The following is a 57671-nucleotide window of genomic DNA, read 5'->3' on the forward strand; positions in this document are numbered from 1 at the left end:
TCAAGATCAAACAAGGTCGATATTCGGAGGAAATGCGAGAAATTCTAAGAAAACATTAATTCTATAGAGGGAGGAATTTTTTGGGTTCTACAAATAAACAAAAGCTTTTGCCAGTTGTCTCTTCGAGTATTATTGGTGCGACGATAGAGTGGTACGATTTCTTTTTGTATGGTGTGGTCGCAAGTCTTGCTTTAAACCACCTATATTTTCCTAATGATGATCCCTTTATTTCAACTCTACTCGCGTATGTGACTTTTGCTGTTGGATTTGTTGCGCGTCCAATTGGTGGTATCATTTTTGGCCATTTCGGTGATAAAATAGGCCGGAAGAAGATGCTAATTTTAACTGTCATGATCATGGGAGGAAGTACATGTTTAATTGCCATACTACCAACCTATGATCAAATTGGTGTGTGGGCACCTATTATTTTATTATTGCTTCGCATTGTTCAAGGGATTGGTCTTGGCGGAGAATGGGGCGGCGCTGTTCTAATGGCTTATGAATATGCACCAAAGGAGAAACGAGGATTTTATGCAAGTTTACCCCAAATCGGTTTATCTCTAGGTCTCCTTTTAGCTTCAGGTGCCGTTGGGTTATTAACAGCGAATTTAACAGATGCACAGTTTTTATCATGGGGTTGGCGTGTTGCTTTTGGTGCTAGTGTCTTGTTGCTTATTTTAGGATTATGGATGAGAATAGCTGTGCAGGAAACGCCTGAATTTGAAAAAGTGAAAAGCAGTCATACAGAATCTCGTCTACCATTTATAGATATGTGGAAGGACGGAAAAGCCAAGAAAGTCATTGCAGGTATGGGTGCACGTTATATTGATGGCGTCTTTTTTAATGTCATGGGTGTCTTTTCCATAAGCTATTTAACGAAAGATTTATATGTTTCAAATACGATAGCTACACTTGGTGTTTCTGTAGCAGCCTTTATTATGTGTTTTTTTATACCTTATTTTGGTTATCTATCAGATCGAATTGGTAGAATACGAGTTTATTTTTGGGGAAGTTTAATTGTTGGTTTATCCGCTATCCCGGCCTTTTATTTGATGCATATCTCGGGAGGCAGTACATGGATTATATGGTTATCCATTATTATTCCATTCGGTATTTTTTATGCCCTCGTGTATGGCCCAGAGGCCGCATTATTTGCTGAGCTATTTGATTCAAGAGTCAGATACACAGGTGTCTCTGTTGTTTATCAGTTATCGGGAATTTTTGCCAGTGGGATTACGCCAATTATTGCCGCAACCTTAATTGAAGTAGGTGGAGGTTCACCATTACTACTCACATTATACGTATTATTTGCAGGGTTAGTGAGTGCAACGTCTGTCTGGTGGATTGGGAAACTTAATAAGTGATGAGCCTATCACACTAAGTTCCACGATCCCCTGTCCGCTCCAATTTTATCTTAAATCTTAGATTAGTTGCAAAAAGCCGTCAGTGTTCCAGCACTGACGACTTTATTATACGCCTATTTTTGTAAAATTGAATACCTATCTGTATCAATTTTACAATTTGTTGAAGGATATCGAGTATTATGAACGTACTTCATAACGTAATACGCCTCTCTTAATGCCCTTCATTTTATTATGTTTTGAAAACGCATCTGCAGGGAAAAGTTTCATTGTTATTACTAGACTGACTATTGCCAAAACATCGAAAAAGTATTATTATAAACTTACTCGATATTCACAATATTATTATAAACATTTGTTATGCTGAGAATAGAGAAGAGAAAAAAATAGAAAACGGAAACAGAGGCCGTAAAAAACTATAGGAGGCAGAAGGAAATGAAGAGAAAGAAGACTTTTAGAGAGTTAATAAATCAAAATAAGGTAGAAATTTTAAAAGACAAATCAAGTTTAGAAAAAATAGAGAAAAAAATTGATAATAAGTATCTTCTTCGTTCTTAAGAGTGTCAGAACATCACTAAACACCGTGTCAAACGAGGTTAATAGAAAAGCACAGAAAAAGTCTACATTCTGACTTTTATCTGTGCTTTTCGTTTATGTTAAATAATAGACATAGACTCTGCCAATCATTTTGGGTTTTTACATATATGATGATTAGTAAAAGTTCTCACAACTACTTTGGGGGCTTTGTTTATTCCTTAATTTGAAAAATATTTCTTAACGGTGTATTTAAGCTGTTGATCATCAAGAATGACCTGACTATTGTTAGCCTTCAGGATATCATCATACATGGTTTTGCCCGTGCCTTTAACTTGGCGATATTTGACCTGTTCTTCTGGGTGAAAGTCGTTTTTAACGCCTAATCCGATGCTGACCATGTCCTCATTGGTCATGTTTGTTGCAATCAGAAACTTAGACATTGAGCGGGATAGGGCTGGAAGTTTCGTGATATTAGAAGGTTGCATCACTTTTTTGGCTATACCGATGAGTGCCGCTTGTTGTAATTGCTGTCTCCCATAGTCCGTTCCAGGAAGAGAATAGCGTTCATGTACAAGTTCTGTGACCATTTTTCCATTAACTGAATGAGTTCCAGCTTCAAATGTTTTGCCTTGATTCTCTTTATACCATGGATGTGTCAAAGTGACTTTAAATGGAAGGTTCATGTCAATCCCGCCTAGAACATTGACCATATCCTGTAATCCCCAATAATTTGTCTCAGCGTAATAGTGAATTGGAACACCAGTTAGATTCGAGACGGCTTTGACCGCATCAACAATGCCTTGTTTTGTTCCTTTTTTAGCTTGTGAAATATATTGCACGCTTGTGAGCTTTGTATATCCATAGTCTGATTTCACTCGTGTATCTCTTGGGATGCTCATCATGTTGTAAGTATGGTTGTTAAGGTTAGCATGAATGAGAACCATTGAATCGGTATGGCCTAATGAACTTCCTTTTCGAGCATCAGAGCCAATAAGAAGAACGTTGAAGACACCTGCTTTTTCTTTATAATGGCTTAACTGGCTATTGTTACTACTGCTTCCTTTCGATGGTTCCCCAATCGGTTTTAGATCACTAAAATGATTGGTTGGTTTGAGTTTGTTGTATTCATAGAATCCGAAGGCAGTTCCTCCAATTAGTAATACAACAAGGGTTAATAGTGTATAGCGTAGTATTTTATGACGTTTTTTTCTAACTTTCTTTTGTTTGTTACTCATATTTTGCTCCTTTAAGGTCATAGTTGTAAGAAGATTATAAAACTATTTGGTATTTGGGAATTTTAACGACAATGAAAAGCGTTAGAAATATTATATCGATTCGCTGTAGTTGATACAATACTTCTTTTCGTTTTTACAAATTATGGAGGGATTTATCGGGAATCATTGAGATTAAAACTATTCTATTAAAATAGATGCAATTTCAGATGCGATAACAGAGTTAGCTAAATTATTTAGGTTCTTAGGATAAGAATAAGAAAATGGAATCTATTAAGCATCAATTTCAAATGATTGTTTCCCTCTTCATAAAAAGTTACTAATATGTCATTTTTTTTAAGTTTAACCACTGTCAGTAAGGGTTATTATTAAGGTGAGTTAAATGTTTCTTTTATTTTCCAGTTCAAAAGCGATTATTTAATCGTAAAAAACGGGAGGTCATTGTATGGTAAAAGTAGCGTTAGTAACAGGTGCGGGACAAGGAATCGGGTTAAAAATAGCAGAAAGACTTTTGAAAGATGGGTTTGCTGTGAGTTTAGTAGACTATAATCTGGAAACTGCTCAAAAGGCAGCAGAAACACTTTCTAGCGACGGTAGTAAGGCCATTGCCATAAAAGCGGATGTTTCCAAACGGGACGATGTGTTCTCAGCAGTAAATGAAACCGTTGACCGGTTCGGGGACTTACACGTAATAGTTAATAATGCGGGCCTTGGTCCAACGACGCCAATCGATACGATTACCGAAGACCAATTCAGAAAAGTGTACGGTGTCAATGTCGGCGGTGTACTATGGGGGATTCAAGCAGCATATGAAGCGTGGAAAAAATTAGGACACGGCGGCAAAATCATCAATGGAGCCTCACAAGCTGGTGTCGTGGGCAACCCTAACTTAGCCCTATACAGTGGGACAAAGTTTGCCGTTCGAGGCGTCACTCAGGTGGCCGCACGTGACCTGGCTGAAAAGGGAATTACGGTGAACGCCTATGCACCCGGAATCGTTAAGACACCGATGATGATGGATATTGCTCATAATGTCGGGAAAAACGCCGGAAAAGACGATGAATGGGGTATGCAGCAGTTTGCTAAAGATATAGCCCTTAAACGATTGTCTGAACCAGAAGACGTTGCTGCGGTTGTCTCATTCCTTTCAGGAAAAGACTCCGACTATATTACAGGGCAAACGATCATTGTGGATGGCGGCATGCAATTCCATTAAGCTGTCATAAAAAGGTGCTATAAGTGAAAACAAGAGATAAACCTTAACGCGTTCTACGTAGGGTTTATCTCTTTTTAGTGTAAAGGAGTGAAAATGAAAAACAAGTCATCCTTTATACAAAGAGACTCCCTAAGTTTAAGACACTTGACCCCACTACATATATAAGAAAAGCTTCAAAATGTTATAATCGATATGAAAACCAATCATACATAAATAGAAAACAACACATAAAAGGTGGAACATACATGGTTAAAATTTCGGTAGTGGGAAGTGCATCAATGGATTTAGTGGTGACATCACCAAAAAGACCCAAGGCGGGTGAGACGGTCATTGGTCATTCTTTTTCAACTGTTCCTGGTGGAAAAGGGGCTAACCAAGCCGTTGCAGCAGCGAGACTTGGCGCGGAAGTGAGCTTCGTTAGTTGTATAGGAGACGATGATTACGGTCAAAGAATAAGGGAAAACTTTTGGGAAAATGGGGTGTCGACAACCTATGTGGAGACAGCGGTGAATGCTCATTCGGGTACGGCACACATCATTTTAGCAGAAGAGGATAACAGCATCATTGTCGTAAAAGGTGCCAATGATTTAGTTTCACCCAAGCTTATTAAGAAAGCAGAAGATGTCTTGAAACAGGCTGATCTTGTCTTGATCCAACAAGAAATTCCAGAGGAAACCGTGGAATATGTAGTGGAATTTTGTTTTAATAACCATATTGACGTCCTGCTTAATCCAGCCCCAGCTAGAAAACTTAACTCTAATATTATATCAAAAGTGACCTATTTGACACCCAATGAATCAGAATTTGAACTGTTATTTGGAGGACAACGAAAGAGTGAAGTACTTAAGCAATACGCCAATAGATTAATTGTGACCGAAGGAAAAAATGGAGTTCGTTTTCATAATAGCCTAGAAGAAGTTGTTATTCCATCTTATCAAGTCGAAATGATAGATACGACAGGAGCGGGGGACACATTTAATGCGGCCTTTGCCGTAGCTAAAGCGGAGGGAAAAAGTCTCGTTGATAGTCTACAATTCGCCAATTGTGCCGCATCACTTTCGATTACGAAGTTCGGTGCTCAAGGCGGCATGCCAAATCGAGATGACGTGGATAGAATATTAAAGTCTAACTAAAAGTATAACATTGGAAATTATAAATTCATGATTATACCGACTTTATTAAATTTTTAAATAGAGTCTTAAGAATAATTTAAGAAATGTAAGCTTAGAGTTTACAGTAGAGAATGAAATCCTTTTGTCCCAATACAGCGGCACCGCAAGTCCGCAGCACCCTCGACTAAGACGAATCATGTTGTTGCTCCAGATCATAAACTTGATAACTTATAGCTTAGACATTCATTTGTTATCCAGTGAGTTTAACCTCTAGATGTGGCAAGATTTCCGATGGGTGAATATGGAATCCTGTGTCCTTTACATCAAGCTCCTATTCATACTAGGAAACATTAGGATATGTATTCGTTCTTCAATCAAGCGAATAATGTCGATTTTTACATTTGCTTGAAGTAACAAATAAAGGACGCTCGTTCTTACGGTCTTACCGATTTCTGTTAAAGTAGGCACCGCTTATTGAACATTCACTTCTTTATTTTTCACAAATTGAACAATCCGTGGCTTTACTTGGTAAATGATCAAGGAACATAGAGCACACAATACCAAGTCACCTGGTACTGGCAATAAAAAACCATATAGAAGGGTATGGTAGATCGAAATAGGTGTTTGGAGAAACCATTTCATTGATTCATACAGCCAAACACAGCCAAATAGGTAAACTGTGATGAGGGAAGCAAAATTAGCTAAAAAAATAGACCTGATAGAAGAAAGGCGAAATCGTTCGATCAACCAGCCATTGACGTAGGCTCCGAGGACGTAGCCAATTAAGTAGCCAAAGGTCGGTTTAAATACATAACCAAGACCTCCTCCATCTGTAAACACCGGAACACCGATCAGACCAATTAACACATAACACAGTTGACTTAAAAAGCCGAGACGCGGTCCGAGTAGGGCCCCTGCCAAATAGACTGCCAGAATTTGAAGTGTAAATGGGATGTAGGGAATAGGAATTTTAATAAATGCACCAACGGCAGTTAATGCTGCAAAGAGGGCCACATAAGAAATTGTTTTTGCTTTCACTTGTTAATCCTCCTGAACTTTGAAAATTTTTAAAAACAACACTACTACATTGTGCCTTATTTTCTTCTTTTGTGTCAACATAAACTATTTTCTGGTTAACATATAAGTCGGTTTGATGTCTCGGCTTTAATTTTAATGTGAGATAGGACTACTAGAGTTTAGTGACTATCACAAGGGAGGCTAAATTATATCCGCCGTCTTTATTTGCAGTCGCTAGGGCTAACCGCCATACGTAGTAGAAAATGAAAATCACCTGAATGATTTCTTCAGGTGACTTAGATAGCTTTCGTTGCTTTTTTTGTTTTAGATAAAGCAGAAGAGAGTTTGAGATGGTGAATTGTAATTTCTGGACGGCTCCCAAAACGAACATTGACACCGGATTGTCCTAGTCCTTCATTTATATAAAAGAACTTCCCGTAATGTTTATGCAAACCTTTTATCATGCGCATTCTAACAAGCTTGCCCATCGTGACGAGATGATATGGTTTTGGCCAATGGATTTGACCGCCATGAAAATGACCGGAAAGTAAATAGTCGTAAGGGAAATCTTTCATTTCGAGTACAAGATTAGGATCATGAGTAAGCACGAGATTAAGCCCTTCTTTTAATCCCCCATATGACTTATCAATATCACTTCGATTTGTACTAAAATCATCAATTCCAATAATATTTAATAGTTTACCATTCACCATAATGACATGATTTTCATTTTGCATTGTTTTACAACCGTTTTCTTCTAATACTCGTTGAAGTTGAAGAAAATTTGGTTGTTTAAGCACATAGTCGTGATTTCCAAATACGGCGTATATTCCGTATCTTGGATTCAATTTATTTAAAATAGCTAGATAAGGAATTAGTTTAGGAATACTTCGTTTTTTATCTAAAAAGTCACCCGTCAAGGCAATTAAGTCAATGGATTCATCTTTCAGACGTTCGTAAAGATGGTCAGGTGTGATAGATATCCTTTCAAGATGGATATCAGACAAGTGCAAAATCCGAAGGGGATCTCCCATAGAATCTTCAGAAGGCCTCGATGCATCTATTGAGACATGGTTGATAACCACGTGTTGTGTATTTTTATAACCTTTAATAAAAACAATGAATAAACCAACAATAAAAACCATTGAGATCCACATATACAAAATTATCGCCTCCTTATTTACAATTATAGGTAAACAGAAAGGAAATTGGCACCTGTAATTAATGGAAATAACTTATGTATCCGTATTACTATATATGTTAAATTAGCATCTATCCCCATTTTCTTGTCTATTGTGAATGGCCATTAAGTATACAACTTACATTAATAAAAGATATGAATACTATTAAAAGTTGGTACTAACGTAAGGATAAATATATAATAATATATATTTAAATAAAGGAGAATGCTATGCCAACTTATTTACTGTATGAGAAAATTGCAATGTATTTGGAAAAAGGAATAAGTAGTGGGAAATATGGTTTAGGTGAAAAGCTTCCTTCTGAAAGAGAGTTATCAAAACAGTATGATGTTAGTAGAAATGTCATTCGGGAAGCAGTGAAGTTATTAAAGGAAAAAGGTCTCATAAAAGTTATACAAGGAAAGGGGAGTTATGTGACACAAAGTCAAAGTATGGATTTGCTATCTAATATTAAAAAAATTATGAAACATAAGAATGGTAAATTACGCGATATCGTTGAGATAAGAGAATTACTTGAACAAAAAATCGTTGAATTGGCAGTTGATCGTGCAACAGAAAAACAAATTATAGAATTAGAATCTATTGTTGAACAAATGAGTCTTGCAATAGAAAATTCAAGAAGATTAACTGAGTTGGATCTTCTGTTCCATATTACATTAGCGAAATGTACACATAATCCTCTTTTTCTAGAACTCATGAATTCTATTTCAGTTCTCCTTAATGAGTCAATTTATCTATTAATGAATATGTTTCCCGAGACAAATGAAAATGTTATTGAACAGCATACACAAATAGTAAAGGCTATAAAGAGTGGCAATAAACATCTAGTCATAAAATTAATAAATAATCATTTAATTTTAGTTAGAAAAGAGTTGGAAAAAGTCTCATTTATTTCGAATGATGACTTATAAATAAATAACCGAAAAAAATATCATAAATATTTCGAAAATATATTGAATTTAAATAATTAAATCGCTATAATTTAATGACAAAGAGATAAAGTTTAACTGGTAGTACCGGTTAACCCTATTGTATTTCCATTATTAAAACCTATTCAACCTTGAGTAAAATTGAATGTTGGGAGAGATCAGCATGTCAACAAAAAGTATGTATGAAAGAGCAAGCGAGTTACTTCCACCGGTCGCAAATCGTGTGACGAAATTAGGAATTGTAAAAGGTGAAGGGGCCTATTTATGGGATGAAAATGGTAAGAAATATCTTGATTTTGGAAGTGGTATAGGGGTTACTAATGTTGGACATAACCATCCTTATGTCATTGAAAAAGCGAAAGAACAAATGGATTCATTAGTTCATGGTTGTCACAATGTCGTTTATTATCCGTCATACTTAGATTTAGCAGAAAAAATAGTTCATTTAATGGATGGAGATTACAAAGTATATTTTTCTAACAGTGGGGCAGAAGCGGTTGAAGGAACTATTAAACTAGCAAAACGTGTTTCTAACAGACCTGGTATCATTTCTTTTAAAAGGAGTTTTCATGGAAGAACAATGGGAGCCACTTCAATTACTGCTTCAAATTCTCATTATCGAAAACAGTATGAAGGATTAATGCCGAGTGTATATTATGCTGAATATCCATATACATTTAGATCAAATTTATCAGAAGAGGATGAGACGAATCGGTGTATAACCTATCTAAATGAGATATTTAATTATTTAATCGCACCTGATCAAGTTGCAGCTATTATTATGGAACCTGTTCAAGGCGAGGGAGGTTATATTGTTCCACCCAAATCTTTTGTAACCCAACTTCGAGACATTTGTGATCAACATGGTATCTTCTTGATCTTTGATGAGGTACAAACAGGATTTGGAAGAACTGGTAGGATGTTTGCTTGGGAACATTTTGGAGTGAAACCAGATATTTTTTCCGTAGCAAAAGGTATTGCAAATGGCTTTCCGCTCAGTGCAGTGATCGCAAAGAAGGATATTATGGACCAATGGCCAGCTGGAGCACATGGAGGAACGTTTGGTGGTAATCCAGTGGCGTGTGCAGCTTCTCTTGCAGTTATAGAGCTATTAGAGAGTGGACTCATTAAGAATGCTGAAGAGATGGGTCAGTATTTTATGGAACGATTAAATGAATTAAAACGGTCATTCCCCGTGGTAGCTGATGTTAGGGGACTTGGGCTGATGGTTGGGGTAGAATTTTTAAAAGATGATGGTACACCTGACTCGCAAATTGTTTCATTAATAAGAGAATCAGCACTTGAGAAAGGTTTGCTTCTCCTTCCTTGTGGTGTTAATAAAAATGTGATTCGTTTTATTCCACCAACAATAATAACAAAGTCTGAGATAGATACTTCAATTCAAATATTAACTGAATCATTAAAAACCGTGATTGAAAAAGTATGATGAGTATATATGTATGGATTTAAGTATTAAATTGTATGTTATCCGGTTGTTCCAATTGTAAAAAGACTCTGATCATTACATAACATATAGAACCACAGTTGGTATAACTAATTACTAGAAAACAATATCATTCTTAAAAGTCACCAAAGTAGAAACTTGAATTTAGAAATGAGAAATCAAAAAAATTGAATTTGGGGGATTATGTATGAAGAAATTAACCTACTTGGTCGTTGTAATGATATTACTTATGGTACTAACTGCATGTGGGAGTAAGTCAAGTGATAAAAATGGCGGAGGAACACTAGCAGATATTAAGGATTCGGGAGAATTAACTATTGCTGTTGATGATACGTATCCACCAATGGAATTTCGTGATGACAAGAATAAATTAGTGGGTTTGGATATTGATCTTGGCAGAATCCTAGCCAAAAAATTAGGGGTTAAAGCAAAATTTGTACCAACAGCATGGGATGGTATTATACCAGGTCTGGATGCTAAAAAATATGACATTATTATGTCGTCGATGAATATAACAGACGAAAGGAAGAAACAAGTTAACTTTGTTCAATACTTGAATTTTGGACAAGCAGTCATCGTAAAGAAAGGAAATCCTCTTAAAATTAATTCTAAAGAAGACCTTAAAGGTAAAGTTGTCGGTGTTCAATTAGGAACAACAAGTGAAACAGCAGCAAAAGCTATCGGAGGTATTAAGCAGGTAAAAACGTACAATGGATATACGGATGCCTTTAATGATATGGGATTAGGAAGACTCGATGCGATTGTAGTTGGAGAAATGGTAGGTCGCTATTATATGAAAACTAAACCAAATGCATTTGAAATTGTTGGAGATACCTTCCAAGAGCTACCTGTTGGAATTGCAGTAAGAAAATCGGATAAAGATTTGTCTAAAGCGTTAGAGAAAGCGATAAAAGAAATGCAAGATGAAGGTTCTTTTGACAAAGTAAAGGAAACATGGTTTGGGAAGTAAATTGAATGAGTTTGTAATAAAAAGTGAGAGTAAAAAATACTCTCCTTTCCTTTTATAAAAATAGACTTATTGTTTAAAGGAGGTCACAAGATGCCTGGTTTTATAGAGTTTTCAGTAACTTATTTACCATACTTACTTAAGGGCGCTCTGATTACAATAGAGGTTGCAGCTGTGTCAGTCGTTCTTGGTTCCATACTAGGAACTTTGATCGGTATGGGACGTGTTTCACATATCTTTGTCTTGTCTAAAATATGCCAATTCTATATATGGGTTATTAGAGGAACACCACTTTTACTACAATTGTTTGCTATTCATTTTGCGCTTCCAACATTAAACGAGGCATTAACATTTCCACCATTTGTTTCCGCGACAATTGCTTTAACAATGAATTCTGCAGCTTATATAGCTGAGATAGCAAGGGGTGCTATCCAATCTATTGATAAAGGTCAAATGGAAGCTTCTCGTTCTTTAGGATTTAACCATAGGCAGTCTATGCGTTACATTATAGTCCCTCAAGCATTTCGACGGATGTTACCACCTTTAGGAAATGAATGTATCGCACTAATAAAAGAGTCTTCACTTGTCTCAACAATCGCATTATATGATTTGTTAAGAACTGGTCAACAAATTATAAGCAGCACCTACCGATATATTGAAATATTTACATTAGTTGGCGTTATTTATTTGATTCTTACCTCAATAATGAGTTGCATTGTCGGAATAATTGAAAAACGCGTTAGTGTATATGAATAATGTTATCTCCATCAGATAAACAAGTAAATTAAAGGAGGGTCTTTATATGAAAGAAGAAAAAGTTTCTCCCCCAATACTAGAATTCAAGAATGTATACAAAAGTTATGGAGATAATCATGTATTAAAAGGAATCGACCTAAAAATTAAAAAAGGAGAAGTAGTTGTTCTGATAGGTTCTAGTGGTTCAGGGAAGACAACACTTCTTAGGTGCATTAACTTATTAGTAAATATTGACAAAGGAGAAATCTTATTTAATAACATTCCAGTAATTCAAATTGAAGAAAATGGTTCTAAATCATTATTAACCAACAATAAATTGAACGAATATCGTACGGAAATAGGTTTTGTTTTTCAACACTTTAATCTTTTTCCTCATCTCACTGTAAATAAAAACATTGCATTAGCCTTGGAGAAAATTAAAGGAATGGATAAAAAGAAAATTAAGGAAAAAGTAAAAGATCTTTTATCTTGGGTAGGTTTAGAAAGTAAGTACGATGCCTACCCTGGACAATTATCGGGAGGTCAAAAGCAGAGAGTTGCAATTGTCAGAGCATTAGCTATGGAACCTATTGCTATGTTATTTGATGAACCTACATCTGCCTTAGACCCTGAAACAGTAGGAGATGTTCTAGAAGTCATGAGAAAACTACCTGATGATGGAATGACAATGGTCATTGCAACTCATGAAATGGAATTTGCAAGAGAAGTAGCGGACAGGATCGTTTTTATGGATAAAGGGGTAATAGTCGAACAAGGTACACCTTTAGAGATCTTAAATGCTCCTAAGGAATTGAGAACTCGTGAGTTTTTATCGAGAGTTCTAACAAGAAGACGTTTAGAAAGTAGTTAATAATCATCAAGGTATACCTACTAAATACAGTTTTTTATGAGATAGTGAATAGGTAAGAAGCATCACATCAATCTACATCTGAATATGTGGTGCTTTTTTACTGATTAATAATCCAATATAAGCTTTGATGACTTACACCGAGAAACACAAGGCAGTATGGTTTTTTGATCTTTCTTTTCTTTATCACTTAAGAAATAATCTTGGTGGTCAATTTCTCCACTTAATACTTCTATAGCACATGTTCCGCATCTTCCGACTTGGCATGAGAAGGGAACTTTAATGCCCGCTTCAAGTAGTACTTTTAAAAGTGATTGGTTTTTAGGAATATAAAATGTTTGACCACTTTTATGTAATTCCACTTCAAAAGGTTTAGCGTCTAATTTTGGCTGACTTGAAAATAATTCAAAGTGTATACTAGTTTTTGGGTAACCGTAATCTATTGCTTTTTTGGTGAATTGTTTAATTAAAGACTGAGGACCACAAAAATAAACATGTGTGCCAATTAATTGATCCTGCATAATTTCAGGAAGCATTCTTTTACCCTCATTAGAAAAATAAAAATAAATATTTGATGGAAATAATACATTAATCCTCTTATAGAAAGCACAATCTATTTTTGACTTAGCGGCATAATGTAACTCGAAAGACTTTCCATTTGACTGTAGGTCAAGCATCATAGGTATAAAAGGTGTGATACCAATCCCTGCAGCAAAAAAGACATGATGTTTGGCTTTGAAACTTAATGGAAAATAATTTTTTGGATAGCTGATTTGAAGCTTAAACCCTTCTTTAACCTCATTGTGCCAATATAACGAACCTCCATTTGAATGAGCCTGTTTTTTAATAGCTATTTGATATAGTTGTGTTTCGCTGGGATTGCCACATAGGGAATAAGATCGTTGTAAATTTAAACCACTTGATTGAATAAAGGTTGTAATATGAGATCCTCCACTAAATGAAGGAAGTGCTGCTTTATTAATCGGGGATAATAAAAATCGCTTTATTAATGGTGTCTCTTGAATTATTTTCTTCACAAGTACATTTATTCTTGAGGTATATACCAATTCATATCAACCCTTCTCCTTAATTTAAAATTGTATATCCTAAATAAGCGTCGTATCGGCGAGAATAATGGTTGCTAACTGATAAAGATTGGCCGCAAGATTGGCACACCATTTCTTTTGATGTTTTACACACATTGATAGCATAACACCTCGAACAAAACACACGTAAAATGCGTTCTCCAATCCCTTTGATTTGTAATTCTTCTTCTGTAAAACCAGCTTTTTCAGCAGTTTTGACAAATGAAATAATAGAATTCCAATTTCCTGAGGCATAGATATATGTACCCATTTTTTGTTGTGATAGGTAAGTCTTTAGATCATGATTAGATGAAAATTCATTAAAGTAATAAACCATATACAATAAATTTTGTTCATCTAGGCTACTTAAAATCGGTGTGATCTCGCCATATCCAGTTATATCGGTAAATAAAAGGTATTTCCTTCTTCCAGTAACAAAAGTGAAATTTTTATTTGTTGCATGATCCATATCTAACATTATTACACCTACCCGTTATGCATGTTGTTGGAATTTCTTTAGATATTCTATGAGAGTATCTTTATAAGCGTATGCCCCTTTATATTTCAGGATATAGTCTGGAAGATTTGTAAAGATATCATAAAAAGTTGAACGCCACTCAGGATTCTGAACTAAATCTTCAAAAGATAATAAGTAAGTGTGAATGTTAAATAAAATGCTATTGCTTTTTGGCAGCCGAAATAATTTTTGCCGTTCAACACGAAGGTGTACAAGAGAGCCTACATTTTCGGGTGTTACCTCTTTTTGTTTATGTCCCCATTTATGAAACGTTTCAATTGAGGTATCAAGATGATAACCGATCGTTAATGCCCAATTCAGTCTCTCAAAAGGGTTACCAGCCTCAAGATTCAAAAGAAATCTACGGATTTTATCACCTAAACCAGTGTCATTGAATTCCGGTATTGGTTGATGTATTTCAAGAAATGTCATTCCTAATTTAAAGACAAGGGACCATCTTCCTGGAAAGCAAAGTTGACCTGCTTCTAGGTAAAGTTCATTGTCTTTTTCCATTAATATTAATAAGTCTTCTTGGACATGTCTTCCTATAACATCTAAAGGTTCAAGTGTTAATGAAGAATTATCTCTATATATAAAGCTCTCAGTTTCATTTGTTATTAGATTTGTAAATGACCAATGATCTTTCTCTTTTTTTAATTTGAAGCGATCGGGATACATATCTGAAAGGTGATGCATAACGAGATTGAGTACCTCCCATTGTGCTTCATAGGTGTCAGGCGTTGATTGATAGCATCTATTATGAACAGTCTTGAGTAAATCACGTTTCAATTTAATTTCCTCTATATATTTTGATGTAACATCAATACTAATTGGAGGATTTAGTGGAATTGAATTATTTGAAAAACGATAAGGGTCATTACTCTTAAAAGGAAAAGGAAATTCATCAATATCTTCTTTCAATTGTTTCATACGAAAGTTCTCCTTTGTAATTTACGCCATAAATGCTTTTTAACATTATATTAGAATTAATAATAGAATTAATTTTTTTTACAGGAGTGTATTAATTTAAGTTGAAGTTCATTAACCAAAAGAAATTAATGAAAAAGGATCTCAATTTAAATAATATTATAAATCATTTGACAATTTTATTGTAGTGTTTATTTCATAAAAACATTATCTTGATACTATTCCTCCCATAAATTAATATAGCGTATAAACTATCTCATCTAATATACCTAATAAAATAAGATAAATTACTTGTGACAACAAAAAAATATTCCAATTTATCAGAAAATATTTTATACTTCATAACATAGGGTTCTAACCTCAAGAATAGTAATAGATATATCTTAGATTCAGTTAGTAATAAAGTGAAACTTCCATCAGTGGGGTTTTCTTCATCCCCCACTGATGGTTAGCTGAACCAATCGGACCTTTATGGGCAGTTGATCCCCCATCTATCTTCTTTGAATACTCAAAATCTTGAGGTGGGGGTCTTTTCTAGCCGTTAAGACGGGATAAAATTTTTCGAGAAGGATGGCGGTAATGTATGTAAATTAAATACTACATATTAATTAGTTTAAAGTAGCTATTAACCTAGAATCCTGTAATCATTTATCTATTTTATTTTGAAAGGGTGAAGCCGTCATATGATGTTTTTAGGAATTTTACTCATTGCCTTAGCTGTTTTAGTGATGATTGGTATTTTTACAAAAGCAAGAAATAGTGTTCGAATAGCCCGGCAAAATGGAACGATCTCAGGTGATCTTTCAGCTTTCGGTTATAAGCAGGAACTTCTACGTGATATGGGTGGATTCTCGAACTTTGCGGTGTCTTTCTCCATAATTTCCATTCTTACTGGAGCGATTACGCTTTACGGATTTGGATTCAATCAAGGCGGAGGAGCTGTCATGGGAGTTGGCTGGCCGCTTGTTACGTTATTCGTCCTCTTTGTATCGGCAGCAATGGCCGAATTAACATCGGCTATTCCTACTTCTGGAGCCATTTATCACTGGGCATCGATTCTCGGAGGTCCTCGTTGGGGCTGGTTTACGGGTTGGTTTAATATGATTGGTCAAGTGACCATTGTGGCTGGGATTGATTACGGATGTGCAGGTTTTGCGTCTTCATTATTATTTGATCAACCGACAAAAACTCAAATGTTAATTGTCTATGCGGTAATCTTAGCGAGTCATGCGATCATTAATCACATGGGGATTAGATTAGTCTCAAAATTAAATTCTGTTTCGGCCATTTACCATTTGATTGGTGTTGCGGTTATTATTGGTGCTTTAATCTATTTTGGACCATCAAAAAACGTCAGCTATCTATTTGATACGAGTTTTTCCACTGCTACAAATAATGCGACACCTTATTGGTTCGCCTTTTTAGTAGGGTTACTACAAGCGCAATGGACCATTACAGGGTACGATGCATCTGCTCATACAAGTGAAGAGACAACCGATCCAAAAGTACGAGCACCATGGGGTGTTTTCTTATCCGTTGCGATTTCAGGTATTTTCGGGTTTATTTTATTAGCTCTCGTAACATTGTCAATCAAAGATCCTTCAGCTGTTGCAGCAGGTGGGACGAATGCCTTCTTTGTGGTCATTGAACAAAGCATGGGTGGTACGTTCGGACAGATTGTTTTATGGCTTGTCACAATTGCCATGTGGTTTTGTGGAATGTCTTCTTTAACATCGTCTTCACGTATGATTTTTGCTTTTAGCCGAGATAAAGGATTACCTTTATCTAAATTATGGGGAAAAGTATCAGCAAAATTCCGGACACCTGCTTATGCGATTTGGTTAGTCGCTTCAATAGCTTTCCTTTCAGGTATTTTCGATAATGTCTATGCTGTTATTACGTCTCTGAGCGTTATTGGTTTGTATAGTTCTTATGCTATTCCGATCATTCTTAAATTGCGAGCAATATATAAAGGGGTCTGGCTAGAGTCTGATAATGGTCCATGGTCATTAGGAAAATGGAGCGTCTTTGTTAATGTTATTGCCTGCGCGTGGGTTGCCTTTTTAATCGTTTTATTCGTAGCTGCGCCGAGTGACGTGCCTTTAACAAGCAGTTATGTTCTGCATCATGCAACAGGAAAAGTATTTGGCGTTGTACTTGTTGCATTATTAGTTTTATTTGCAGCTCATGCTTATAAGAATTTCAAAGGGCCTCAGTTAGGTGTTTATAAAGCGGTCAGTGACCGATTAACGGGTAAAAATAATAAAGAGGAAGAAAGTAAGGTTATCTAGAATATCTAATATAAGTGAGGTGAAGTTCTTATACTTTACCTCATTCTCCATTTTCATTAGTTATTAGATTGGAGCTGCATGATATGCATGAAACAAATGAATGGATCACGAGTCTTGGGATTGATCTTGGGACAAGTACGACAAAGTTTATTGTCAGTCGATTACAAATTTCAAAAGTATCATCTGCCTTTTCTCTTCCAAGTTATAAAATTACGAAAAGACTATGTACCTACAAGAGTCAGATCTATTCCACGCCGCTTATTGATGATGAAACGATAGATTACACAAATATAGCCAAAATTTTAGAACGTGAGTATGAAGAAGCAGGGATTACATTGGATGATGTTCATACTGGTGCTGTTATTATTACTGGAGAAACAGCAAATAAAAAGAACGCTAGAATTGCGGTGAATCAGTTAGCCGAACGAGCGGGTGATTTTGTTGTGGCTACCGCAGGTGCCGAATTAGAGAGCCTATTAGCTGGGAAAGGATCAGGGGCACAAGATTTTTCAATTCAAACTCCTAATCAAGTTGTAGCCAATATCGATATTGGAGGCGGAACAGCAAATACGGCTTTTTTTCTCAATGGAGAGTGCATTGGAACGGCGACCTTGCGAATTGGTGGTAGACTGATTCGTTTAAATCCAGCAGGTTTTGTAAAGGGTATGGCTGATTCATTTAAACCTTGGTTAGAGGAAAACGGTTTTCTAGTGAAGAAGGGTGATCAAATATCCTTTGAGAGAATAAAACAAATAACTGATGAAATGGCCAAGAATTTAATCGGTTATCTTGCTCAAAGTTCTAATGATGAACATACTCAATTATTATACATAGATCCTATGCCCCAATCGTTACCAACAGTTCATACATGGATGTTTTCGGGTGGCGTTGGGGAATTAATGAAGAATAGCGAACGAATGACTTTAGAAGAAGGAACGAGATATGGAGATATTGGCCCGTTTCTTGCTACATCATTAAATCAATTAATGAAAAGATCATCATTCAACGTACTATCTCCTAAACAAACCGTTAGGGCAACGGTGATAGGCGCAGGGACACAAACGACTGAAATAAGTGGTTCAACGGTATTTATTCAAAATGGTAATTTTCCGATACGAAATGTACCTGTTGAAAAAGTACATATACAAAATGAAGAATTAGAATCAGATCAATTAGATCATATTTTTTCGGAAACTATTAAAAAGGGACTTAGCCTTCATTCAATGGGACTTGATCCAGCCTTTGCCCTTTATTTGAGTGGTATTGATTATTGTTCTTATGAAAAACTGAAAAAAATAGTCAATATACTTGAAAACATTTATTCTCAATACCTTCCAAATCAAAAAAATATCGTGATTATCTGTCAAAACGATATGGCCAAGGCTTTGGGTCATGCTCTTTCCATTCGTTTAAATGGAAAGGTAAATTGCTTGATTTGTATTGATCAAATTAATATACAGCATGGGGATTACATTGATATTGGACAGCCCTTACCTAGTTCTATTATTCCTATTATTGTTAAAACACTTGTTTTTACATCAGATGCTTAAATGCAAACCCTATTTAAATCATCAATTAATTTAAAAATGGAGTGCATATCATGAACAAGAAAATATCCATTCTCGGAAAAACGTATCAGTTTAATAGCCTTAAAGAGATCATGGCAAAAGCGAATGAAGAAAAATCTGGAGATCAATTGGCCAAAATAGCGGCAAACGATGTGAGTGAACGAATCGCTGCGAAATATTTACTCTCTGAAACTCGGCTTTGTGACATGAGGGAAAATCCACTATTATCACCTGAAGAAGATGAGGTTACAAAACTCATCGAATCCGATTTAGATGAATCTGAGTACAATAAGATAAAAAATTGGACTTTATCCGAATTGAGAGAGTACCTCCTCAGTCGAGAGGTTGATGGAGAAACGATGCTGAAAGTTGGGCGTGGTTTGACAAGTGAAATGATTGCAGGCGTGACAAAACTGATGACTAACCTTGACCTAATTCAAGCAGCATCGAAAATCCGAGTGATCACGACATGTAATGCCTCGATGGGTCAGAATGGAGTGCTCGCGGGGAGGGCTCAACCAAATCATCCATCTGATAGCTTGCAAGGGATTCGAGCATCGTTATACGAAGCCCTTTCCTATGGAATTGGAGATGCTGTGATTGGTATCAATCCCGTTATTGACACCTCATCCAGTGTAAAAGAAATCCTTCTCATGACAAAAGAAGTGATGAACACTTGGAATATTCCGACACAAAATTGTGTGCTTGCTCACGTTACGACACAAATGAAAGCCATTCAGCAAGGTGCACCGGCCGACCTTATTTTTCAAAGTTTAGCAGGGACTGAAAAAGCGAACGATGCCTTTGGGATCAATATTGAACTTTTAGATGAAGCGAACGAGTTAATTTATAAAGAAGGAACAGCGACTGGCCCAAATCGATGGTATTTTGAAACAGGGCAAGGCTCTGAATTGTCCTCAGAATCCCATCACGATATTGACCAAGTCACACTTGAAGCAAGGTGTTATGGCTTAGCACGTCACTACAAACCATTCATGGTGAATACTGTTGTTGGATTTATCGGACCAGAATATTTGTATGATAGCAAGCAAGTCACCCGAGCAGGTTTAGAGGATCATTTTATGGCAAAATTGCACGGCCTTCCGATGGGTGTTGATGTTTGTTATACGAATCATATGAAAGCTGATCAAAATGATATGGACAACTTAGCTGTTTTATTAGCATCAGCGGGTGTCAATTTTCTAATTGGAGTGCCAATGGCCGACGATTGTATGCTAAATTACCAGTCTACGAGTTATCATGACATTGCGACTCTTAGAGAATTGCTTCATCTATCACCAGCGCCTGCCTTTGAACGATGGTTAGAAGACATAGGTTTGATGGAGAATGGAAAACTGACAAAGAGAGCGGGGGATCCAACCTTTTTCTTATCTCAAAGAGGGGTTCATTAAAACAAAGGTAAAGGGATGATTGAGTTGACGGATAATAAATTAGCGCTAGAGCAACTAATACAGTCGACGCCGGCGCGTATTGGTGTAGGCTGTTCGGGCACCAGACCTAAAACAGAGATCATGCTAAAATTACGCATGGATCATGCTATGGCAGTCGATTCAGTTTATGGTGATATCCCAAAAGCATTTTTTGAAGAATTTCATTTTCCTATTGTTCAAACACCGTGCCAATCGAAAGAAATGTATCTAAAAAGACCAGATTTAGGACGAAAGCTTACGAGTGAAGGAGAATCCTTCATTCGAGAGCATTGTAAAAAGAAGCCACAAGTTCAGATTGTCATCTCCAATGGATTAAGCTCTAAAGCAATTGAATCCAACATACGGGATGTTTATCCAGCTTTATTAGATTCCCTCGAGTCATATGGTTTATCATCTGGGACTACCTTTTATGTTCAAAATGGTCGAGTCGCTTGTATGGATGTTATTGGTGAAATCTTAGAGCCGGATGTCCTTGTTATGTTAATTGGTGAACGTCCTGGTCTTGTTTCCGCCGATTCCATGAGTGCCTATATGTGCTATAAACCAAGGATAGGAACGATTGAATCTAATCGAAATGTGATATCGAACATTCATCGAGGTGGAACGCAGCCGATTGAAGCAGGGGCGCAAATTGGGGCAGTGTTAAGAGCCATGTTAGATCAGAAGACAAGCGGGACTAGATTGGTGATTTAAGATGTATTTGTAAAGTTTTTGATTTGGATAAAACCTGAATCTCAGTAAGCCCTTTTCCTCTATTTTTAAAAGTCAATTTCTTTGTCATGGAATCTACCATACATACTAACAAATATGAAAGACTGTGGTATCTTTGACCTATTAAGAAAATGGTGCATCTTCTAAGCTCACAATTAACTTTTAAAATAAACTATTCTAGTAAAAAGGGGAGTCTTGTAAATGGCGTTCGATAGTACAACGGAAATGATACTGGAAGCAAAACAATTAAAGGGATTAACTTTTGCTGAATTAGCTGAAGCAGTAGGTAGATCGGAAGTTTATACGACCGCAGCCATTATGGGACAACAAACGTTGGATGAAAATGAAGCGAAAGCTCTTGTGAAAATTCTTGAACTACCAGAAGAAGTGGCTAGTAATCTTCAAACGATCCCTTTTCGAGGTGAAATTTTCTCCATGCCACCGACGGATCCTACCATATATCGTCTTTATGAGCTCATTCTTGTTTATGGTGATACAATCAAAGCGTTAATACATGAAAAATTTGGTGATGGCATAATGAGTGCGATCGATTTTAAAATGAATCTTGAGAAAAAAGAGGATCCAAAAGGTGACCGAGTTGTCATCACATTGGATGGTAAATTTTTAGGTTATAAAAAGTTTTGAGGTTTATATAAAATATTAGATGACCTAGTTTTGGTACCTGGTACCGAAAAAAGACATTTTTTATAGTTTTGTACACGCTAGGATGACAGTTTCATAAAAAAATTGTTTTCTTCTCTTATATTTTTAACCGGTGTAGTGATATAAGGAGTTTACTAATTCCATAAATTAACATAGACAAAATTGTTTTTTCCATGTAAAATATCCATATAAGCTGCGCTGTACGTAAACCTAATAAAGTTTTAACCTTTAAGCTGTAATAGGGAGTTTTATATTGGAATCGGAATGTTATGCCTTATCTATATGATCAGAGGACAACAGGATGGTTTCTGCAAACACCCACTTTGAGGAGTGGTGGTTTAAAACTTTCTTAACGAGTTACGGCAAAGGCGGCTCTACATAATGTCAAGACAAACCGGTATAATATATACCGGTTTTTTCTTTTATACGTCTGTTTTTGTCAGGTGTGTAAGCAGTCAACCTATGATATATTTTTATTAAGTGTGGTTTAATAAATTAAATCTGAGGTGGGTGGATACCATGTATAGCTTTAAAAATGATTACAGTGAAGGGGCACATCCGAGAATTTTAAATGCTTTAATTGAATCTAATCTAGTGCAGGATGAAGGTTACGGGGAAGATAAGTATTCTCAAGAAGCGATAGATCTATTAAAACAAAAATTGGGACGAACAGACATAGATATTCACTTTCTCACTGGAGGCACACAAACCAATCTTACGTCTATTTCAGCTTTTCTAAGACCTATTGATGCAGCCATAGCTGCTCATACTGGTCATATTTTTGTCCATGAGACAGGAGCTATAGAGGCTACCGGGCATAAAGTGATCACTTGTGATGCTAGGGTTGATGGGAAACTTACGCCAAAAAAGATTAAGGGTGTTCTTGATTCACATCCAGATGAGCACATGGTAAAACCTAAATTGGTTTACATCTCTAATACGACAGAAATCGGGTCGATTTACAAGAAGAGAGAATTAGAGGATTTAAGTAAATTCTGCAAAGAGAATCAGCTTATTTTATATCTAGATGGTGCAAGACTTGGGTCTGCTTTATGTTCTGAAGAAAACGATTTAAAATTAAGTGATTTACCAGACCTAGTCGATGCTTTCTATATTGGTGGAACAAAGAACGGTGCGTTGCTAGGAGAAGCATTAGTGATTTGTAAAGAATCACTCAAAGAAGATTTCCGTTTCCATATGAAACAAAAAGGAGCCTTACTCGCTAAGGGTAGATTGATCGGGATTCAGTTTCTTGAACTTTTCCGAGACAATCTATACTTTGAGTTAGCCGATCATGCCAATAAAATGGCAAGTAAGCTTAGTGATGGCATTCGCCAAGCTAATTTGACATTTCTAACGCATTCTCCATCCAATCAAATCTTTCCTATCTTGCCTAATGCATTAGTAAATGAGCTGCAAAAAGACTATTTATTTTACAACTGGGAAAAAGTCGATGCTGAAAACTCCGCTGTTCGACTTGTTACTTCGTGGGCAACAAGGGAAGAAGAAGTAATGAGGTTTGTTGAGCGAATCCTCCGTTTCTGTCAAACGGAAAGTAGATAGATAATACTACTAAGTAGGTCTTATTAGTTAGCAATTTCAACATTATTAGAGTTGAATAATATTTCCATTATAACCACTTCATTTTTTTATAATGATCATCTTTCTACATAAAACAGGGGATCCCTCCCTGTTTCCTTTTTTACTTTTTACGTTTTTTGGCCTTCTTAAAAGCTCTCCTCCATGCATGGCAGGGCAAAATATACATTCATTGTTTTCATTAATTGAATTTTTAACTATCTTTTTCTAAAAATATACCATAAATATCCTAAACATGGTATAGTTAGAGTAAATAGAAAAGAATGAAAATTTAATATAATAAACTAAATGGGAGGGATGGGATGATTACAAAAATAGCATCAGAAGAAGTTGCTTCAAAGTTAAACGATTGGTACACAGCCATTCGCCAAAACAATCTGGAACTTTCTGTACGATTAAAAAAGGAAATAGTGAAAGATTTAGATCATATGGAAGAAAATCAAAATGTTCTACTATACTATTCATTACTCGATTTTAGGCACAAGATCATGCTCAGTTTTTACTCGCAAAACGAAGGTAACATAGAAGAAAATATTTTATACTTAGAAGCAAATAAAGAAAAAATGGTTGGTTTACTAGATTATTATTTTTGGTTTTTTAAAGGAATGTATGAGTTTAAGAAAAAGGATATTATTGAAGCTATTTCTTGTTATAAAAAAGCAGAAGAAAAATTATATATTGTAGACGATGAAATTGAGAAAGCTGAATTTCATTTTCGATTAGCTCATTTTTATTACTATATTAAAAAAAGTTATTTATCTCTTAATTATGCTTTATATGCAAAAGACATATATAAACGATTTCCCACTTATAAGCAACGATGTATAACGTGTGAGTTTATTATTGGTGGTAATTTAATAGATAATACGAACTATGATGAAGCCTCAATAGTTCTTTTAAATGCTTTAAAGGGGACCGATTCTTTATACGATGATATGTTAACATCTTTTGCTCTATGCAACTTAGGTATCTGCTTTTTAAAACAGGGTAGTTACAATAGTGCTGCTGAATACTTAAGTAAAGCTATCGATTTGTTCATTGATCAAAATTCTACTCGTTTACCGAAGGCTATTTACAATTTAATGCATGTTCGAATTAAACAAAACAGATTAGTAGAGGCATTTAATTTATATGAAAAAGGTATGTTATATTCGAAGGAATTGGAAGATCAAGAGTATATGGTTAAATTAAACTTTTTAAAAGGTTTATATTTAGAACCCATAAATCAATTACTTATTAATGAGACATTTACATATTTAGAAAAAGTAAATAAGTTCTCTGATATGAGTGAGTTAGCGTTAGAAGTGGCCGATTTTTATAATGAGAATAAATGTTACGAAAAATCCGTTTTTTATTATGAAATAAGTAGGAAAGCAGAAAATAATATTAAAAAAGGGGAAAATTTCTATGAGAACTAAACTTTCATTATCTATTTTAACGATCATGGGCTTATTGTTATTAAGTGGGTTAATTAGCACAACTCAACCAGCAGCTCAAGCTGAAGATCTCATTGTTGGTCACAGTATTGGAAATAGCTTATTTAAATAATATTTGACTACCTAAATTAAAACAAAACCAAACATCACCTGCTCAGTTTAGCAGGTGATGTTGTTCGCGTTAACTGGTAATAACCCGTTGAGTGTTTGATGTATAAAACTATTTGTATTTTAGTCAAATACATATTTTGTGATATATGTACAAAATTAAGATAATTTTGTTAGAGTCATTGAATGATTACAAGGCATTTGTCATAATTAAAGTAGCGAATAGTTTTAGAGGGGGTATTCTATGAAGTGGTTTTTTTATAGTTTAATGACAGTATGTCTTGTCATTATTGTCGGAGGGTCCATTTATATCTATAACGTAATAAATGCAGATCCATCTCAAATGACTCAAAACCAAGAGGAAACGCAGAGTAAGGAAATAAAATCGAAGCAAGATATTAAATCTGAAGAAGCCCAAACAGAGAAAATTGGTGGGATTAAAACTGATTTAGAGCTTTCTCAAGATCCAACAGAAGATGAAGTCCTTGAGATAATGCATGAAATGACGCACCAAAAGGTGAAAGCAGATGAAAAATGGGGTGCTGTTCAAATGACGCCTGAGCATATTCAAACCCTTTTAGAGCTTGTTGCTAAAAACAACTTTGAAAACAAAGATGAATTATCATCTATTTTAAACAAATGGAAGAAAAAGAATTTTAGTACTGTAGATCAAGATCACAACGATTTATGGTCGCTCCAAGGTGGGAATGTAGGGAAAGCCTACGGAATTTTAAGTGAATCGGAAGAACAAGTTTTTATAAAAAATAATTTCGAAAGTGAATAATGGTTGAGAGGTAAACACATTTGGTCAACTATTTTGTCTGTTCACATGTTTTGAAAATGGAAAGCATATCATATTTTGATGTTAAGTATTTGAAGAGAAAGAGTTTTATTAGAAAACTTGAATAATATCCATAAGGAATAGAAATGAGGAGTAACCGTGAAGGTTCTGTTCTGTGTCGGAAAAGCTTACTACGCCATTCGTGAATCATTCACTCAAAGAATAAAAGAATTTGGATTGGATGTTACATGTTTATTGCACGACAAAGCCAAGCATAAAGAGAACATAATAAAAAATATTCAAGACGTAACGATATACATAACGGCAGTAGCTTTGGCAGATCGAGATGTGATTGATGCAGCGCCTAATTTGAAATACATTATAAAGACAGGCACCGGAGTCGATAATATCGACATTTCCTATGCTAAAGAAAAAGGGATTATCGTCAGTAATGCACCTGGCCAGAATGCCAACGCAGTCGCTGAACTTGTCATTGGCTTAATGATTTCTCTCTCTAGAAATATCCCTCAATTAGATCGTAAAACGAAAGAAGGATATTGGGTTAATAAAACAGGATTCGAATGCCGAGGTAAAACTTTAGGGATTATTGGATTTGGTGCTATTGGAAAGAACGTTGCTGCATATGCCAAAGGGTTTAATATGAACATTCTTGCTTTTAGTCATTATAAAGATGATGAAACAGCGAGGGAACTTGGCGTCAATTATGTAGAATTAAAGAGGCTACTCAAAGACTCTGACTACATCGTTGTCAGTACATCACTAAAAAAATCAAACTATCATTTGATTGATGAACAGGCGATTCATGAGATGAAAAATTCCGCTTATTTAATCAACATTTCTCGAGGGGCTATCTTGGATGAAAAAGTGGTTTTGAGTGCTTTAAGAAAAAGGGAGATTCGAGGAGCAGCACTGGATGTTTTTGAAATCGAGCCGCCAATTGAAAAATTGAATGAATTCGATAATTTGATTGCAACTCCGCATATTGGCGGTGAGTCATTAGAGAGTGCCGAACGTATTGCCGATGTGACTATCGATAATATCCGAAGATTTTTAGAAAATGAACCTATCCAATATATCATCCATGATTAACACAAAGAGCTGATTCTTAATCTAAGATAAGATATCAGCTCTTTGTCCTTGATCAATGTTTAATTCTACTTTCAACTTGCTGGCACACTTCATCTGCTGATAAACCGTTAGCTTCGATAACGGAACCCTGAATGGATGTATCCGCCATTCCCATGACGTTAGAATCTAGTCCGGTCACAACACAGCAATCGCAGCCTTTGGCGTCTGATTCTTGTTTCAATTGAACGACATCGTAACCTTTATTTTGTAACTCTTGCATAACATTGGTTAATGATTCTTCTACTCCAATTTTTGGCACAAAAAACACCTCCTCTGAATGTAAAGTGCCCAAAGAAGTCGCCGTTTATTCATTTTTTATAGCCGATCATCTAAAAAAAACACCCCACCTTCAATTGAAGAAGATACGATGTTCTTAAAGACGATACTTTTTAAATGATACTCTGTTTATTTTAAGTCTAAATTTAAGATGGTCTGGCAAAGGACGTTAGCTCCATTTTTACAATCTTCCATTGAACTCCATTCGGCGGGGTTGTGACTAATCCCATTTTTTGAACGTACAAAGATCATTCCTATCGGGCAAAGTTCAGTTAATTGCATGCCATCATGACCAGCGCCGCTACTTAACGTCATGGTTTCAATATTCAATTTGTCACAGGCTGCTTTTGTACATGTTTGAACGAGGTCTGAACAAGGAGCAGGAGCTACTCTTTGGAGAGGTTCGATGATAAGCTCAACACCGTATTGTTCACAAATTGATTTTGCTTGTGTGGCTATCTCAAGTTCCACATGATCTCTCACTTCTTCACTGATATCACGAAGGTCTAAAGAGAATTCAACGCGTTCAGGAATTACGTTAATACCACCAGGCACCAACTCTAATTGACCCACAGTTCCTACAGTCGTGCCTGTTTTCGATGCTTCTTTATTAATGACTTGAATAATGGCTGAAGCAGCTGTTAAAGGGTCACGGCGCATGGTCATGGGTGTTGTGCCTGCATGTCCAGCTTCCCCATTAATGATAAACTTTTGCCAGATCGGTCCTGCAATACCAGAAACGATCCCTACAGATAGGTTCTTGCTTTCAAGAATTTTTCCTTGTTCAATGTGGAGTTCAAGATAGGCTTTTATTGAATCCTTTTCTCGTCTGGCATGTTGGATTTCTTCAGGATCTAATCCTGATTTTGACATGGCTTCAGCGACTGAGATTCCATTCTTGTCCACTTGTTCAAGATGTTCCTTTGTTAAGGTTCCAGCCATTCCTCTACTTCCAATCATACCTAAACTAAATCTAGATCCTTCTTCATCTGTAAAAGCAACCACTTCAATTGGATGCTGAGTTTCCATTCCTTGCTCATTCATCGCTTGTAAAGCTTCTATACCGGATAAAACACCTAAAGGCCCGTCAAAATTACCGCCATGATAGACAGAATCAATATGTGAACCCACTAAAATAACCGGTAAATGAGGATCAAGTCCTTCTTTACGACCAATGAGATTTCCAACTTCATCTTCTCTAACGGTAAGACCAGCGTCTTTCATCCAAGACGAGACAAGATCTTTTGCTTGTCGTTCTTCTTCCGAAAAAGAAAGTCGGGTGATACCGCCTGTTTCTTGTTTCCCAATCGTACTTAAAGCCTCAAGATGCTCCCATAATCGTTCTTCATTTATCATCGCTATGACTCCTAAAGATTGGATTTTATTGTAAAAATTCTTGAACTTTCTTTTTTAATTTTAACATACGTATTCTTAAAGTAATAAAAGAATTTATCATAAAAAACACCTCCCAAATTAAAGGAGACGTTGACAAAGTACATCTATTCATTTTTTTCTATTTTTCTAGCTACAAAAACGAAATTTAATATACCAAACACAATTGAGATAATTCCCCATATATAGAGATCAGAATAGCTTCCTGCTAATAGTAAGCCAATCAAGCCACCAATAATTAAAAATACGCTTGACGTAATTTGAGCCCCTCTACTTCTTTTGGCTGCAAGGATAATAATTCCTGAGATAAGCATTAATAATGCTAATATAAATCCACCAGATCCACCAGATTCGCCATTTTGAGAAATGGCATTGCCTAAACCAGCCACCTTTAAACTTGGTTAAATGGCTAGAGATATAACAAAAAATGTAGACTTTTGCCAATTTTAAATTGTGAAAATTTCAAGAGTACGAATTTAAAAAAGCAAACGACGATAGGACCATTTCAAATAGAGGCCTTGATACCAATCGTCCTTGTTCTTTCATTATGATCAAGATAAGATAAAGACACAATTATTGTTTGTTGGTGGTTCAAACTAGATAAAATTTACGAGGTGAAATAAAGATGAAGAAGATTCCAAATGATGTGGTCGCCACATTTTCCATTGTAGGTTATGATCCAGAAGCCCAGGAATGGGGCGTAGCAGTACAATCAAAATTTCTTGGAGTCGGTGCCGTAGTCCCCTTTGCTAAGGCAGGTGTAGGAGCTGTTGCGACACAATCCTATGCTAATACGTCGTATGGACCAAAAGGACTAGAATTGATGGAAAAAGGTTACAGTGCCGAAGAAGTTCTTCAGGAGTTGATCAAGCATGATGATGATCGGGAATTGAGACAATTCGGATTGATCGATGCGAAGGGGCGTTCAGCTACCTATACGGGAGCAAAATGTTTCGATTGGGCAGGCGGCATAACGGGTGAACATTTCACGGCACAAGGAAATATTTTAATCAGTGAAAAAACAGTGGAAGCTATGGGAGAAACTTTTTTAAAAACAGAAGGATCTCTTGCTGATCGGTTAATCGAAGCTTTAGATGCTGGTCAGTCATCAGGTGGCGATAGCCGTGGTAAACAATCCGCAGCTCTTCTCGTTGTAAGAGAAAAAGGTGGATATGGAGGCTTTAACGATCGAGCGATTGATCTTCGTGTCGATGATCATCCTGAGCCTATCAAAGAGTTAAAACGAATTTACCAATTGCAGCAATTGTACTTCTCAAAATCAAAAGAGGAGGATATCGTCGAGCTAGATGATACTCTCAAGCAAAACATCATTCAACAGTTGTTTCGATTAAACTATTTATCAGGTGAAGAATCTGTCACAAACCAAATGTTTGAAGAAGCTCTTACATCTTTTATTCATACTGAAAATTTTGAAGAAAGAGAGCAGCCTAAGGGGAAAGTGGATCTAGCCGTGGTGAGATTTATGAGAGAGAAATAGGGATGTTGTGGTCATCTAAATGTCAAAGAACATATCCATTTTCTTGAAATGAAAAAAATTTTCAAATTCAATTGGGCATTTTTTTAATTTGTATGGTCAGGGTCATCAACAACATGTCTAGTTAAATACTTGTGAAACATAAACTCAAATAGACCAACAAAGATTGAAGAGAATAATGAAGCAATAAACGGTGAGTCAATATTTACTAGGCCACTTGTCATTAACCAAATAATAACTAAAGCAATAACAAAGTTTGAAATGGTTGCAACCGAATTGCTTGAATTTGGTAGTATTAGAGGTTGTTCAAAAAGTCACCAAATGATAAGCTACGAATCTCGGTGCCCGCTTGTTTATTCCGGTCCTCATGTAGCAAAAACCTACATTCCGGTCCTCAAAACAGCGCCGCCTTGATCTTCTTGCTTCTAATTTGTCACCTTTTTGAACACGCACTATTAACAAATCACCAACGATATAAGCCGCTATCTCTAAAACTAGATAGTTAGAAATACATCACTAAAGGATGCATTATAAATGAGGCCAAAAATAAGAATAACTAAATTTGCGATAAACTTGATTAATAAAGCTTTAACATGATCCAATTCGATTAGCCTCCTTTGTTTTACATATAAAAAGTAGACTCACAAGACATTTACTCAAACACATTCATGAAGTCTAGGGCAATTAGACTAGTGTCTAATTTTTCGAAAAAAATTATTGATGCTTTTCATTGTGTTTCGGATCAGTCGTATTCATCCATGAATAATTATGTTAAAAGGAATAGGAAATTTTAAAATAACCGAGAATTTGAGCCAACTTGGGCTAATGGAAGGAATCCATGCTCTAACGGGAGAAGACTTTGCGGGGGATCCATGGAAACCGGCTGAACGTGTCACTCTTTCGCAAGCTCTTAAGGCGTATACCTACACCCCGGCCTATGGCAGTTTTAGAAGGCGGATCTCTAGAGGTAGGAAAGTGGGCGGATATCGCTATTTTGGATCGAAATCTTTTTGAGTTTCCAGTTAAAGAAATAAAAGACGTTAAAGTCAAATTAACAATGATGGATGGTAAGATTGTGTTTGATGGTGCTCATGACCGCTCAGAATTTGTTGAATACAAGTAAAGAGATAACTAGTTGACTATTGATATTAAAGACCCGCCATTGAGATCAACTCCAATGACGGGTTTATTCATTTTATAAACTCATATTTAAAATTTCTTTGTAACTATCTGGTCGTCTGTCACGATGAAATTGCAAAAGGTGTCTCGCTTGATTAATTTCGTTCATATCTAAGGTTGCCATAATAATTTCATCATTCTCTGACTCGGCTTGTGAAATCATTTTTCCGAGTGGACCACTTATAAAACTATGTCCATAGAAGGTCATATCTCCTTCACTTGAAACCTCCTTACCAACCCGGTTAACGGCGGCAATAAATATGCCATTATGAATACCATGCGCTTTAATGGCATCAACCCAAGCGCTAGACGTATCTAATTCAGGATAATCTGGTTCTGAACCGATGGCTGATGGATAGAAGATGATCTCCGCTCCTTTTAATGAGAGGATACGAGAAGGCTCTGGAAACCACTCATCCCAACAAATTAACACACCGATTTTACCAAACGTCGTATCAAAAACAGGATAACCACCGTCACCTTGTGCAAAATAGTATTTTTCAATATATTGCGGACCTTCTGGTATATGGTGTTTACGATATTTTCCTAAGTAAGCTCCATCTGCATCTAGTACTGCAACTGTATTGAAATAGAGGCCTCTCATCGCTTCTTCATAGAGGGAGACAAGAATGACCACACCAAGTTCTTTAGCCAATTCTTGCATGACATCTGTCGTGGGACCTGGAACGGGTTCGGCCAGATGATAATAGTCTGCATTTATCGTTTGAGGGAAGTAAATGTTTGTAGATAACTCTTGTAAACAAATCATCTGAGCGCCTTTTTGAGTAGCTTCACGAATCATCCCCGTTACTTTTTGGATATTCTCTTCCTTATTGCTTGTACAGCTATGTTGAAGAAGAGCGATGGTTACTTGTTTGTTTGTCATAATCACATTCTCCTTTTAATCGTTTTTACAACTTTTTATATGCAATTTTCGTGCCAAAAAGAGTACTTGTTTTTATGTAAAAACAGAATCCCCAAGGAAGAAGGGGATTCTGTTTTAATTATATAACAATTTTTTTATCAGTTTTAATAGTTTCTAACGAACGAGACTTCTAGTTTGTTAGTGTTTACCTAAGAATTCATCTTCTGCATGCGTTTTTTTCTTTTAAGCTGTCTTTTTTTTCTTTCAAAATAACGTTCTTCATGTAAGTGAAAGGTATGTTCAATTTCTTCTAACGTTCGTCCTTTTGTCTCAGGTACATACCTTTTAACAAAGATCATGGCAAGGATGCCGAGTCCGACAAATATAAAAAAGGTTGCTGATAAACCAATAGCAGCAAAGAGAACCGGAAATAGCAGGCCAACTAGGAAGTTCATTGTAAATAAACAGAAAATAGACATCCCCATGGCTAACCCTCTTAAATGAATAGGAAATATTTCTGATTGCATTAACCATGTCACCGGAGAAACTGCTCCTTGTTGAAACCCAAGAAATAAGACAGTCAATCCTAATATAATAAACGGAAGTACGGCATTTTCTTTCAGGGTCATTGAAAATATGCCAATTAAAAGAAGGGAGGTACTTGTACCTAATAATCCTGTGAATAGCATTTTTCTTCGTCCGATTCTATCAAGTAACGCAATCCCGACAAAAGTGGCGAGAACAGAGATGACACCATTAGCAATGTTACCAATTAAAGCGGCACCTGTTGAGAACCCTGAATCCGTTAATATTTCTGTTCCATAATACATGATCGAGTTGACACCCGTAATTTGTTGAATGACGGCAATACCTATTCCAATAAAAATGATTCGGCGTACAAAAGGAAATTTTAAGTCTTTAAAAGTGGCCTTTTTGATTTTTGAATCTTCCTCAATGGCCTGTTTGATTTCGTTTAATTCAAGCTCTGCTCTTTCTTCTCTGCGTACTTTGCGTAACACATTTAGAGCTTGTCCCAAACGCCCCTTTGTTGCCAACCAACGAGGACTTTCGGGGACGATTAACATTCCTAACCATAAAACGACGGCAGGGAGTGTCGCAATAAAAAGCATGTATCTCCAAATGTAACCTGACTCGCCAAATGTATGAGCAAGAATGGCATTAAAAACATAAGCAAATAATTGTCCAGAAACAATCATTAATTCATTTTGTGTGACGAGTCGACCCCTTCGTTCAGCGGGGGCCATCTCGGCTAAGAAGGCTGGAACCGTAACAGAGGTAGCTCCTACGGCTAAACCTAGGACCATTCTAGACATGACCATTATTGGTACATTAGGTGCAAATGAACAACCAAGTGTTGCAATCAAAAATATAAATGCAACACTTATGATTGTTTTACGACGTCCTTTTCGGTCAGATAATCTACCTCCTAAAATAGCGCCAAAAGCAGCTCCAAACAGTAATGCACTCGTGACAAGACCTTGTGTAAACGGTGTCAAATTTAGTTGATCTTCTCTTGACATATAGGGGAGGGCTCCATTAACAACACCCGTATCATATCCATACAAGAGCCCGCCAAAAGTCGAAACAAGCGTGATCAAACGTAAAAAGGTTTTCTGAGAGAATGATTTTTTTGATGTAGAACTTTTTTTGTTAATGGTTACAATTTTCCCATCATCTGAATCTTCTTTGTTTTTCATGTTTTCGTTTCCTTTCCGTCTAATTTCGTACTTGAATCTGCATGCTTATGAGTATATAGCCAACAGGATAATGGTGTGTATTCACCACATACCCTTCTCTTTAGCTCATAAACCAAATATTTACAACCTGTTAACTAGGTAATTAATCCTAAATTTAAAATATGCTTGATATTAAGTTGAATGTAATAGTAAGATAGAATCATATCTTAGCAAACTTATCGAAAGGTAAGGACGCAAAGCTACGAGTCTAAAATCTATGTGAGTAGATCAAGATCGTCGGGTTGCACCAAAAATATCATATATATTTTTTGTGTAATCAGCGCTTTCGGTGCTGATTTTTTTAATGTCATGTCGTGTAAATATTAAGGGGGAAAAAGATGAAGAAATTTAGTATGATTTGCTGTTTAGCTATTTTAGTTATTTTAACTGCATGTTCGAATCCAGGAGATAAAGAGGTGGATACGATACACCAATTATATGAAGCTGCCACAAATAGTGATGCCAAAACATTTGTACAAATCGCAGGGCATGCTGAAGGTTTCCCAAATACTCAAGAAGAAATTCAAGAATCAATGGATTTTCTTAATGATATAGTTCAGGAAAATGGAGGGATTGAAAAACTTCAACTCAAATACCTTCCATTAAATACATTAAAAGATTCCGTTAAATCAGAGATCATTGATGAATATGGTAAAAATACTCGTTTAGTGACTGATAAACAAAAGGATGATTATTATGTAATCTGGGTCTTATCAAAAGCTGAAAATCAATATCACGTGTTGTATCAAGAAGATTTTAGTAAAGATAAAATAAAGGCCATGCTTAAAAATGGTCAATAAATGACCGATATTAAATATTGAACAAATATAATAATTGAAATGAGGGGATTTTGTGTTTTGTCAAAAATGTGGAAGTGAAAATGAAGAAGGAGCAAAGTTTTGCGCAACGTGCGGAAATCAATTCAGTAACTTAGAGAGTAGAACTGAACAAAGAACAGAAACAGCATCAACCCTAGAACGAAAAGAAATTAAGATTAACTCCGAAGTGTTTTCAAATTATTGGTTATACATAAAAAGTACATTGAAAGCTCCAAGTCAAATTTCAAATGATTTTAATAATGGACTTATTACTTTAATTTTATTTGCTCTTTTCTTACCGATTTCGTTAGTTGTCTTTGTGAACCATACGGTTAAACGATTAAGCTTTGGCTTTTCACCGGTTTCAAACGTGCTTGGTTTTGGTGACGTTTTAAAAGGAGCCATTATAACGGCTGTTATTATCGCCTTATATGCTTTGATCATATTCTTAACTTTGAAAATCGGAAAACTATCAATCTCTTATAAAAATATTATTGCGACGCTAGGTCATATGAATGTTCCCATCATGCTATTGTCTGCCGTGCTGATTATTGCTCCGTTCGTCGGAATACTTGCCTACTTTTTTATCCTTATCCTACTATCCATAGGTATGCAGCTAGCCAACATCTTAACCATCTATCGATTATCCAAGGGTGCGAAGGTGGATTCTCTGTACCTTGCGATTATCTGTCAAGTTGTCTTTAATATTGTTGTATTTGTCATACTTAAAGAATTTGCATTAGAAACCATCGAAGAATACAGTAGCTACTTTGATATTTTTTAATAAACTTGAAAAGTGAGGATAAATGAAAATGGCCAGACATTGTACTGAGTGTGGGCACACTCTTCCAGATAACGCACAATTTTGTACAAATTGCGGAAAAAAAATAGGTGAAGAAATTCGTCAGGAATCCGCTTCACAAGAAGTGATTCCTCAACCTCCAGCCTCTCGTATATCACCTGAGAGACAAGAGTCCCGTAAGACATTTAGAATTAAAAAAAGAGTCTATATTCCTATATTAGCTGCGGTTATTGTTCTTATTACATTATTTTATGTAGGTAAGTCGTTGACCAATCCAGAACGCACTGTAGACGCATTTGAAAAAGCAGTAGGAGATGAAGATGTGGCTTCTTTAGTGAAGTTAATTCATACCAATGAACAATCAAAAGTAAATGAATCGCAAGTGAAAGCGATGCTTGCTTTGTTTAAAAAAGAACCACAAGTCTATACTAGTGTGATTCATTCTTTGGAGATTGCAGCAAAGGAAAAAGATAGTCAATCCGTGAATTCAAGCCTTTATTATCTAAAAGCAAAAGGTAAGAAGTTCCTTATTTACGATAAATACCAAATCACAACTCAAGCGTTACATCCTAAAGTGAAAACAAACTTACAAGGAATGGAAGTCGGCATTCAAGGACTTAAGATGTCCGAAAAAGCGAGCAAGGCTTCGAGTGAATCTCCTCAAACGGTTGTCTTAGATGCTGTTATCCCAGGTATATACACAGTCTATGGCAAATCAGATCATTTGAACATGGCAAAACAGCTTAGTGTGCGTTCTGCTCAAGCAAGTGCTGACTTTTCTGGTGTTTATATTCCCATTCACAGTAACATTATGAATGCTGAGTTGTATGTGAACAATGAAGCGACAGGTAAAAAAATATCTGAAATCGGTGAATGGGGACCTTTTAAAAAGGATGATGAACCTTCTTTTTATGCCGTTTATACGGTAAATGGTAAATCGATTCAAACCGATCGTGTTGATATTTCAAATGATGATTCTGATTATGATAGTGTTACTCTTGAATCTGCTGAATATGATGGTATAGATCTGATTTTTGCAGAAAAAGAAGACAGTTCTGAGTTTTATGATCTGGATCCGAATGACAATCAAGCGAATACAGAATTACTTGAGACATACTTTGATGGTTACTTTAGTGATCTAGCATCAGCCGTAAACTATGGTGAAGCGGATGAATTTGGAGATTACTTTGAGACGGGCTCGGCGTTTTATAAAGAACAGACCGATGCAGTTAAGGAATTCTATGATAAAGGTATTGAAGAATCGATAAATAATTACGATATTAATCGTGTTAGTGCGGGTGAAGATGGAACTTATACGGTGAATGTATCTGAAAACTGGAGTGAAACCATTCCTAAAGAAGATGATGAATTTTCATATGAAGATAAGGATTTTTCAATTGAAACGAATTACAAAGTCAAAGAAGTGGCTCCAGGAGAGATAAAGATTGTTGGAGGAGAATTAGTCAAACGGACAACAGATTAAATTTTTATGAAAACTGCCGATTCAGTCATACAAACTGATTTAGCAGTTTTTTTAGGTTAGGCTCTGTTAAATTTTAATAATTATGGGAAATCCCATTTATCAAGGGTTTTCCCATTCTTTCATTAGTTTTTATTGAACGCGTTCTACGCCGTTTTCGACATACGATTCTAAAACAACTTTATCTTTGTTTTTGTAATAATAATACGTTTTATCATCGTCTTTTAGTTTAATGCTGACCATCCATTTCTTATCACCTTGTAAATTTGCAATAAATGGTTCACTGGAAATAATGTCACCATTTGAAATGTTTTTTTCTGTTGTTAGATACTTAATTACACTTAGCTCTACATTTGACTTTTTATATTGAATATAGCTAAATCCAATTCCAATAAGAATAAATAAAATTAATAGAACCGTCCTTATTTTCTTCATTTATAATCTCCTAAGATAAAAGTAATTGCACGTTAGTTGAATAAGAACTACATATTGAATTTTGACAATCTTAAGCTATCATATGTATCTGCCATTTCAAATACAAATGATGTAGCAGTAGTTACTTAATATGCTGTTTAGTGCTTTCGTTACTACGACTATCGACAAATAAAAACCAAGTTAAGGTAATCTCATTTCATTAATTAGCCGACCACTAACGGAAGAGGTAGGGTCAACATAGCGTTTTACCTATTAATGTACTTGTTCCTTTTTAGTATGGGGTAATTTATCGATATACTTTAACAAGTTGCTAAACGCATTGCTCACCTTTGTAACCTCCAAAATGTTTGTTCTTATTTATCCCACCTTAACGGGCAGTAAGACCCCCAACTCAAAATTCTGAGTAATTCAAAGAAGATGGGTGGGGAACAACTGCCCGTAAAGGTCCGATTGGTTCAGCTAGCCATCAGTGGGGGATAACGCAGGCTAAAAACGCGACGTCCTGTCGCAACGCCTGCACTAGCACATCTTGTGCGTCGAAAAACCCCACTGATGGAAGTTTCACTTTATTATAGAGAGATTTTGAAAAGTTATCAAATATCAACACTATTCTTTAACAGAGCCTTAGGTTAAGAAATAGAATTTAACAGAAGAAGAATTTGCTGTAGAAGAGTAAAAAGAAGAAGGTTTAAAATAAGATAAGTTAATAGCCTGATTTAAAGATACAGAATTAGATATTTCTTACGGAGGGAAATGATGTCATGTCCATGACCTTTATCATTCTTTTTATTGTTATATTTCTAGTATTCTCGTACTATAAATCCTATAGTAAGCCACGAGAACAAGTTAAAGCGGCTACTATCTTGTTTAAGTCCATCAATATAGGTAATGCCTTAGACGCCCCACGTGATTTTCCTTGGGATGTTGAAATGAAATTGGACTATTTTAATAAAATTAAAGAAGCCGGTTTTGATACGGTCAGACTACCCGTGCGTTTTTCTGATTATGCCAAAAATAATCCAAACAATTGTTTAGATGAGCCATTTATGAAGTATGTAGACGAATGTGTGACTCATGCATTGAATTTGGATTTAACGGTCATTCTCGATTTGCACCATTTTGAAGAAATGATGCAGGAACCAGAGGCCTTTCACGAATGCTTCCTCCGAATTTGGGAGCAACTTTCTGTTCGTTATCAATGTTATTCCTCAAAACTCATTTTTGAAGTGTTAAATGAACCGAAAGATCAACTAGTGGGGGAGTTATGGAATACATACCTTGCCGAAGCCATCACGATCATCCGCCAAACAAACCCAACCCGACGTATTATCGTTGGTCCGGATAACTATTATACGCTGTACCGATTAGATGCCCTTCGTTTACCTAAGGACGATCACTTAATTGTTTCGTTTCACTATTACGAGCCGATCGAGTTTACTTTTCAAAGCAATCCCTACCTTGGTTACTCCGAGGTACATGATTTAGAGTGGGAAGGTACTAGTAAAGAAATAGCTTATATAAAAGATAGATTTAAGAGGGTGAAAAGATGGGCGGATCAACATCGAGTCCAAATTTATTTAGGTGAGTTTGGCGCTAATAATAGGGCTCCTTATTCCTCACGCTTACGATGGACTAAGGCGATTTGTGAACAAGCTGAGGAATTAGGATTTAGCTGGGGATACTGGGAACTTGCTTCTCATTTTGGAATTAATAATGCTAAAACAGGAGAATGGGACAAGGAGATGTTGAAGGTCTTGCTAGAAAAAAGGTCTGGTGATCAAAAAAGGGTCAATAAATAAAGTAAAAAAGCAAGAGAACCGTCATTCTTCTGTTTTTTTAAAGACCTCATAACTCGAAATCTGTCTAACTATTTTGTGTCATGTTCAAAGAATAGTTCATTTTAGCTGTCATATAATTCAATGTGAGCAATCCCACCTTAACGGCTAGTAAAGACCCCCACCACAAGATTCTGAGTATTCAAAGAAGATAGGAGGGGGATCAACTGCCCGTAAAGGTCCGATAGGTTCAGGCTGACCATCAGTGGGGATGACGCAGGCTAAAAACCAGACGTCCTGTCGCAACGCCTGCACTAGCACATCCTGTGCGTCGAAAAACCCCCACTGATGGAAGGTTTATTTTTTATAAAAATATGAAAGCGATTCCAATTTCTGAGGGGGAGTAAGATTAATGAGAAGAAAAAAACAGAGTCTGCTAGTTCTTTTACTCACTTTTGTCCTTATTCTGACAGGTTGTGGTGCTGGAGGTCAAGATAGTGATCAAAAATCTACTAGTAAAAAGGTTAAAATTGTCTATTCACAAGGGAAGAATAATTCAAAATATGTGCCAGATTTGATTCGAGCCTTTGAGAAGAAACACCCAAGTATTGATGTCGAGTTTCGAGTTTTACCTTCTTCTTCAACTTCGCAGCATGATGCTTATGTAACAGCTTTAAATGCCAAATCCTCTGAGTATGACGTGATCTCAATGGATGTTGTTTGGCCTGCAGAATTTGCTCAAGCGGGATATGTATTGCCTCTCGATCGGTTTATCCAAAAGGACCGTATTGATATGGGTGATTATAACAAAGGAGCGGTATTAGCCTCCAATTTTAATGGAAAACAATGGGCCATGCCGCGTTTTGGTGATGCTGGTGTCCTGTTTTACCGTAAAGATATCATTCCTCAAAATGAAGTTCCAAAAACATGGGACCAATTACAAAAAGTGGCTGAAAAATATAAAGATAAAAATGGTTTGCAATATGGCTATTTGATGCAAGCAAAGCAATATGAGGGACTTGTTTGTAATGCGGTTGAATTTATTGCGTCTTATGGAGGCGAATTTATTAACCGAAAAGGAGAAGTGGTGATCAATAGTCCTGAAGCCATCAAAGGGTTACAGAAAATGGTTGATATTGCTCATTCTAAAATTGTTCCGGGGAATGTTAACACCTTTACAGAGGTTGAATCCCATACGGCCTTTGTAGAAAATGAGTCACCATTTATTCGAGATTGGGCTTATTTATACGCTTTATCGAATGATAAATCACAATCAAAAATTGTAGGTAAAGTGGGCGTTGCTCCCCTTCCTGCCGGTGATAAAGGCTCTGTTTCTGCTTTAGGTGGGTGGCAATTGGGGATATCAAAATTTTCAAAGCATCCAAAAGAAGCCTGGGAATTTGTTAAATTCATGACAGGAAAAGAAGGTCAAAAAATGACTGCCATTAAGATGGGAAATGTCCCAACCTTGACATCCTTATTTCAAGATAAAGACGTGTTAAAAGCAAATCCATTCTTTGCAGATAAAGGTTTTCAAGCGGGTTATGCGGCTGCTGTTCCAAGGCCAGTGGCCCCGAACTACCAAGAAATTTCAGACATCATTCAAATTGAAATTTCAAAAGCCATTAGTAAAGAAATAACTCCTAAGCAAGCCGTTGAGGAAATGGAAAAACAAATTAAAGCGAAATTAGTGAAATAGTGATTCTCAAAAAACATTTGAAAATACACGTTAATAGAGGTTAACATTTTTCTGGAACGTCTAAATGTGGATGATCCCCTATTAGGCGTTCTTTTTTTGCTGGCAAATATTTAAGAATCATGCGTTTCAAGGAATTGGTTTCTTTCTTACACTTTAAGAAAGACCTCTGTCTGCGCCTTATAGGCCCGACAATCGGCAAGTTTTCTTTACCCTATTAAATGTTAATTGGGACAAGGTTACCTCTTAGGAATCTAGCCTGTAAAAGAAGAAGAATCGTTCATTGATAGGAAAATTACACTAAAAAGATGATCACTATTTCATATTAATTAATATTGGTATTTTTCTTTATCGATCCTTGCCAACTTCCCGTAAGTCATATTTTGCTCACGCGGATCAGACAAAACCTTGTTAGATAAATACTTGTCTCCATGGATCTTACCTCTCCCGTCGGTATATTTCAGATAATTGTATTTGTTTCAGGAGCCAACATCACGGCCTAATGAATGACTTTTGCACATCTCAATGTGCAAAAGTAAAACGTAATGATAGCGCTTACTTTGCTATTTGGTTCATATAATAAAAACATGGCAGGGGGGAGCTCCACTGTTAGATCAACGTTCTATTCAGTTATTCGAAGACATTTTATCAGAAAGGAACATCACAATTAAACAGTTGGTATTGCAAACGGGCTATTCACGCAAACAAATTTATTATGATTTAAAGAAGATTAATCAGTGGTTAGATGAGAATCAGTTGCCACCAATTGTCACTCAACGGTCTCATGGTTTGTATATTGAACAGATAGTAAAGGAAAGAGCTATAAAACTATTATCCTCTATGAAACATGTAGATTATACTTTGTCGCCAGAGGATAAAGTGTCCTTTATTCTAATTAATTTGTTTATTAAACCAGACTATCTATCGATGCACCATTTTATCCAATCAATGATGCTAAGCAAAAGCACGGTCACCTCTGCTCTAAAAGAAGCGGGAGAGGCTGTGAGAATTAACAATGTGGAAATTGGCTACAACAGACAGGAAGGCTACCATTTTAAAGGACATGAATATGACATTCGAAATGTTGTGATGCATGTGGTAACTAAGATGGTGCAACAACAAAACGGTTATGACTTATTAAAGAAGATTTATGAAGAGAATAGTCCAAGACGATCCTTTGATTCATCTTATGTTCAGGTCCAACGAATCTTATGGGAGGTTGAAGAGCTACTCGACATTACATTTGTCGAAGAGAATATGAAAGAGCAAATGATCTTTTTAACTTTTTTATTTTTACGGATTGAAAAAGGGAATACCATACGCATTTCATCAGATATTAAGCACGCTTTAGATCAATCACCTTTTTCACATACCGCTCAAAAATTTCTTAGGAACGCTGGATTAGAAACGGCAGCCGATGAATGTGTTTATTTAACATTGCTTCTTCAAGGAATAAATATTAAGGAAGATAGTCAGCAATACCAAGAACCTAATCAAACTTTGATTAATCAACTTATCAATAAGATTATCCATGAATTTGAAAGAATGACTTGTCTTCGTATTCCTTATTCAAGCTGGATAAAAGATGCGTTATATACCCATCTTAAGCCGGCCTTTTATCGAATCAAGTATCAGATTCCTATGACTAATCCTTTTGTTGACGAAATAAAAAAAGAGCATCCAGATCTTTTTCATATTGTAAAGAAATCATTAAGATCATTAGAAAAACAGGTCAATCAAAAGGCTTCAGATGATGAAATTGCTTATGTTGCTTTACATTTTGGCGCTTTTATAGAGACGCAAGGTTTTACCATTCATCGCAAAAAAGGCGTTATTATCTGTCCGAATGGCGTAGGTACTTCGAATATGCTTAAATATCAAATTGAAAATTTAGTGCCTCAATGTGATATTGTTCAAGTTTTATCCGTAAAAGAATTTCATCATACGAATCTCACATCGATAGATATTGTGTTTTCTACCCTATTAATTAATACAGACAAACCTTTGATCGTCGTTAATCCGATCTTAACGGTGACGGATAAACTACGAATTATTCAAGAGGTTGATTGGTATATGTACGCAGCATCACCGAGACAAATAGACAGCCGCAGGATCATCGAAGCCATTCGCCCGTTTGTTTCCATTCAAGATGAAGGTGGTTTGTCTCAGGCTTTAACAAAATTATGTTTAGAACCGCTTGTTCAGATGAAAGGGAGGTATCGACCTGTGTTAAATGAATTACTGACAAAAAACCGTATTCAGATTATGCAGAGGGTAGATTCATGGGAATCTGCCATTCGAGAAGCTGCCAATCCATTACTAGATTCAAGGATCATAGAAGATCGTTACATTGATGCGATGATTGATACGGTTAAAGAAATTGGACCCTATATTGTCATTGCCCCTCGAGTTGCTATTCCTCATGCCAGGCCAGAAAAAGGGGTCAACCAATTAGGAATGGCTATGCTAAAACTTGAGGAACCTATTTCTTTTTCAAGTGATCAAGACGACAAATTTGTTAACTTAGTTATTGTTCTTGCAGCGGTTGATAGCGAAACTCATTTAAAAGCCCTTAGTCAGCTTTCAGAACTGCTAGAAGATGAGGAAAGTATAGAGAAAATGATAGCGAGTACGACGGTTGAAGATATGTATCACCTTATCTCAGCATATAGTTAAAAAAGTAGAGGAGTGATCGATATGTTAAATATTGTAACCGTTTGCGGAAACGGAATTGGTAGTAGTTTAATGCTTAAAATGAAAATAGAAGAAATTTGCAATGAAAATGGGATCGATGCGAATGTTGAATCTTGTGACTTTAACTCTGCTAAAGGAAGACCTTGTGACTTAATTGTGACCGTTGCAGAACTTGCTGAACAATTTGATAGTAACCAAAAAGTTGCAGTAACGAGAAGTTATATTAACAAGAAGAAAATTAAAGAAGATATTTTAGAGACCTTAAAATCATTAAATAAATAGCGGATAAAGGGGGTATTTCCAATGAGTATTTTAACGTCAATTCTCAGCTTTTTGCGTGATGTTTTCTCTCAACCAGCCCTGCTTATTGGTCTGATGGCGTGTATAGGACTTATCGCTTTAAAGAAACCTTTTCATAAAATACTAACGGGAACATTAGGACCTATTCTAGGTTATATTATGCTCAGTGCGGGTGCGAACGTGATTTCAACGAATCTTACCCCACTCGGTAAAATGATTGAAAAAGGGTTTCATATTCACGGTGTCGTTCCAAATAATGAAGCGATTGTTGCCAGTGCCCAGAAAATTTTGGGTGTCGAGACAATGTCTATTCTCGTTTTGGGTCTTGTTTTAAATATTCTTTTTGCTCGATTAACAAAATATAAATATGTTTTTTTAACAGGACATCACAGTTTCTTCATGGCCTGCCTCTTGTCCGCAGTTCTAGGAGCTTCTGGATTTTCTGGTATTCAATTAATCATCATTGGTGGGATTTTCCTAGGTGCTTGGAGTGCGATCTCGCCGGCTATTGGTCAAAGATATACATTAAAAGTGACCGATGGTGATGATGTGGCCATGGGGCATTTTGGCAGTCTAGGATACTATTTATCGGCTTGGGTCGGAGCTAGATTTGGCAATGCCAATCATAGTACTGAAAAAATCAATATACCTGAAAAATGGGGCTTTTTACGAAATACGACGATTTCAACAGCGATCACGATGGTCTTCTTCTATTTAGTAGCGGCTATCGCGGCTGGTCCCCAATATGTATCAACGCTATCAAGCGGCATGTCCCCATTTTTATATGCTGCCATGCTTGGTTTAAACTTTGCCATTGGTGTCACGATTGTTTATTCAGGTGTTCGTATGATCCTAGCTGATTTAATTCCAGCTTTCCAAGGCATTGCCACGAAAATCATTCCAAATGCCGTTCCAGCTGTAGATTGTGCTGTCTTCTTTACGTATGCACAAACAGCGGTCATTATCGGTTTCGTGAGCAGTTTTATTGGTGGCATTATTGGCATGTTGGTCCTTGGCCTTGCCGGTGGAGTGCTGATTATTCCAGGACTCGTACCACACTTTTTCTGCGGGGCAACAGCGGGCATTTATGGAAACGCAACCGGGGGTAGGAGAGGGGCTGCTTTAGGGGCTTTTGTAAACGGGTTAGCTATTACCTTCCTACCTGCGTTACTCATGCCCGTTCTAGGTGCACTTGGTTTTGCCAATACCACTTTTGGAGACATGGATTTTGCCGTCCTTGGTATATCAATCGGTCAAGTTGGCCATTCATTCACGACCATGGGCATCTATGCACTTGTCTTGGCTACACTCATTGTTTTATTCGTTCCAAACTTTATCAAAACAAAGAGTACGACACTTAATCACATCGTTGAAGATGAAGAAAATTAAAGGAGGCAGAAAAATGAAAGGGTTATCAATTAAAGTATTTGCAGATGGAGCAGTGATCGAGGACATGGTAAAAGCCTATGAAACAGGAGATATCAAGGGATTTACGACGAATCCGTCGTTAATGAAAAAGGCCGGTATTCAAGACTATGAAGCTTTTGCTAAGGACGTCATTCAGAAAATTCCTGATTTACCCATTTCATTTGAAGTGTTTGAAGATGATTTTGATTTAATGGAAAAAGAAGCCCACAAAATTGCCAGTTGGGGAGAAAATGTCTATATAAAAATTCCGATTATCAATACAAAAGGAGAATCTTCTGCTCCTTTGATCCATAAACTTTCAAAATGCGGCTATTCATTAAATATTACGGCCATCTTAACCCTCGACCAAGTTAGGGAAACAGTGGATGCCTTTGAATTAGGAACAAAAAATATTGTTTCTGTTTTTGCAGGCCGGATGGCGGATTCAGGCGTTAATCCTATTCCTTACATGAAGGAAGCTGCCTCTATATGTCATGAAAAACCAGGAACAGAACTACTTTGGGCAAGTTCACGCGAAGTATATAATATTTTTCAAGCAGAAGAGTGTGGAGCAGATATTATCACGTGTACCCCAGCTATATTAAGTAAACTTCCTAATATCGGAAAAGACCTTTATCAATTATCTTTGGAAACCGTTCAAGGTTTTAATAAGGATGTGAAAGCGCTAGGGTATTCTGTGTTGTAAGTCTTTGTAGACTAGGGGGTACTCAATAATCAAAAAAGTTTTATAACAGAAAAAATAGACCAGAAGAAAAGTTATCCAGCTTTTCTCTGGTCTTTTTGGTATAAAGATAACGTGATTATGAAGAATGTAAATCTTTTATTAAGCCTTATGTTGTCCTCTAAGTGTCCAGATTTGATACAACATGATGAGAGACTCCAAAATAGTGAGATAGGTTAAAACGATCCAACCAGACATGAGATAAGGCTTCACAGCAGCTTGGGTGGCAGGATTTGTTAAGGTATCTCTGAAATGGATGCAAGCGAAAGTTGAAGCCGTGACAAACAAGATAAATAGAAGGACGCCTTGGGTGAGTTTACTGCGTGTTTTTCCGGATTCTGCCGCATATTGACTGGCCCATCCATCTTTCTTATTTGCAGAGAGCTTCTCTAGCCAAACTTGTATAAAGGTAATCAAATTCACCCAAAGGTAAATTTCAGGACTTATTAATAGTGTCGCTAAAATTACATCTATTGGTCGATGCATCGGCGTTTTTAGGGCTAGTATCATGTTTAGTAAAGAGGCTAATACAACTGGAGTGAGCCAAATCCAATTCCATGTATATTGATCGGTTGCAAGAGAGAGTGCGAGTAAAGTGACAAATAAGACTCGAACGATAAGGTCAATGAACATTTTAGCTTGCGAACGCCAAAGTCGTCCTGTATGCCGAGTTTTGACTTTGAGATCTTTACTTGTCAATAGATTTACTGTTCCAGACTTCCATTTATTCCGTTGCTCTCTATATGAATGGTAGTTTCTCATTGCATCCACAAAACAACGAGCATGGGGGCTAATTAATGTCTTCCAACCTGATTTCTGAAGTTGCCAAGTCAGCAGCATATCTTCAACGTCGCTTTCATTCTGCCAGGGTCCATCAAGTTTATTTTCATCAACAATGTCTTGCAGGGCTTCTGGTCTGAATAGGGTGGCTTGCCCTCCAAGAACATAGGTGCTTCCGCCGTGGTATTGTAAATCGAGCAGCCAGCTTGCCATATCTTGTTTTTGCTGGTGTGTCCACCATCGTGCTATAGGTCCACCATACTCTCCGCTTGTAATTTTCTCTTCGTAGTGTGTATCGTCTTTTGAGAGCAGGCTTTTCTTTTTCGGCATTCTCATGGTATATTTTGCCATAACGCCGCCGATATTTCGTCCACTCATTAAACCATCCCAAAGATAGGCTAGTGCCCCAGGGGCAAGTCGACTATCTGCATCCATACCTAATATGGCTTTAACCGATTGTTGATACATCATTTGGTATTCCGTGAGTTCAGTATTATATAAATCTAGAATATCTCCATAAATGCCTTTCCAGGCTGAATTTAGAGCGCCTACTTTTCGTTGTTTGTTATTTTTTGTGACGATCACTTCTAGATTTAAACCAAATTCCATTCCTGCTAATTCTGCGATCTCTTTGGTGCGGTCTGTACAGTTATCGGCAATAACAAAAACATCTAATTCAACGCCAGAAGGGAGACTCTGATCGCCTAAACCAGCTAAACAATCTCGAATCGATTTTTCTTCGTTGTGAGCTGGAATAAAGGCCGCAATTCTAGGTTTCATATAGGTTTTTCTTACACTAGGAATTTCATCAAAATGTGGAATTTGAACCATTCTAGAACGACTTGTGTAATTGATCATTTATGTTCCCCCAAGTTCTAAATTAGGTCATTATTATTTTAATAGATTGAAAATAAGTGAAAGGTTTGCTTGGGATATGTTAACATGTAGTTAACAAAGGATCCCGTTCTCTTAATTAACACTTAAATACAACACTTCAAAATGGTCGTACTAAACATTGCATGGGGATGCTAAGTTTATTTGCGATCTTGTATCGTGTTGATGGGACGAATTCTTTGCAACAAACTTAATTGTGGGGAGATCGGTAGTCTCTTCACGATTAAGTTTTTTTATAGATGTTGTTCAAAAAGTCACCCAATGATAAGCTACGAATCTCGGCGTTGTCCAAGAGGATCTTCAACTAGGCCGCTCACATCCTGTGGAATGCTGGTCCTCAAAACTACGCCGCCTTGATCTTCTTGCTTCTAATTAGCCGCCTTACTGAACACGTACTTATAAGATTTTAATTTCCTACCTCCTCCGTTTTATTCCTTGTACCTCCTTCATATTATTTAAGCAATGGAACGGGTTAAGTCATTGTTTAATGACCACAATGCGGATGCGTTTCTTATTTTATAATTTAAAGCATTACACATTCATTACATTGTTCACAATATTGACAAATAAGCCGTTTTTTCGAATGGTTAGAATTACGGAAAAAACCTTGTTAAATAAAGGATCTGACGCGATTTTTATAAATAAGGAAAAAAGTTTTCGACTAAATACGTAAACACAAAAAAATATATTGAGAACTCCTTCAAGATTGGAGAGTAAGAGAAACCATCTCTTCCAAAAAGAGAGATTTTTGTTTTAATATGCTTATGGCGGGAATATTAAAATAAGTGATTCTTCAATTGTTATTAAAGTCTATTGGAGGTGAATGATATGAAGCCAACGCAAACAGCAGGCTTTTGGATTCGCTTAGCTGCTAATATTATTGATGGAATTATTGTCATGGTGATCGTTTATTTGCTTGGTGCCTTTTTATTTGGTAAAAGTTATTTAGAAAGAGACTCAGGTATTGGTACAGTTCAAATATTTGGAGATGTTGTCTCTTTAATATATTTTGTTTTAATTCCGATCGTATGGAGCGGTTATTTACCTGGGAAGAGACTTTGTGGTATACGGATCGTCAAAATAGATGGCCAAAAACCAACGATCGGAACGATGCTGCTTCGGTATATTGTCGGTGGACTTGTCTATACCGTATCTTTTGGTATTTGTTTAATCATCAGTATTTTTATGGTCGCCTTTCGAGAGGACAAAAGGGCCATCCATGATTTCATCGCGGGAACCTATGTAACAAAAAACCCACCGGCTGGTCATAAAAGATTCGAGAGAGGTTAAGATACCTTAACTTTTATTACACTTGATGCCCTTGTTTATTAATAAACAAGGGCATCAAGTGCGTATTTTCCTGGCCCATCATCGCAACCCCCAATGGCATTGGTAGCAATTAACAGATTAATAATCCGATAAGCCATTTTAAAAATATTGATGACATGTTAACCGCCATTTATCCTATAAAAAAGACGCTGATGGCTTTTAATGATAAATAACGACCACCGGTTTTCTACGTATGGTGTGAAAAGTCACAATGAGTCAAATTCTAATAAGTATTACTAAAAAAGAAAAACAGAAAAAGATGATTTGAATGAGAAGTTTATAAAGAATAAAAATACATACAATAAAAGCGGATTGGAAATAAATAAATAGAATTAATTCTACAATGGAGGAATGACATTGGAAGAAAATAAATCGGAAACCCATATTAAAGGTACTGGTGAAAGTTCAGATTCATTAACAAATCGCCAAGGTCATCCGGTAACAGATAACCAAAATATTAGAACGGTAGGAAACCGTGGACCATCGACACTTGAGAATTATGATTTTATCGAAAAAATTTCCCATTTTGACAGAGAAAGAGTACCTGAGCGAGTTGTTCATGCACGTGGAGCTGGAGCCCATGGATATTTTGAGGCTTATGGAAAAGTCGGGGATGAGCCGATTGCAAAATACACAAGAGCAAAGCTGTTTCAGGAAGCAGGAAAACGCACACCGGTCTTTGTTCGTTTTTCAACCGTGGCAGGTGCGATGGAATCACCAGAAACAGCACGTGATCCTCGAGGTTTTGCTGTAAAATTTTATACTGAGGATGGGAACTGGGATCTTGTCGGAAATAATCTTAAAATATTCTTTATCCGAGATGCAATGAAATTTCCTGATATGATTCATGCTTTTAAGCCTGATCCGGTTTCAAATTTAAGTAACCCTGAACGAATGTTTGATTTTCTCTCTCGTACACCAGAAGCAACACATATGGTTACCTTTGTATTTTCTCCTTGGGGCATTCCGGCAAATTATCGCCAAATGCAGGGATCAGGTGTCAATACATACAAATGGGTCAACAAAGATGGAGAAGCTGTATTAATTAAGTATCATTGGGAACCATTGAAACAAGGTATTAAGAATCTTACCCAAAAGGAAGCAGACGAAATACAAGCTAAAAATGTAAGCCACTCTACCCAAGATTTGTATGAAGCAATTGAGCGTGGTGACTATCCTGAGTGGGAGCTTTGCGTTCAAATCATGAGTGACGAATACCATCCTGAGTTGGATTTTGATCCATTAGATGATACAAAATTATGGCCAACAGACAAATTTCCGTTCTTAAAGGTAGGGAAAATGGTTTTAAACAAGAATCCGGAAAATTATTTTAATGAAGTTGAGCAGGCAGCGTTTGGTACAGGAGTATTGGTAGATGGATTGGATTTTTCTGATGATAAAATGCTTCAAGGCAGAACTTTTTCCTATTCGGATACTCAGCGATATCGCGTAGGCACGAACTATTTACAACTTCCTATTAATGCACCTAAAAAGCGTGTTGAAACCAATCAGCGAGGAGGCCAAATGTCATACCAAGTGGATTTAGCGCAGGATCAAAATCCACACATAAATTATGAGCCTTCCGTTATTGGAGGCTTAAAGGAAGCGGAACAGATAGGTAAAATTCATGAGCCGCGCTATAATGAAAAATTGGTTCGTGAAAAAATTGATCGTACAAATGATTTTGGACAAGCAGGTGATACGTATCGGAGCTTCGAGGAATGGGAAAGGGAGGAACTCATAAGTAATCTTGTAGATGCACTCAAAGTATGCAGATCCGAAATTCAGAATAAAATGATTGAATATTTCACCCATGCTGATGAGGATTATGGAAGACGGGTTAAAGAAGGATTGGCAAAAGCGATGGAAATGGGCAAGGATACAACAGATATAAGCACGGCAGAAGCAGATGAAGCAACGGATAAGGCAGAACAAATGGGACACGAAGCAGATCCTTATTAATAACGAATGGCCGAACTTTTAGTGAGTTCGGCCATTGTTCTTTAAATACATATCTCTCAGAACACATTTAATTTCTACCGGTTTTATAAAAAGGTATTGATAACCTTGCGTTTCTGTATAATGTTTTTCTATATCTGAGTCTCATAGTCAACGAACCCCCACTGAGAACTTGACGGTTCTGCTTTCAGTAGGGGCTTGAGTTAGCCACTCAGGTCTTTTCGTCTTTCAGCAAGACAAGTGACGCTCTGAGTAGTATCCTCAAATCACTGTTTTTGGTTGGTACTGGTTGTACCACCACTTGCATCGCCCTTGAAAAAGAGCCATACAAGCCCCGACTGAAAAGTCAAGTACACATGGATGGTTGACGCACCCACTAAGCTATGCGCGAAACAACAGCCTTACGTGTTTGTACTTTTTGTGCGTTAAAGATTTTACGTGACAGATGAATCCCTGTCACAACCTCATATCTTTAGTTTTCAAAGAACACTTGTGCTTATTATAGTATATTTGTTCGAATTGTACAATAATTTTAGCTTACGCTAACCGGCAATTCATCTCCACCTGAATTGTTGGTCTTCGCCCGTAACACAAATCAGATGGAGTCTTCTTACCGGAAAAGGATAAATATCAACCTAAATGAATAAATAAGAATATTTAAAGAAATCTTTCAATAATTACAATATGATTCATAGTATTGTGATAATATGATATAGAACAATCTGTGTTTAAATAGAAAGATGAACAACAGGAATATTACTATCCCTTATTGAACATACATTCTTCTATATACAACGAAAATAATTTGCAATGGAGACATATCATGATAGAAAACAAAATACAGAAGATCATATCATTACTGCCTTTTTTAACTCCAGCTTGTTTGCTTGTTGGCGTTCTAATAGGAGATCCATTAACGAAACTCATCAGTTTTATCCCTTGGATTTTTGCCATTATGACGTTTACAGGAAGTACGAGTGCTAATTTTAAACAATTAAAAAATGTCTTTGAACATCCACTACCGATCTTTGTCACATTAATGGTTCTGCACGTTCTTGTACCAATGGTCGCTCTTTCTATCGGACATGCTGTATTCGGAGATGACCCGTTAACCATTATTGGTTTTATCTTAGTTGTTGTCATTCCTTGTGGTGTGACAAGCTTTGTTTGGGTTTCTATCTTTAGAGGAAACAATGTCCTTTGCCTTACAACGATTATTATTGACACTATTCTTTCACCCATTATTGTCCCATATAGTTTACTTCTATTTGTCGGACAAAAAGTCGATCTAAATCCATTTTCTCTCACGCTCAATTTAGTTACTATGATTGTGATTCCATCTTTACTTGGGATGGTATTCAATCAATATGCTAAAGAAGGTACTAAAAATCTTGTTCGAAAATGGTCATCTCCATTTAAATTAGGTGTCTTACCCATCGTTTTAATCAATGGCAGTGTTTTATCAACTTATTTGAAACATATTGATCTTAAAGTGATTAAGATTCTCGTTTGCATTTTTATAATTTCATCCTTTGGTTATTTAGTCAGTTGGTCAATTGGCAAGTTATTGAAATGGAACCATGAGGAAACGGTGTCCCTTACGTTTAACGGGGGCATGCGAAACATAAGTGCTGGCTCTGTACTGGCTGTGACTTATTTTCCCGCAGCTGTCGTTTTACCTGTTGTTCTTGGTCAATTGCTTCAGCAAGTATTAGCCGCATCGTTTGGAAAGATCCTGTTTGGAAAAGAGAAAATTCAAGAAAGAGTACAGGAATCCAAGACAGCCTAATGGCTATTTGGATTTAGAAAGAAGACCTTCTTATCCGTTTAAAAACCTCCATTAGAAGGAGGTTTTTTTGTACCTGTTGATCCCCGTTTATCTTCTTTGAATACTCAGAATCTTTAGGTGGGATAAAGTGATCATCTCGAGAGCATGATATGGGAGAAGGGGGGATTCAAATGCCGAACAGAAATAAGTTGTTAGTTCCTGAAGCAAGAGAAGGTGTAGATCGGTTAAAAGCTAAAATCGCTCATACAGATAAGCCCGAAAATGCAAAATATGAAGTAGCAAAAGAAGTTGGAGTTCCACTAAATGATAAATATAACGGGAACATGACGTCCAAAGAAGCTGGAAAAATCGGTGGACATTTAGGCGGCCAAATGGTTCGTGAAATGATTAAAATGGCCGAGAAAAATTTAAAGAAATGAGATATATCCTTCCTCAAAATGAGGGAGGCTTTTTCCATTATTAATATGGGGCAGTCAATCGGTAATACGTTCGGTATTTATTAGCAGAAACCTATAGTCATGTTTAGTATTTGTCTTAGTGCATACACTAAGATAAACTTCCATCATAGAAATAAATACGAATCTATATTGACAAAGGTGCTCCATGGACAGAATTTTAACGACATCTATTCGAACATTAATTGGCTTTGTTTTATTGCTCATCTTGACACGAATATTAGGTAAAAAACAACTCAGTCAAATGACGATTTTCACCTACATTACAGGTATTGCCTTAGGAAATATAGCGGGTGATATGGTTGTTCACAGAGATATAAAAATAATTGATGGTTTTACAGGTATGACACTTTGGGCATTATTAACACTTCTCATAGAGTATATTAGTTTAAAGTCTTCGAAAGCTAGAGTACTCTTAAATGATGAACCGACGATTATTATAAAAAAGGGAAAAATAATGAAAAAAGCAATGGTTGCAGAAAAATTAAATCTTGATGATTTAACGATGCTTTTAAGAAATAATAATGTCTTTTCAATGGCGGATGTAGACTATGCGATCCTAGAACCTAATGGAGAGCTTAGTGTATTAAAAAAAGAAGAAAAGGAACTTTTGACTAAAAAGGATGCTAATGTACAGATTCATTACAGCCGTTATATTCCAACAGAACTGATTGTTGATGGAAAAATAGTAGAGAAGAATTTAAAAGAAGAGCATATACAAAAGGAATGGCTCATTGATCAGTTGAAAATGAACGGGATTCACTCAATTCATGAGGTTAATTATGCGGAACTACAGATGGATGGCAGCTTATTTGTTGATAAAAATTGAGGGATATTATTATTTTGCACTAGAATAAGACTAGGAATTCCATAACTCCTAGCCTCTATCTATTACAATACTTTCGTTGTCCAAAATTCGCAGTTCCATTTTTCTGTCACAATGTCTTCATAAAACTCCGGTTCGTGAGAGATAAGCAGGATACTACCTTTGTATGCCTGTAATGCTCGTTTTAATTCATCTTTTGCATCGACATCTAAATGGTTCGTTGGTTCATCGAGAACAAGGATGTTTGTATCATCATTAATCAATTTACATAAACGGACCTTCGCTTTTTCGCCACCACTTAAAACAGAAACTCGTGATTCGATATGTTTTGTGGTTAAACCGCATTTAGCGAGTGCTGCTCGAACTTCATATTGAGTAAAAGAAGGGAAGGTATCCCAAACTTCTTCAATACATGTTTTCGTAGATGGATCTTTTGTTTCCTGCTCAAAATAGCCGATGTGCTGGTGTTCTCCTCGTTCAACAGATCCGGAAATAGGCTCAATTTCACCCAGTAAACTTTTAAGAAGGGTCGTTTTCCCGATACCATTGGCTCCATATAGGGCAATTTTCTGTCCCCGTTCCATCCGTAAGTTGAGGGGAGATGATAGCGGTGAATCGTAGCCAATGACAAGATCTTTTGTTTCAAAGATCAGTTTTCCAGATGTACGTGCTGATTTAAAATTAAACTCAGGTTTTGGTTTTTCGGTAGCTAACTCAATCATATCCATTTTATCAAGCTTTTTCTGCCTTGACATGGCCATGTTTCGCGTACTAACCCGAGCTTTATTACGGGCAACGAAGTCTTTTAGCTTCGCAACTTCTTGCTGTTGTCGTTTGTAAGCCGCTTCTAACTGTTGTTTTTTAACTTCGTAGACTTCTTGGAAGTGATGATAATCCCCAACATAACGGCTGAGTTCTTGATTTTCCACGTGATAAATCACATTAATCACACTGTTTAAAAAGGGGACATCATGCGAAATTAAGATAAAGGCATTTTCATATTCCTGAAGGTAGCGTTTTAACCATTCGATATGTTCTTCATCTAAATAGTTTGTTGGCTCATCGAGTAAAAGGATCTCGGGCTTTTCTAACAAAAGCTTAGCGAGTAAGACCTTTGTTCGTTGTCCACCGGATAGGTCAGTCACATCCCGATCAAGTCCAACATCCATAAGCCCTAGTCCTCTGGCCGTCTCTTCAACTTTTGCATCTATCACATAAAAGTCATTATTCGTGAGCATATCTTGAAGGACGCCAACGTCTTCTAATAACTTCTCCAGTTCATCTGGTTCCACTTCACCCATTCGCCCATACATCGCATTCATGTCTTCTTCCATTTTAAAAAGATATTCAAAAGCACTTTTTAAAATATCACGAACCGTTTTTCCTTTTTCAAGAACAGAATGTTGGTCAAGGTAACCCACGCGAACATTTTTTGCCCAATGGATCTTTCCTGCATCCGGTATTAGCTTTCCGGTGATAATATTCATAAAGGTTGATTTACCTTCACCATTGGCGCCGATTAAACCAACGTGTTCTCCTTTTAAAAGACGGAAGGAAACATCGTCAAATATCGCACGGTCACCAAAACCGTGACTCAATTTTTCTACAGATAATATCAATGGTACACCTCTATGCAAGACCTAATTTGGTCGGATTATTTATGTTACTTAAAAAGTATAACGTGTGGAAGTAACAGGGGGCAAGTTGTTTCTTTAGATAGAGTTTAAGAGGTTGTTCAAAAAGTCACCAAATGATAAGCTGCGAATCTCGGCGTTGGCCAAGAGGATCTTTAACTAAAATCGCTCACGTCCTGTGGCTGGTGCCTAAAGCTACCACATCATGTGGAATGCTGGTCCTCAAAACAGCGCCGCCTTGACCTTCTTGCTTCTAATTTGTCACCTTTTTGAACACACACTTTAAGTAAAAATTGCAATATGGATCGGGATTTGAGATACTTTAACTTACATTTGATTGAAATGAATTGAGGGAATAACATGACACAATGGGCATTTTTAAATAAAGTACAACCTTTTTTAAAAGAAAATTTTATAAAGGCTAATTTTACAGTGCCGACAGAAGTTCAAGAACAAACGGCTGAGACGATTATGGAAGGAAAGGATCTTATCGCTGAGTCACCTACAGGTACAGGAAAGACTCTGGCGTATGTCTTACCCCTTCTAGAAAAAATAAACACAAGTACAAAGAATCCACAGGTTGTCATTCTTGCACCATCTCGTGAACTGGTGATGCAAATCTATCAAGTGATATTAGATTGGAAAAAAGGTTCAGATATTCAAGCTTTATCACTGATTGGCGGAGCAAACATTAAAAAGCAATTGGAAAATATCAAGAAAAAAGGACCACATATCATTGTTGGTTCACCTGGTCGTATTTATGAAATCATTAAGATGAAGAAATTGAAGATGCATGAAGTGAAAACGATTGTACTGGATGAAGTCGATCAACTGGTTGTTTCTGAACATGTAGGGACAGTGAAAGATATTATTAAATCGACACTTCGTGATAGACAAATTTTATGCTATTCAGCGACGCTTCGTGCAGATGTAGAAAAAACATTACTTGAAATCACAAATGATGCCATAGTCATGAAGTTTAAATTAAAGAAAAAAGATTCTGGTAAAGTCAAGCATCAATACATTGTTGCTTCTCAGCGTGATAAAGTGAAAGTTCTACAAAAGCTCTCTCATATAGAAGGAATGCAGGCACTTGTTTTTGTGCGGGATATCGCTCATTTAGCTACTTATGCAGAGAAGTTAGAGTTTCATCATGTACGTGTTGGTGTTCTTCATAGTGAAGTTGGGAAAGTTGAACGAAGTCAAATTCTAAAAGCATTTAAGGAAGGTAAGTATACACTATTGCTGGCAACTGACGTGGCAGCTAGAGGACTCGATATTAAAGATTTACCTTATGTCATACAAACCGATACGACTAAAGAAGAAACATATATTCACAGGTCAGGTCGAACCGGGCGAGCAGGTAAAAAAGGGACTGTTATTAGTCTTGTGACACCAAGTGAAGTATCACATCTTAAGAAATTGGCAAAACAAATAAAGATCGATATACAAGAAATCGTCTTATCAAGAGGGAAATTAGAAGTGAGGTAATTTTAGACTAAGCTGTAGATATGTTAGGCAAGTCTTACTAAAGAGCCCACGTCCTGATAAGAGGTCGCGGGCTTAATTAGTATTTATTTTTTACTCATCGGTTAGTTGATCTTGAATCATTTGATGCACGCGTTCTTTTTCATCATCAGAAATTTGAAGATAGTAGATTTTTGAACCGCTCGATGTTTTTTCCCAATCATCCGAGCCTTTTACTTCATAGTTCTGGACATTTTGTTTGCTGTCGCGATAGTTAGAGGCTAAGTTTTTCATGTCATCAAATGTTAGATTGGTTTTGACATTTTTTTGTACGGCATTTAAGATGTCTTGATATTTTGAGAAAGATCCAAAACTTGCAGCTTTGTTAATAACAGCCATAATGACATCACGTTGTCGCTGGTTTCGTCCAAAGTCACCACGTGGATCTAAGTGACGCATTCTTACATACCCAAGAGCTTTCGCACCGGAATCAAGTGT

54 protein-coding genes, 1 other RNA gene, 2 pseudogenes and 1 riboswitch (1 of these 58 running past the window's edge) are annotated in these 57671 nt (G+C 36.5%); of the genes and pseudogenes, 37 read left to right on the top strand and 20 right to left on the bottom strand.

What is annotated here, in order from left to right; genetic code table 11:
- The first annotated feature begins 80 nt into the window (after positions 1 to 80).
- Both GMB86_RS12365 and GMB86_RS12370 read left to right on the top strand, forming a co-directional pair.
- A complete protein-coding gene (locus GMB86_RS12365; RefSeq protein ID WP_155220404.1) occupies positions 81 to 1364 on the top strand; it encodes an MFS transporter in 1284 nt (427 codons plus the stop codon).
- A 432-nt stretch (positions 1365 to 1796) separates the two neighbouring features.
- Positions 1797 to 1919, top strand: coding sequence for an FbpB family small basic protein (locus tag GMB86_RS12370; protein WP_155220406.1), 123 nt, complete (start codon positions 1797 to 1799; stop codon positions 1917 to 1919).
- 197 nt (positions 1920 to 2116) lie between these two features.
- Here the strand turns inward: GMB86_RS12370 and GMB86_RS12375 are convergent, their stop codons facing one another.
- Positions 2117 to 3133: an LCP family protein gene (locus GMB86_RS12375; protein WP_230459108.1), complete on the bottom strand. Its 1017-nt coding sequence runs from the start codon at positions 3131 to 3133 to the stop codon at positions 2117 to 2119.
- Between the two features lie 442 nt (positions 3134 to 3575).
- On the opposite strand from GMB86_RS12375, the gene GMB86_RS12380 reads away from it, so the two are divergent.
- Both GMB86_RS12380 and rbsK read left to right on the top strand, forming a co-directional pair.
- Positions 3576 to 4346 (top strand): (S)-acetoin forming diacetyl reductase, encoded by a 771-nt coding sequence (locus GMB86_RS12380; protein ID WP_155220410.1) that lies wholly within the window; start codon positions 3576 to 3578, stop codon positions 4344 to 4346.
- Positions 4347 to 4591: 245 nt separating this feature from the next.
- Positions 4592 to 5479: a ribokinase gene (gene rbsK, locus GMB86_RS12385; RefSeq protein WP_155220412.1), complete on the top strand. Its 888-nt coding sequence runs from the start codon at positions 4592 to 4594 to the stop codon at positions 5477 to 5479.
- 450 nt (positions 5480 to 5929) lie between these two features.
- Here rbsK and GMB86_RS12390 read toward each other — a convergent pair whose 3' ends face one another.
- Entirely contained in the window at positions 5930 to 6496 is a 567-nt protein-coding gene (locus tag GMB86_RS12390; protein WP_329602911.1) for a biotin transporter BioY, read from the bottom strand.
- A 275-nt stretch (positions 6497 to 6771) separates the two neighbouring features.
- The gene (locus GMB86_RS12395; RefSeq protein WP_155220478.1) at positions 6772 to 7632 is read right to left on the bottom strand and encodes a metallophosphoesterase; all 861 of its coding nucleotides are present in this window, start codon (positions 7630 to 7632) and stop codon (positions 6772 to 6774) included.
- A gap of 254 nt (positions 7633 to 7886) precedes the next feature.
- On the opposite strand from GMB86_RS12395, the gene GMB86_RS12400 reads away from it, so the two are divergent.
- The 5 genes from GMB86_RS12400 to GMB86_RS12420 all read left to right on the top strand — a co-directional run bounded on the left by GMB86_RS12400 (position 7887) and on the right by GMB86_RS12420 (position 12644).
- Positions 7887 to 8588: a FadR/GntR family transcriptional regulator gene (locus tag GMB86_RS12400; RefSeq protein WP_155220414.1), complete on the top strand. Its 702-nt coding sequence runs from the start codon at positions 7887 to 7889 to the stop codon at positions 8586 to 8588.
- A 181-nt stretch (positions 8589 to 8769) separates the two neighbouring features.
- A complete protein-coding gene (locus GMB86_RS12405) occupies positions 8770 to 10053 on the top strand; it encodes an aspartate aminotransferase family protein (protein WP_155220416.1) in 1284 nt (427 codons plus the stop codon).
- A gap of 205 nt (positions 10054 to 10258) precedes the next feature.
- Positions 10259 to 11041, top strand: a complete 783-nt coding sequence (locus tag GMB86_RS12410; RefSeq protein ID WP_155220418.1) for a substrate-binding periplasmic protein — start codon at positions 10259 to 10261, stop codon at positions 11039 to 11041.
- Positions 11042 to 11131: 90 nt separating this feature from the next.
- Entirely contained in the window at positions 11132 to 11794 is a 663-nt protein-coding gene (locus GMB86_RS12415) for an amino acid ABC transporter permease (protein ID WP_155220420.1), read from the top strand.
- 46 nt (positions 11795 to 11840) lie between these two features.
- Complete coding sequence (locus tag GMB86_RS12420; protein ID WP_155220422.1) at positions 11841 to 12644, top strand: amino acid ABC transporter ATP-binding protein; 804 nt, start codon at positions 11841 to 11843, stop codon at positions 12642 to 12644.
- A 104-nt stretch (positions 12645 to 12748) separates the two neighbouring features.
- Here GMB86_RS12420 and GMB86_RS12425 read toward each other — a convergent pair whose 3' ends face one another.
- From GMB86_RS12425 to GMB86_RS12435, 3 genes are read right to left on the bottom strand one after another with little or no spacing between them, the layout of a single operon-like run.
- Positions 12749 to 13708 carry a PDR/VanB family oxidoreductase gene (locus GMB86_RS12425; RefSeq protein WP_155220424.1) on the bottom strand — a complete coding sequence of 320 codons (960 nt, stop codon included), beginning with the start codon at positions 13706 to 13708 and terminating at the stop codon, positions 12749 to 12751.
- 19 nt (positions 13709 to 13727) lie between these two features.
- Positions 13728 to 14195, bottom strand: coding sequence for a dimethylamine monooxygenase subunit DmmA family protein (locus GMB86_RS12430; protein ID WP_230459109.1), 468 nt, complete (start codon positions 14193 to 14195; stop codon positions 13728 to 13730).
- A 24-nt stretch (positions 14196 to 14219) separates the two neighbouring features.
- Positions 14220 to 15173 (bottom strand): heme-dependent oxidative N-demethylase family protein, encoded by a 954-nt coding sequence (locus GMB86_RS12435; RefSeq protein WP_155220428.1) that lies wholly within the window; start codon positions 15171 to 15173, stop codon positions 14220 to 14222.
- A gap of 680 nt (positions 15174 to 15853) precedes the next feature.
- Here GMB86_RS12435 and GMB86_RS12440 point away from each other — a divergent pair.
- The 11 genes from GMB86_RS12440 (at position 15854) to GMB86_RS12490 (ending at position 26888) form a co-directional block, all read left to right on the top strand.
- Positions 15854 to 17461 (top strand): amino acid permease, encoded by a 1608-nt coding sequence (locus GMB86_RS12440; protein WP_141191360.1) that lies wholly within the window; start codon positions 15854 to 15856, stop codon positions 17459 to 17461.
- Between the two features lie 83 nt (positions 17462 to 17544).
- Positions 17545 to 19011 (top strand): ethanolamine ammonia-lyase reactivating factor EutA, encoded by a 1467-nt coding sequence (locus GMB86_RS12445; RefSeq protein ID WP_155220430.1) that lies wholly within the window; start codon positions 17545 to 17547, stop codon positions 19009 to 19011.
- A gap of 50 nt (positions 19012 to 19061) precedes the next feature.
- Complete coding sequence (locus GMB86_RS12450; RefSeq protein ID WP_141191358.1) at positions 19062 to 20441, top strand: ethanolamine ammonia-lyase subunit EutB; 1380 nt, start codon at positions 19062 to 19064, stop codon at positions 20439 to 20441.
- Between the two features lie 15 nt (positions 20442 to 20456).
- Positions 20457 to 21173 (top strand): ethanolamine ammonia-lyase subunit EutC, encoded by a 717-nt coding sequence (eutC, locus tag GMB86_RS12455; protein WP_141191357.1) that lies wholly within the window; start codon positions 20457 to 20459, stop codon positions 21171 to 21173.
- A gap of 219 nt (positions 21174 to 21392) precedes the next feature.
- A complete protein-coding gene (gene cynS / locus GMB86_RS12460) occupies positions 21393 to 21836 on the top strand; it encodes a cyanase (protein ID WP_141191356.1) in 444 nt (147 codons plus the stop codon).
- A gap of 205 nt (positions 21837 to 22041) precedes the next feature.
- A non-coding RNA gene (gene ssrS / locus GMB86_RS12465) (6S RNA) lies at positions 22042 to 22233 on the top strand.
- Positions 22234 to 22373: 140 nt separating this feature from the next.
- Entirely contained in the window at positions 22374 to 23417 is a 1044-nt protein-coding gene (locus GMB86_RS12470; protein ID WP_141191355.1) for a threonine aldolase family protein, read from the top strand.
- Between the two features lie 338 nt (positions 23418 to 23755).
- Entirely contained in the window at positions 23756 to 24871 is a 1116-nt protein-coding gene (locus GMB86_RS12475; protein ID WP_141191354.1) for a response regulator aspartate phosphatase, read from the top strand.
- Entirely contained in the window at positions 24861 to 25001 is a 141-nt protein-coding gene (locus GMB86_RS12480) for a hypothetical protein (protein ID WP_155220432.1), read from the top strand. Before GMB86_RS12475 ends, GMB86_RS12480 begins: the two co-directional genes overlap by 11 nt.
- Positions 25002 to 25241: 240 nt before the next feature.
- Complete coding sequence (locus tag GMB86_RS12485) at positions 25242 to 25781, top strand: DUF6241 domain-containing protein (protein ID WP_141191353.1); 540 nt, start codon at positions 25242 to 25244, stop codon at positions 25779 to 25781.
- A gap of 156 nt (positions 25782 to 25937) precedes the next feature.
- Positions 25938 to 26888 (top strand): phosphoglycerate dehydrogenase, encoded by a 951-nt coding sequence (locus GMB86_RS12490; RefSeq protein WP_141191352.1) that lies wholly within the window; start codon positions 25938 to 25940, stop codon positions 26886 to 26888.
- Between the two features lie 52 nt (positions 26889 to 26940).
- On the opposite strand, the gene GMB86_RS12495 is transcribed toward GMB86_RS12490, so the two are convergent.
- The 3 genes from GMB86_RS12495 to GMB86_RS12505 all read right to left on the bottom strand — a co-directional run bounded on the left by GMB86_RS12495 (position 26941) and on the right by GMB86_RS12505 (position 28984).
- On the bottom strand, positions 26941 to 27186 hold the full coding sequence (locus GMB86_RS12495; protein WP_141191351.1) for a YkuS family protein: 246 nt from the start codon (positions 27184 to 27186) through the stop codon (positions 26941 to 26943).
- 146 nt (positions 27187 to 27332) lie between these two features.
- Positions 27333 to 28559, bottom strand: a complete 1227-nt coding sequence (locus GMB86_RS12500) for a Zn-dependent hydrolase (RefSeq protein ID WP_141191350.1) — start codon at positions 28557 to 28559, stop codon at positions 27333 to 27335.
- Between the two features lie 143 nt (positions 28560 to 28702).
- Complete coding sequence (locus tag GMB86_RS12505) at positions 28703 to 28984, bottom strand: hypothetical protein (protein ID WP_141191349.1); 282 nt, start codon at positions 28982 to 28984, stop codon at positions 28703 to 28705.
- A 236-nt stretch (positions 28985 to 29220) separates the two neighbouring features.
- Here GMB86_RS12505 and GMB86_RS12510 point away from each other — a divergent pair, with 236 nt between their 5' ends.
- Entirely contained in the window at positions 29221 to 30093 is an 873-nt protein-coding gene (locus tag GMB86_RS12510) for a DUF1028 domain-containing protein (protein ID WP_141191348.1), read from the top strand.
- An 83-nt stretch (positions 30094 to 30176) separates the two neighbouring features.
- Here the strand turns inward: GMB86_RS12510 and GMB86_RS16175 are convergent, their stop codons facing one another.
- Genes GMB86_RS16175 through GMB86_RS12520 form a run of 3 tightly spaced genes read right to left on the bottom strand, consistent with a single transcriptional unit; the run spans position 30177 to position 30692 of the window.
- Complete coding sequence (locus tag GMB86_RS16175) at positions 30177 to 30386, bottom strand: DUF2512 family protein (protein WP_141191372.1); 210 nt, start codon at positions 30384 to 30386, stop codon at positions 30177 to 30179.
- 10 nt (positions 30387 to 30396) lie between these two features.
- Complete coding sequence (locus GMB86_RS15570) at positions 30397 to 30543, bottom strand: hypothetical protein (protein WP_196220219.1); 147 nt, start codon at positions 30541 to 30543, stop codon at positions 30397 to 30399.
- A gap of 41 nt (positions 30544 to 30584) precedes the next feature.
- Positions 30585 to 30692 (bottom strand): DUF2512 family protein, encoded by a 108-nt coding sequence (locus GMB86_RS12520; RefSeq protein ID WP_141191347.1) that lies wholly within the window; start codon positions 30690 to 30692, stop codon positions 30585 to 30587.
- Between the two features lie 335 nt (positions 30693 to 31027).
- On the opposite strand from GMB86_RS12520, the gene GMB86_RS15835 reads away from it, so the two are divergent.
- A complete protein-coding gene (locus GMB86_RS15835; protein WP_230459110.1) occupies positions 31028 to 31213 on the top strand; it encodes an amidohydrolase family protein in 186 nt (61 codons plus the stop codon).
- Positions 31214 to 31285: 72 nt separating this feature from the next.
- Here GMB86_RS15835 and GMB86_RS12530 read toward each other — a convergent pair whose 3' ends face one another.
- Together GMB86_RS12530 and GMB86_RS12535 are read right to left on the bottom strand one after the other, a co-directional pair.
- Positions 31286 to 32155 carry a carbon-nitrogen hydrolase gene (locus tag GMB86_RS12530; protein WP_141191346.1) on the bottom strand — a complete coding sequence of 290 codons (870 nt, stop codon included), beginning with the start codon at positions 32153 to 32155 and terminating at the stop codon, positions 31286 to 31288.
- Between the two features lie 188 nt (positions 32156 to 32343).
- A complete protein-coding gene (locus GMB86_RS12535) occupies positions 32344 to 33852 on the bottom strand; it encodes a sugar porter family MFS transporter (protein ID WP_155220434.1) in 1509 nt (502 codons plus the stop codon).
- A gap of 198 nt (positions 33853 to 34050) precedes the next feature.
- Positions 34051 to 34141, top strand: a riboswitch (cyclic di-GMP riboswitch).
- Positions 34142 to 34229: 88 nt separating this feature from the next.
- Here GMB86_RS12535 and GMB86_RS12540 point away from each other — a divergent pair.
- The 3 genes from GMB86_RS12540 to GMB86_RS12550 are packed head-to-tail and all read left to right on the top strand — an operon-like array spanning position 34230 to position 36994.
- Positions 34230 to 34691: a hypothetical protein gene (locus GMB86_RS12540; RefSeq protein ID WP_155220435.1), complete on the top strand. Its 462-nt coding sequence runs from the start codon at positions 34230 to 34232 to the stop codon at positions 34689 to 34691.
- Between the two features lie 52 nt (positions 34692 to 34743).
- A complete protein-coding gene (locus GMB86_RS12545; protein ID WP_155220437.1) occupies positions 34744 to 35493 on the top strand; it encodes a zinc ribbon domain-containing protein in 750 nt (249 codons plus the stop codon).
- Between the two features lie 28 nt (positions 35494 to 35521).
- Positions 35522 to 36994: a zinc ribbon domain-containing protein gene (locus tag GMB86_RS12550; protein ID WP_196220220.1), complete on the top strand. Its 1473-nt coding sequence runs from the start codon at positions 35522 to 35524 to the stop codon at positions 36992 to 36994.
- Between the two features lie 129 nt (positions 36995 to 37123).
- Here GMB86_RS12550 and GMB86_RS12555 read toward each other — a convergent pair whose 3' ends face one another.
- From GMB86_RS12555 to GMB86_RS12560, 3 genes and pseudogenes are all read right to left on the bottom strand, one after another.
- Positions 37124 to 37426, bottom strand: a complete 303-nt coding sequence (locus tag GMB86_RS12555) for a hypothetical protein (RefSeq protein WP_155220441.1) — start codon at positions 37424 to 37426, stop codon at positions 37124 to 37126.
- A gap of 47 nt (positions 37427 to 37473) precedes the next feature.
- A pseudogene (locus tag GMB86_RS16180) lies at positions 37474 to 37610 on the bottom strand (IS1595 family transposase); the annotation flags it as partial.
- 5 nt (positions 37611 to 37615) lie between these two features.
- Positions 37616 to 37753, bottom strand: a pseudogene (locus tag GMB86_RS12560) (IS1595 family transposase); the annotation flags it as partial.
- A gap of 434 nt (positions 37754 to 38187) precedes the next feature.
- On the opposite strand from GMB86_RS12560, the gene GMB86_RS12565 reads away from it, so the two are divergent.
- The 6 genes from GMB86_RS12565 to GMB86_RS12590 all read left to right on the top strand — a co-directional run bounded on the left by GMB86_RS12565 (position 38188) and on the right by GMB86_RS12590 (position 46004).
- Positions 38188 to 39225 carry a glycoside hydrolase family 5 protein gene (locus tag GMB86_RS12565; RefSeq protein ID WP_230459111.1) on the top strand — a complete coding sequence of 346 codons (1038 nt, stop codon included), beginning with the start codon at positions 38188 to 38190 and terminating at the stop codon, positions 39223 to 39225.
- 388 nt (positions 39226 to 39613) lie between these two features.
- Positions 39614 to 40900 (top strand): ABC transporter substrate-binding protein, encoded by a 1287-nt coding sequence (locus GMB86_RS12570; protein WP_155220443.1) that lies wholly within the window; start codon positions 39614 to 39616, stop codon positions 40898 to 40900.
- Positions 40901 to 41464: 564 nt separating this feature from the next.
- Positions 41465 to 43573, top strand: a complete 2109-nt coding sequence (locus tag GMB86_RS12575) for a BglG family transcription antiterminator (protein WP_155220445.1) — start codon at positions 41465 to 41467, stop codon at positions 43571 to 43573.
- 21 nt (positions 43574 to 43594) lie between these two features.
- On the top strand, positions 43595 to 43873 hold the full coding sequence (locus GMB86_RS12580; RefSeq protein ID WP_155220447.1) for a PTS sugar transporter subunit IIB: 279 nt from the start codon (positions 43595 to 43597) through the stop codon (positions 43871 to 43873).
- A gap of 21 nt (positions 43874 to 43894) precedes the next feature.
- On the top strand, positions 43895 to 45280 hold the full coding sequence (locus GMB86_RS12585) for a PTS ascorbate transporter subunit IIC (RefSeq protein WP_155220448.1): 1386 nt from the start codon (positions 43895 to 43897) through the stop codon (positions 45278 to 45280).
- Positions 45281 to 45293: 13 nt separating this feature from the next.
- The gene (locus GMB86_RS12590) at positions 45294 to 46004 is read left to right on the top strand and encodes a transaldolase (protein ID WP_155220450.1); all 711 of its coding nucleotides are present in this window, start codon (positions 45294 to 45296) and stop codon (positions 46002 to 46004) included.
- A 138-nt stretch (positions 46005 to 46142) separates the two neighbouring features.
- Here GMB86_RS12590 and GMB86_RS12595 read toward each other — a convergent pair whose 3' ends face one another.
- A complete protein-coding gene (locus tag GMB86_RS12595) occupies positions 46143 to 47600 on the bottom strand; it encodes a glycosyltransferase family 2 protein (RefSeq protein ID WP_155220485.1) in 1458 nt (485 codons plus the stop codon).
- Positions 47601 to 48542: 942 nt separating this feature from the next.
- On the opposite strand from GMB86_RS12595, the gene GMB86_RS12600 reads away from it, so the two are divergent.
- The 5 genes from GMB86_RS12600 to GMB86_RS12620 all read left to right on the top strand — a co-directional run bounded on the left by GMB86_RS12600 (position 48543) and on the right by GMB86_RS12620 (position 54075).
- Positions 48543 to 49004 carry an RDD family protein gene (locus GMB86_RS12600; protein ID WP_155220452.1) on the top strand — a complete coding sequence of 154 codons (462 nt, stop codon included), beginning with the start codon at positions 48543 to 48545 and terminating at the stop codon, positions 49002 to 49004.
- A gap of 390 nt (positions 49005 to 49394) precedes the next feature.
- Entirely contained in the window at positions 49395 to 51005 is a 1611-nt protein-coding gene (locus GMB86_RS12605) for a catalase (protein ID WP_155220454.1), read from the top strand.
- Between the two features lie 820 nt (positions 51006 to 51825).
- Entirely contained in the window at positions 51826 to 52791 is a 966-nt protein-coding gene (locus GMB86_RS12610; RefSeq protein WP_155220456.1) for a bile acid:sodium symporter family protein, read from the top strand.
- 170 nt (positions 52792 to 52961) lie between these two features.
- Positions 52962 to 53210, top strand: a complete 249-nt coding sequence (locus GMB86_RS12615) for an alpha/beta-type small acid-soluble spore protein (protein ID WP_141191332.1) — start codon at positions 52962 to 52964, stop codon at positions 53208 to 53210.
- A 184-nt stretch (positions 53211 to 53394) separates the two neighbouring features.
- Positions 53395 to 54075, top strand: coding sequence for a YetF domain-containing protein (locus GMB86_RS12620; protein WP_155220458.1), 681 nt, complete (start codon positions 53395 to 53397; stop codon positions 54073 to 54075).
- Positions 54076 to 54137: 62 nt separating this feature from the next.
- On the opposite strand, the gene GMB86_RS12625 is transcribed toward GMB86_RS12620, so the two are convergent.
- A complete protein-coding gene (locus GMB86_RS12625) occupies positions 54138 to 55691 on the bottom strand; it encodes an ABC-F family ATP-binding cassette domain-containing protein (RefSeq protein WP_155220460.1) in 1554 nt (517 codons plus the stop codon).
- A gap of 375 nt (positions 55692 to 56066) precedes the next feature.
- Here GMB86_RS12625 and GMB86_RS12630 point away from each other — a divergent pair, with 375 nt between their 5' ends.
- On the top strand, positions 56067 to 57197 hold the full coding sequence (locus GMB86_RS12630) for a DEAD/DEAH box helicase (protein ID WP_155220462.1): 1131 nt from the start codon (positions 56067 to 56069) through the stop codon (positions 57195 to 57197).
- A 90-nt stretch (positions 57198 to 57287) separates the two neighbouring features.
- Here GMB86_RS12630 and GMB86_RS12635 read toward each other — a convergent pair whose 3' ends face one another.
- Positions 57288 to 57671, bottom strand: partial view of an LCP family glycopolymer transferase gene (locus GMB86_RS12635; RefSeq protein WP_155220464.1) — the final stretch only. Its footprint extends 546 nt past the window's final position; the window shows 384 of its 930 coding nt (coding positions 547-930); the start codon falls outside the window, past its right edge — the gene reads right to left on this strand; it ends in the stop codon at positions 57288 to 57290.

It is taken from the genome of Terrilactibacillus tamarindi (genome assembly GCF_009718825.1).
GTDB classification, from domain to species: domain Bacteria; phylum Bacillota; class Bacilli; order Bacillales; family Sporolactobacillaceae; genus Terrilactibacillus; species Terrilactibacillus tamarindi.

Excerpts from the sequence above, each read along its gene's own strand:
- GMB86_RS12370 (WP_155220406.1), top strand. The coding sequence starts at position 1,797 with ATGAAGAGAAAGAAGACTTTTAGAGAGTTAATAAATCAAAATAAGGTA.
- GMB86_RS12375 (WP_230459108.1), bottom strand. The coding sequence starts at position 3,133 with ATGAGTAACAAACAAAAGAAAGTTAGAAAAAAACGTCATAAAATACTA.
- GMB86_RS12380 (WP_155220410.1), top strand. The coding sequence starts at position 3,576 with ATGGTAAAAGTAGCGTTAGTAACAGGTGCGGGACAAGGAATCGGGTTA.
- rbsK (WP_155220412.1), top strand. The coding sequence starts at position 4,592 with ATGGTTAAAATTTCGGTAGTGGGAAGTGCATCAATGGATTTAGTGGTG.
- GMB86_RS12395 (WP_155220478.1), bottom strand. The coding sequence starts at position 7,632 with ATGTGGATCTCAATGGTTTTTATTGTTGGTTTATTCATTGTTTTTATT.
- GMB86_RS12400 (WP_155220414.1), top strand. The coding sequence starts at position 7,887 with ATGCCAACTTATTTACTGTATGAGAAAATTGCAATGTATTTGGAAAAA.
- GMB86_RS12405 (WP_155220416.1), top strand. The coding sequence starts at position 8,770 with ATGTCAACAAAAAGTATGTATGAAAGAGCAAGCGAGTTACTTCCACCG.
- GMB86_RS12410 (WP_155220418.1), top strand. The coding sequence starts at position 10,259 with ATGAAGAAATTAACCTACTTGGTCGTTGTAATGATATTACTTATGGTA.
- GMB86_RS12415 (WP_155220420.1), top strand. The coding sequence starts at position 11,132 with ATGCCTGGTTTTATAGAGTTTTCAGTAACTTATTTACCATACTTACTT.
- GMB86_RS12420 (WP_155220422.1), top strand. The coding sequence starts at position 11,841 with ATGAAAGAAGAAAAAGTTTCTCCCCCAATACTAGAATTCAAGAATGTA.
- GMB86_RS12430 (WP_230459109.1), bottom strand. The coding sequence starts at position 14,195 with ATGGATCATGCAACAAATAAAAATTTCACTTTTGTTACTGGAAGAAGG.
- GMB86_RS12435 (WP_155220428.1), bottom strand. The coding sequence starts at position 15,173 with ATGAAACAATTGAAAGAAGATATTGATGAATTTCCTTTTCCTTTTAAG.
- GMB86_RS12440 (WP_141191360.1), top strand. The coding sequence starts at position 15,854 with ATGATGTTTTTAGGAATTTTACTCATTGCCTTAGCTGTTTTAGTGATG.
- GMB86_RS12445 (WP_155220430.1), top strand. The coding sequence starts at position 17,545 with ATGCATGAAACAAATGAATGGATCACGAGTCTTGGGATTGATCTTGGG.
- GMB86_RS12450 (WP_141191358.1), top strand. The coding sequence starts at position 19,062 with ATGAACAAGAAAATATCCATTCTCGGAAAAACGTATCAGTTTAATAGC.
- eutC (WP_141191357.1), top strand. The coding sequence starts at position 20,457 with ATGATTGAGTTGACGGATAATAAATTAGCGCTAGAGCAACTAATACAG.
- cynS (WP_141191356.1), top strand. The coding sequence starts at position 21,393 with ATGGCGTTCGATAGTACAACGGAAATGATACTGGAAGCAAAACAATTA.
- GMB86_RS12470 (WP_141191355.1), top strand. The coding sequence starts at position 22,374 with ATGTATAGCTTTAAAAATGATTACAGTGAAGGGGCACATCCGAGAATT.
- GMB86_RS12475 (WP_141191354.1), top strand. The coding sequence starts at position 23,756 with ATGATTACAAAAATAGCATCAGAAGAAGTTGCTTCAAAGTTAAACGAT.
- GMB86_RS12480 (WP_155220432.1), top strand. The coding sequence starts at position 24,861 with ATGAGAACTAAACTTTCATTATCTATTTTAACGATCATGGGCTTATTG.
- GMB86_RS12485 (WP_141191353.1), top strand. The coding sequence starts at position 25,242 with ATGAAGTGGTTTTTTTATAGTTTAATGACAGTATGTCTTGTCATTATT.
- GMB86_RS12500 (WP_141191350.1), bottom strand. The coding sequence starts at position 28,559 with ATGATAAATGAAGAACGATTATGGGAGCATCTTGAGGCTTTAAGTACG.
- GMB86_RS12510 (WP_141191348.1), top strand. The coding sequence starts at position 29,221 with ATGAAGAAGATTCCAAATGATGTGGTCGCCACATTTTCCATTGTAGGT.
- GMB86_RS15835 (WP_230459110.1), top strand. The coding sequence starts at position 31,028 with ATGGCAGTTTTAGAAGGCGGATCTCTAGAGGTAGGAAAGTGGGCGGAT.
- GMB86_RS12530 (WP_141191346.1), bottom strand. The coding sequence starts at position 32,155 with ATGACAAACAAACAAGTAACCATCGCTCTTCTTCAACATAGCTGTACA.
- GMB86_RS12535 (WP_155220434.1), bottom strand. The coding sequence starts at position 33,852 with ATGAAAAACAAAGAAGATTCAGATGATGGGAAAATTGTAACCATTAAC.
- GMB86_RS12540 (WP_155220435.1), top strand. The coding sequence starts at position 34,230 with ATGAAGAAATTTAGTATGATTTGCTGTTTAGCTATTTTAGTTATTTTA.
- GMB86_RS12550 (WP_196220220.1), top strand. The coding sequence starts at position 35,522 with ATGGCCAGACATTGTACTGAGTGTGGGCACACTCTTCCAGATAACGCA.
- GMB86_RS12555 (WP_155220441.1), bottom strand. The coding sequence starts at position 37,426 with ATGAAGAAAATAAGGACGGTTCTATTAATTTTATTTATTCTTATTGGA.
- GMB86_RS12565 (WP_230459111.1), top strand. The coding sequence starts at position 38,188 with ATGTCCATGACCTTTATCATTCTTTTTATTGTTATATTTCTAGTATTC.
- GMB86_RS12570 (WP_155220443.1), top strand. The coding sequence starts at position 39,614 with ATGAGAAGAAAAAAACAGAGTCTGCTAGTTCTTTTACTCACTTTTGTC.
- GMB86_RS12580 (WP_155220447.1), top strand. The coding sequence starts at position 43,595 with ATGTTAAATATTGTAACCGTTTGCGGAAACGGAATTGGTAGTAGTTTA.
- GMB86_RS12585 (WP_155220448.1), top strand. The coding sequence starts at position 43,895 with ATGAGTATTTTAACGTCAATTCTCAGCTTTTTGCGTGATGTTTTCTCT.
- GMB86_RS12590 (WP_155220450.1), top strand. The coding sequence starts at position 45,294 with ATGAAAGGGTTATCAATTAAAGTATTTGCAGATGGAGCAGTGATCGAG.
- GMB86_RS12595 (WP_155220485.1), bottom strand. The coding sequence starts at position 47,600 with ATGAAACCTAGAATTGCGGCCTTTATTCCAGCTCACAACGAAGAAAAA.
- GMB86_RS12600 (WP_155220452.1), top strand. The coding sequence starts at position 48,543 with ATGAAGCCAACGCAAACAGCAGGCTTTTGGATTCGCTTAGCTGCTAAT.
- GMB86_RS12605 (WP_155220454.1), top strand. The coding sequence starts at position 49,395 with ATGACATTGGAAGAAAATAAATCGGAAACCCATATTAAAGGTACTGGT.
- GMB86_RS12610 (WP_155220456.1), top strand. The coding sequence starts at position 51,826 with ATGATAGAAAACAAAATACAGAAGATCATATCATTACTGCCTTTTTTA.
- GMB86_RS12615 (WP_141191332.1), top strand. The coding sequence starts at position 52,962 with ATGCCGAACAGAAATAAGTTGTTAGTTCCTGAAGCAAGAGAAGGTGTA.
- GMB86_RS12620 (WP_155220458.1), top strand. The coding sequence starts at position 53,395 with ATGGACAGAATTTTAACGACATCTATTCGAACATTAATTGGCTTTGTT.
- GMB86_RS12630 (WP_155220462.1), top strand. The coding sequence starts at position 56,067 with ATGACACAATGGGCATTTTTAAATAAAGTACAACCTTTTTTAAAAGAA.